The following is a 54,456-nucleotide window of genomic DNA, read 5'->3' on the forward strand; positions in this document are numbered from 1 at the left end:
GGCTTCGTTCATCCAACTCGCCGGTGTCTTCCGGGGTTTGACGCCCCGTCCGACGTTTCAAACTCTAGCCGATCCCCGCTCCGAAAAGCGAATCGACCGCAACCCAATTAAACGCGCACACCGAATAAGCACCGAGCCGCACCGCGACAACGCGAAACGACCGGCACGAACCGGAAGTGGTGTTTCAGAGGAGTGGCCGCCCCGGGACCGTCCGCGCAAATGCGTGTCCGGTGCTCCCTGCCGAGCGACTAGAGAACACTACCCCTCTCGGGCGCCTCAGGCAAACCGCTCCCGGGGACGGTCCGGGTGCAGAGCACACGGTCCGGCTTCACGTACTCGCCATTGGGATGGTCATTGCCGACGACCCACTGGCGGGCGGTGGCCTCGTCCCGGCCGCCGTCGCGGTGGCGGCGCAGCAGTCGCTCCTCGCGGACGGCGTCGTCGGTGTGGACGTACCAGAGCTCCCGCAGCAGCCGGCGGGCGTCCGGCCAGGGGGTGTCGGCGGAGGCGAGGTAGTTGCCCTCGGTGATGACCAGGCGGGTGCGCGGACGCACGATGTGACGGGCGGCGACCGGCTCGTCCAGGGTGCGGTCGAAGTCGGGGGCGTAAATGTCCTGGAACCGGTCGGCGGCGATGCGACGCAACAGGGCGAGGTAGCCGTGGGCGTCGAAGGTGGCCGGGGCGCCCTTGCGGTGGGTCAGGCCGAGGCGGTCCAGCTGGATGGCGGAGAGGTGGAAGCCGTCGAGCGGGACGTACGCGGCGGTGCCGGGGCCTTCTACGCGTTCGACCTCGGCGACCAGGTGGCGAGCCAGGGTGGACTTGCCGGCGCCGGGCGGGCCGGCAAGTCCGAGGATCGTGCGGGCGTTGCTGCCCGGGCCGCGGAGGAATCCGAGGGCAAGGGCGGTGAGGCGGTCCTCGTTCATGGCCGCACCCTACTCACCTGTCCGGGTCCGACGGACGGTCGAGGAGGGGACGGTCGAGAAGAGGGCGGCTCAGGACAGGGCCGGCAGATCCAGTGTGAGGGTGCCGGCGTCGGCGTCGAGCAGGGCGGGGACGCCGAGCGGGACGGTGAGGGTGGACGGGCAGTGGCCGAAGCCCAGTTCCCAGATCACCGGCACGCCGAGGCCGCCGAGGCGGTCGAGCATCACGTCCCGGACGCGTTCGGGGCGTCCGCAGCCCTCCCAGGAGCCGAGGGCTATGCCGGCCACGCCGTCGAGGGCACCGGAGCGGAGGAACTGGGTGAGCAGGCGGTCGAGCTGGTACGGGTGCTCGTTCACGTCTTCGAGGATCAGGATGCTGCCCGCGTAGGAGGGGCGGGCGGCGGACGTGCCGCGCTCGGCGGCGAGGACGTGGACGCATCCTCCGGCGATGACGCCGCGGGCGCGGCCGGGGACGAGCGCGGTGGCGGTGGGCGAGGTGAGGACGGTGGTGGAGGCCGGGTCGAAGAGGGTCCGGCGCAGGTGTTCGGCGGTGGGGCCGTCGTCCACGAAGGAGGCGGCGGCGGCCAACGGCCCGTACAGGGTGGCGAGGCCGAGGCGCTGGGCGAAGGCCTCGTGCAGGGAGCTGACGTCGCTGAAGCCGATGAAGGGCTTGGGTCGGGCCGCGCGCATCGCGGTCCAGTCGATCAGGTCGACGATGCGGTGGACGCCGTAGCCGCCGCGGGCGCAGATGACGGCATCCACGGTGGGGTCGAGCCAGGCGCCCTGGAGGTCGGCGGCGCGGTCGGCGTCCGTGCCGGCGAGATAGCCGAGGGCGGGGTGGGTGTCGAGGACGTGCGGGGCGACGGTGACGCGCAGGCCCCAGGAGCGCAGGATCTCGCAGCCGGCGGTGAGTCGCGCGGGGTCGATCGGGCCGCTGGGGGCGACGACGACGATGTGGTCGCCGGGGCGCAGGTGCGGCGGGCGGGTCAGTCCCTGGCCGGGCGTGGTCGAGTTCTGGTCCATGGACCTGGCCTTTCGGGGAAGGAGTGGGGCTGCGGGCGGCCTCGGGGTGTGGTCGAGGCCGCCCGGTGACGATATGCCCCCGCCTTGACCGGCCGATGTCCACCGGTCGACGGTCCGAGGACTCCGCAGGTCGGGGACTGCCCGGGTCGGGGACTCCTCGGGTCGGGTGGCCCCGGACCGGCTGGCTGATGGCTCTTCAGATCGCCCCCATCACCTCCCGGACCTCGGCGAGGGTGGCATCGGCGATGGCGTTGGCCCGCGCGGCGCCGTCGCGCAGGACCTGCCGCAGGTGGCCGCGGTCGGCGGCGAGTTCGGCGCGGCGGGCACGCAGCGGGCGGAAGTACTCGTTGACCGACTCGGTGACGGTGCGCTTGAGCGCGGCGCCGCCGCCGTCGCCGATCTCCTCGGCGATCGCCTCGGGGGCACGCTCCTGGCAGAGTGCGGCGAGCAGGACCAGGCCGGACACCTCGGGGCGGTTCGCCGGGTCGTAGCTGATGCGGCGTTCGGCGTCGGTCTTGGCGCCGCGGATGATCCGGGCGGTCTCGTCCTCGGTGGCGCCGAGGGAGACGGCGTTGCCGCGGCTCTTGCTCATCTTGCCGCCGTCGGTGCCGAGCAGCATCGGGGCGTCGGAGAGCAGCGCCCTGGGCTGGGGGAAGACGGCGCTGCCGTCGGCGTGCGGGTAGCGCTCGTTGAAGCGGCGGGCGATGGTGCGGGCGACTTCGAGGTGGGGCAGCTGGTCCTGGCCGACCGGGACGAGGTCGGCTTTGCAGAACAGGATGTCGGCGGCCTGGTGGACGGGGTAGGTGAACATCAGTCCGTTGACGGCTGCCTGGCTGGAGTGGGCGATCTCGTCCTTGACGGTGGGGTTGCGGCTCAGTTCGGCGACGCTGACCAGGCTGAGGAAGGGCAGCAGCAGCTGGTTGAGGGCGGGGACGGCGCTGTGCGCGAAGATCGTGGCGCGGTCGGGATCGAGGCCGGCCGCGAGGTAGTCGAGGACGAGGTTCTCGGTGTGCTCGGCGAGCCGGTCGGCGAGGTCGCGGTCGGTGATGACTTGGTAGTCGGCGACCAGCACGAACATCTCGACACCCCGGTCCTGGAGGCGGACGCGGTTCTGCAGGGTGCCGAAGTAGTGGCCGAGGTGGAGCGGGCCGGTGGGGCGGTCACCGGTGAGGACGCGGTGGGCGGCCGGGTCGGCGATCGGGCCCGAGGCGGTCAGGTCGGACATGGTGGCGGTGGCGGTGGTCATCGGGGTTCTCCCTCGGTACGGCGGTGGTGTCGGCCGTCCGGGGCGAGGGGCCCGTCCCGCGGGGGAAACGCAGCAGGGCCGTCCATCCCGGACGGCCCTGGTCAGGCGAATGAGGTGGCCGTCCTAGGACGGCCACCAGCACAAGCCCGTGAAGCGCTTCATGCGTTGAACGATAGCGGCACTTCCTCGGCGGCGCCGACCTTTGCCGGTATCAGCCCCCGACGGCACCGGCCTCTGCCGGCACGACGACTTTTGACTCCCCTGGCAAGCTCCTTCGACTGGAGGCCACGCGAGCACCGAGATAGGTTTGCCTCACCTAACTTTTACCGCCCTGTCCCGACCCGTGAAGGAGCGTCGCGTGGCCCCCGACTCCGACGGCCCGACTCTCGTCCCCCGCGCCCCCACCCGCCGCCACTTCCTCACCGCCGGGGTCACCGGCACCGCCGTACTCGGCCTCGGCGGGCTGCTCACCGCCTGCGGCAGCTCCGGCGGATCGGGCGGGACCGGCGGCAGGGGCGCGAGCTCGGGCGGCGGCGCGTCGCCGGACCAGAAGTCGGTCAAGCAGGGCGGCGACGACTACGCCACCGTGATCGAGAGGATGAAGGGCTTCGGCACCGACGCCGCCCCCGGCGTCTACCCGCGCACCGTCAAGCACGCGATGGGCGAGACCGTCATCCCCGCCAAGCCCACCCGGGTCGTGGTGCTGGACACCGGCGAGCTGGACAACGTCGTCTCGCTCGGCATCCAGCCGGTCGGTGTCGTCCACACCGACGCCTCCAAGTCCCTGCCGCCCTACCTCAAGGACAAGGCCGGTAACCCCGCCGCCGTCGGCACCATCAACAGCCTCAATCTGGAGGCGATCGCCGTGCTCAAGCCCGACCTGATCCTCGGCAGCCAGCTGCGCGCCCAGGACCAGTACGCGCAGCTGTCCAAGATCGCGCCGACCGTCTTCTCGCTGCGCCCCGGCTACCCCTGGAAGCAGAACTTCCTGCTCAACGCCAGCCCGTTCGGTCTGGAGGCCGATGCCGAGGCGCAGCTCGACGAGTACCGGGCGGCCGCCGCCGCGATCGGCGCCAAGCTCGGCGACAAGCGGCCCACCATCACGCCGCTGCGCTTCATGCCGGGCCGCACCAGGCTCTACGCCGAGCTGTCCTTCATCGGCACCATCCTGACCGACGTTTCGCTGCCGCAGCCGAAGATCGAGCAGGTCAAGGAACTCGCGGTGGAGGTCAGCCCGGAGCGGATCGACAAGGCCGACGCCGACTGGATCTTCTACGGCGTATACGGCAGCCCCGGCTCGACCAACCAGGACGTGGTGCTCGGCGGCGCGCTCTGGAAGACTCTCGGCGCGGTCAAGTCCGGTCAGGCCCGGCCGGTTTCGGACGAGACCTGGTTCCTCGGGCTCGGCGTCACGGCGGCCAACGCGGTACTCACCGACCTCAAGGGTTTCGTCGCGCCCGGCAGTTGAGCCGATACGCCCGGTAGGGGGCGGCGGTGATCTCTCGGTGGTCGCGCGCACACTCCCGGGAATGACGCTTGGAGCTGGTCCCGCGGTGCGGGAGGATCGTCAAGACCGTCCCCCGAAGGGCCCGCCGATGACCTCGCACCATCCCACCGCCACCGATCCCGCCCTGCCCGGCCCGCCCGCGGACAGCGCCGACTCCTCACCTCCGGTCGCCGTACCGACCGGCACGACTGCCTGGGCCGCTCCGGCCGCAACGTCCGTGCCGGACGCGCTTTCCACGCTGATCTGCTCGATCGCCACGGCGGCCGAGGGTGGCGCGGCCTCGGCCGGCGCGACCCGGCAGGGCTACGCCGCCCGCCACGACTCGGTGCCGCGGCCGCGCACCAACGAGGACACCGAGGCGTACCTCGCCGCGACCGCCGCCCCGGCCGCGGCGGAAGGCGATCCGACGACGGCGCGGCTGCGGGCCGCCTTCGCCGACCGGCTGCGGGCCGCGCGCGCCGAGGGGCGCTCGCTGACCGAGCTGGCGGCCGCCTGCCGACGGCCCGTCGAGGAGGTGCGAGCACTGCTCGGCGCGGAGGCCCGGGAGGACCCCACCGAGCAGGGCGACCCTGCGGGCGACACCGGGCCGGGGTTCGTACGGCTCCAGCAGCCGGCGACGCCCGCGGAGGCCAACCAGCCCGCGCCCGCCCCGCGTTCGGTCCGCGAGGAGGTGCGGAGCTTCGGCTCCCGCCGACCGTCGCCCTCACGCCGACTGCGCCGGATGCACCCGCAGGGCAACCGGACCGGGCAGGAGGCGGCCGCACGGGAGACGGCCGCGACCGACCCGGCGGGCGCCGAGCCGCGCGGTGCGGGGTGGGTAGGTGAACTGACCGGTACAACGGGGACGGTGGGCGATCACACGCCTCCGGCCGTTGCGGTGGGGAGCGCGTTCAGAGCCCCGTTCGGGGCTTCGTCCGGTGCTTCCTCCGACGCTTCGTTCGGGGCTTCGTCCGGAGCCCGGACCGGAACCGGGACGGGGGCCGGGGTGCCCCGGACCGAACCGCTGCTCGGCATCCTGATCGGCGGCAGCCCGGGCCAGCCCGACGCCGTCGGCCGCTCGGAGGAACGGACGCCGGTCCGGGCGGCGGCGGAGCCGATCCGGGTCGGACGCGGCACCAGCCTGGTCGTGCTGCCCTCCTGGCGTCCCGCCATCGCCGTCTCGGTGTCGACCGAGCAGCTGCTCGCCGAGACCGGGCTCACCGTCGAACAACTGGCCGACGCCCAGCTGACGGTGATGATGAACCCCTGGGCCTTGCACGACCGGGAGCTGGACCTGCACGGCTGGGAGCCCGGTCCTGCCGCCGGGCGGGGGCGGCGCGGCGGGCGCGGGTAGCGGCGCCCGCCAGCCTGGTCGGGCTACCGGGCGGCCGGGGCGTTCGGGATGTAGCCGAGGTCGACGGGTACCGGGGGGAGTCCGTCGACCGCCCAGCCCCCGCGGACCGTCTCCAGCAACTCCGGGAGCCGGGGCGGCCAGAGCGCGTCGGCGTTCTCGTCGGCGAGGTCGGCCGGGGTCCACCAGCGCCAGCCGAGGATCCGGTCCTCGGCGTGCACCGCGCTGACGTCGCCGGCCGGGCCGCGGTGCGGTCCGCTGGTGAGGTAGATGTGCTCGTGCTGGCGAACCGGGGTGCCGTGCCAGGTGAAGTCGTGCTCCCAGGTGCAGAGCAACGGGCCGGGTTCGAGGTCGGTCCAGCCGGTCTCCTCCCACAGCTCGCGCCGGGCACCGACCAACGGGCTCTCGCCCCGCTCCAGTCCACCACCCGGCATGGTCCAGTGGACGCCGACCTCGTCGTTGTCCGAACGGAGCAGGAACACCGAGCCGGTCTCGTCCAGCACCACCGTCCGGGCGGCCTGCCGGGGAACGCGTTTGCGGGGTCGCAGCAGATTTCGCATCGGGACACTCTGACAGCGCTCGACCAGGGCGTCGAGCGAATTCACCGGCGTGGCCAAGCACTTGAACCGCTGGACCGCGCCCTGCGCCGATCGGGCGTCGAGGCGCGCGTCGGGGCCGGCCCGCCGGCCGTACTCTGACCGCCATGTCCGTACCCGCGATCCTCTTCCCCGCCGATCCGCTCAACCCGCGCCGGCCCGACCCGCACTTCACCTGGGAGGCCAGGGTGCTGCGGGAGCTGGGCGGCGAGCACCACCTGGTCGACCACGACGCGCTGCTCGCCGGGCACGCCGAGGAGGCGGTCCGGCGGGTGCCCCACGACAGCGGCCCGCTCTGGTACCGGGGTTGGATGCTCCCCTCCGCCCGGTACGCCGAGTTCGCCACCGCACTCACCGCCCGCGGCGGCAACCCGCTGACCAGCGCGCCCGGTTACGCGGCGGCACACGAACTGCCCGGCTGGTACGGAGCGTTCGAGGGGGCGACCCCGCCCAGCGTCTGGATCCCGACCGCCGGGGCGGCGGCGCCCGGGCCGGCGGAACTGGCGGCGGCCGCGGCCCGGCTCGGCGGGAGCGGACCGGCGATCGTCAAGGACTATGTGAAGTCGCGCAAGCACGAATGGGACGAGGCCTGCTACGTGCCGGAGCTGGCCGACCTGGTAGCCGTCGGCCGGGTGGTCGGGCGGTTCGTCGAGCTGCAGGGCGAGTTCCTGACCGGCGGGGTGGTGCTGCGGCGGTACGAGGAGTTCGAGCGCGCGGGCGGCGGGGCGGGTCAGGCGGACGGCGGGTCGGACGGCGCGGACCGGCGGGCCGTGGAGGCCCGGGTGTGGTGGCTGGACGGCCGGCCGATCCTGGTCGGGCCGCACCCGGACGCCCCGCACCAGGAGGTCGAGCCCGACCTGACCGACGTTCCCGCGCTGGTGCGCAGACTCGGCTGCCGCTTCGTCACCACCGACCTCGCCAGCCGGGCCGACGGCTCCGGCTGGCGGGTGGTCGAGGTCGGGGACGGGCAGGTCAGCGACCTGCCGCGGGGGATCGACGCCTCGGGGCTGCTGGCCTCGCTGATCGCCGCCTGACGGCTTCGCCGTCGGACGACTTTCGGTTCGAACTGCTTTCGGTTCGAACCGCTTCGGGTCCGGGCGGCTTTCGGTCGAGGCTCGACGGCCTACCCGGCGGCGAGCGCCTCGGCCGCCGGGTGGCCGTCCGCGATGAACGCCTGCCAGAGCCGGGCGTACGCGCCTCCTCGGGCGAGCAGTTCGGTGTGGGTGCCGTCCTCGACCACCCTGCCGTGGTCCAGCACGACCACCCGGTCGGCGCGCTCGGCGGTGGTCAGGCGGTGCGCGATGACCAGGGTGGTGCGACCGCCGCTGAGCCGGTCGGCGGCCTGGTTGACCGCTGCCTCGGTGGCCAGGTCGAGCGCCGCGGTCGCCTCGTCCAGCAGCAGGATGTCCGGATCGACCAGTTCGGCCCGGGCCAGGGCGATCAGCTGGCGCTGGCCCGCCGAAAGGTTCCGCCCACGGCCTGCGACCTCGTGGTCGTAGCCGCCCGACAGCCGGACGATCATGTCGTGCGCGCCGACCGCCCGAGCCGCCGCCTCCACCTCGGCCGCCGAGGCGTCCGGCCGGCCGTACGCGATCGCCTCCCGGACCGTGCCCGCGAACAGGTACGCCTCCTGCGGCACCACGCCCAGACGATGGCGGTACTGCGCCAGGTCGTAGCGGGTGAGGTCGACACCGTCCACCCGGACGGTGCCGGCCGTCGCGTCGTAGAACCGGGCGACCAGCTTGACCAGCGTCGACTTGCCGGCGCCGGTCTCACCGACCAGCGCCACCGTCTGACCGGCGGGCACGTGCAGGTCCACGCCGCTCAGCACCTCCGGGGCACCGTCCGCGCCGCCGTTGTAGGCGAAACCGACGCCCTCGAAGGAGATCTCGCCGCGCAGCCCCTTGGGCACCGGGACCGGGTCGGCCGCCTCGGCGGTGGTGGTCGGGGTGCGCAGCAGCTCGCGGATCCGACCGAGGCCCACCGAGGCCTGCTGGTAGCCGTCGAACACCTGGGACAGCTGGTTGACCGGGGCGAAGAACAGGTCGATGTAGAGCAGGTACGCGACCAGCGCGCCGACCGTCAGCGTCCCGGCGTCGACCCGGGCGGCGCCGACGATCAGCACCAGGGCGGCGGCCACGCTGGAGAGGAACTGGACGAACGGGAAGTACAGCGAGATGTAGAACTGTGCGCGGACCCTGGCCTCGCGGTAGGCGATGCCTCGGGCCACGAAACGGTCGGTGTTGGTGTCCAGTCGGCGGAAGGCCTGGACGATCCGCATGCCGGCCACGTTCTCCTGCAGGTCGGCGTTGACCGTGCTGATCAGGTCGCGGGAGCGCTCGTACTGGTCCTTGGACTTCTTGCGGAACACCAGGGTGGCGATCACCAGCAGCGGCAGCACGGCGAAGACCACCAGGGCCAGGCCGGCGTCGATGATCAGCAGGGCGACGAAGATCCCGGCGAAGGTCAGCAGGCTGACCACGGCGGTGACCATGCCGGTCTGCAGGAAGGACGTCAGCGAGTCCAGGTCGGTGGTCATCCGGGTCATGATCCGGCCGGTCAGCTCGCGTTCGTAGTAGTCCAGGCCGAGCCGGTTGAGGTGGGCGAAGATCTTGAGCCGGAGGGTGTAGAGCACGCGCTCGCCGGTGCGGCCGCTGACCCGGTTCTCGGCGCTCTGCACCACCCAGTCCAGCAGGACCACGACCAGCGCGGTGATCGCGGCCACCGCGACGCCGGCCATCAGGCCCTTGCGGACGCCCTCGTCGATACCGTGCCGGATCAGCACCGGCAGCACCAGACCGGCGGCCGCGTCCAGGGCGACCAGCAGGAAGGCCAGGGCCAGCGGGGCGCGGAAGGGGCGCAGCAGGCGGCCGAGGGTGAAGTCGGGGTCGCCGGCCTCTGCCTCGGCGCGGGGGACGGCGGGGGTGTCGGCGGCCGGCGGGAGGGCGGCGACCTTGGCCATCAGGTCGGGGTCGGCGGTGCGGGCCGCCTTGGCCAGGGCGGGGGTGGCGGCGGTCACGGGAGCGGGGGGCTGCTCGACCGGGCCGCTCTGCCCGCCCTGCGCGTTCCGACCGTCCTGTTCAGCGTGGTCGGCCTGGTCGGGCTCGGGCTGGGGGGTGCGGCCGGCCTCGGGGTCGGTGATCAGGGCCCGGTACTGGGGACATCGGGCTTCGAGTTCCTCGTGGGTACCGATGTCCAGCAGCCGGCCGCGGTCCAGGACGGCGATCCGGTCGGCGAGCTGGAGGGTCGAGCGGCGGTGGGCGATCAGCAGGGTGGTGCGGCCGGCCATCACCGAGCGCAGCGCATCGTGGATCTCGGCCTCGACCTGCGGGTCCACCGCCGAGGTGGCGTCGTCCAGCAGCAGGATCCGGGGGTCGGTGAGGATCGCCCGGGCCAGGGCGATGCGCTGGCGCTGGCCGCCGGAGAGGGTCAGCCCCTGCTCGCCGACCTTGGTCTCGTAGCCGTCCGGCAGTGCGCGCACGAACTCGTCGGCCTGGGCGGCGCGGGCGGCGGCGACGATCTGCTCGTCGGTGGCGTCCGGGCGGCCGTACGCGATGTTGGTGCGGACCGACTCCGAGAAGAGGAAGCTCTCCTCGGGGACGATGCCGACCGCCGCGCGGACCGAGTCCAGGGTGAGGTCGCGCAGGTCGTGGCCGTAGAGGCGGACGGCGCCCGCGGCCGGGTCGTAGAAGCGGGGCACCAGCTGGGCCACCGTCGACTTGCCGGAGCCGGAGGCGCCGACCAGGGCGAGGGTCTCGCCGGGGGCCAGCTGCAGGCTGAGGCCGTGCAGTACGGGGGCGGGGTGCTCGGGGTCGTAGCGGAACTCGACCTGGTCGAACTCCAGGGCGACCTCGGAGGTGCGCGGGCCGACGGTGGTACCGGTCGGGTTCCCGGCCTCTCCGGTCCGCTCGGGGCTGGTGTCCGGGGTGCTGTCGCGGGTGAGGTCCAGGGTGAGGGCGTCCGGGCGTTCCTGGACCAACGGGCGCTCGTCGATCAGCTGCAGGACGCGCTCGACGCCCGCCCGGGCCTGCTGGCCGACCGTGATGACCATGGTCAGCATCCGCACCGGGCCGGTCATCTGCGCGACGTAGGTGGAGAAGGCGACGAAGGTTCCGAGCGTGACCTGTCCGTCGACGGCCAGCCAACCGCCGAAGGCCAGCACCGCGACCTGGGCGAGGGCCGGGATCGCCTGCATCGCCGGGTTGTAGCGCGCGTTGAGGCGAATCGACCGGAGCCGGGCGGCGAACAGGTTGTGGGAGGCCTGCTCCAGCTTGTCCCGCTCCTGCGCCTCCTGGCCGAAGCCCTTGACCACCCGGACGCCGCCTATCGCGCCGTCCACCACGCCCGCGACGGCGGCCGCCTCCTGCTGGGCGGCCCAGGTGGCGGGGAACAGGCGCTTGCGGCTGAGCACGCTGACCCACCACAGCGCGGGTGCCATGACCAGGGCGATCAGGGTGAGCGGCGCTGACAGCGAGAGCATCACGGCCAGCGACATGACGAACATCAGCAGGTAGCCGGTCATCATCGGCACCATCGAGAGCAGGCCGTTGATCAGCTGGAGGTCGGAGGTCGCGCGCCCGACCACCTGGCCGGTGTCCAGGCGGTCCTGGCGGTGGCCGTCGAGCCGACCGAGCGAGCGGAACAGGTCGCTGCGCATGTCGTGCTGGACATCGAGGGCGAGCTGACCGCCGTAGTAGCGACGGACCTGGGTGCAGCCGAAGACCACGACGGCGGCGAGCAGCAGCACCACCGCCCACGGGGTCAGCGAGCGGGTGTGGGCGACGATGACGTCATCGATGATCAGCTTGGTGACCAGCGGCACCAGCGCGGTGACGGCCATGCCGAGGAGCGAGGCGCCGAAGGCGAGCAGGAGGCTGCGCCGGGACCGCCAGCTGTAGCCGATCAGTCGGCGCAGCCAGCCGCTGGTCTCGGTGGGCGCGTCAGGGTGCGGCTCGGGCTGTTGCTCGACGAGCGTGTCCGTGGGCGGCTCGGGGGCCGCCGGGCCGCTCGGGGATTGCTCCACCGTGGATCCGTGAGTCTCGGGCATATTTAGGGATGCTAACCATTTCGTCGGGTGGCCGCCATGGCATTTCCGGCCGCGCGGGGCGATCGGGGCGGGCGCCGGGGCGGCCCGGATCGTCCGGTCCGGCGGACTGGGCAACAGCCTGCGGCCTGCGCTGATTCCCGACCGAACAGAGTTGCGGTCCGTGAGTCCGTCACCCCTCCAGGGTCGCCGACGGCCCGGCGGGCGCCCAGCGCCCCAGGGGTGGGCGGGCACCGCCCTTTGGACCTAGAGCCGGGAGCGGGCGGCGCGCTTCGACGCCCGAGCCCCGAAGGCCGGACCGCTCCGGCGCTGGAGCGGTCAGACGCCGGGGCGCTCGGACGCCTGACACTCGAACACCGGGCCCGCCCGGGTGTCAGGCCCGCCCGGACGCGTCGGCAGCCGCCGAGTCGGCGGCGGCCGCGAAGGCTCCGTGGGCGAGGGCGTGCAGCAGTGCGGCCATGCCGTCGCGCTGCAGGCCGGTGCGCTCACCCTGGGCCGGGTTCGGGCCGAGGCTGTGCGGGGTCGAGTTGATCAGGCCGAAGACCGCGTGCACGGCGGCCCGCGCCACCGGCTCGGCGTTGGGGTCGGCGAGCGGCGGGTAGGCCTGCCGGACCACGTCCACCCACAGCTCGACGTAGCCGCGCTGCAGCCGTCGAACGGTGCGACGGTCCTCCTCCTTGAGGTTCAGCAGCTCGCGGTCGTGCAGGGTGATCAGGTCGCGGTCGTTCAGGGCGAAGTCGACGTGGCCGCCGATCAGCGCGTCCAGCGCGGCAGACGGGCCGTCGCCGCCGCCCGCCCGACGCCGCCCCTCCTCCAGCAAGCGCTCGCTGATGCCGATCAGCAGATCGGCGAGCATCGCGTCCTTGCCGGCGAAGTGGCGGTAGAGCCCGGGACCGCTGATGCCGACGGCCTTGCCGATCTCGTCCACGCCCACGCCGAGGAAGCCGCGGGCGGCGAACAGTCGCGCGGCCTCCCGGCGGATCTGGTCGCGGCGTGGGAGCGCGGAGGTTGCGGGGACGTTCGGCATGCTGCCCATCGTAGACAGTCGGGTTATCGACCGTTAACCTGGGCACGTAAGTTAACGTTAATTAACGTGGGAACCACGGGCGCACCGGCATCCGGCCCGCCCACCTGCTGCCGAGGGCAAGGGAGCTCTTGGGAATGGTCATCTCAACCACCGGCGCCCCCTCCGGCGTCCGGCTCAGCGCGGCGAACGGCACGGCGGCGGCACCGGGTGCCGTACCGCCGGGAGCCGCCGCTCCGGCTCCCCGGCTCGGCACCTCCGTCGACCCGGGCTCCGCGGCCTACCGGGCCAACACCGAGGCGCACCAGGCACTGGTCGCCGAACTCCGCGCCAAGCTCGACGCGGCCGCCCTGGGCGGCGGCGCCAAGGCCCGCGCCCGGCACACGGCGCGCGGCAAGCTCCTCCCCCGCGACCGGGTGGACACCCTGCTCGACCCGGCCTCGCCCTTCCTGGAGCTGGCTCCGCTGGCCGCCGACGGGATGTACGACGGGGCCGCGCCCGCGGCCGGGGTGATCGCCGGCATCGGCCGGGTCGCCGGACGCGAGGTGGTGGTGGTCGCCAACGACGCCACCGTCAAGGGCGGCACCTACTACCCGATGACGGTGAAGAAGCACCTGCGCGCCCAGGAGGTCGCGCTGGAGAACCGGCTCCCCTGCGTCTACCTGGTGGACTCCGGCGGCGCCTTCCTTCCGATGCAGGACGAGGTCTTCCCGGACCGCGACCACTTCGGCCGGATCTTCTACAACCAGGCCCGGCTCTCCGCCGCGGGCATCCCGCAGATCGCCGCCGTGCTCGGCTCCTGCACCGCCGGCGGCGCGTACGTCCCGGCGATGAGCGACCAGGCCGTGATCGTCCGCAACCAGGGCACGATCTTCCTGGGCGGGCCGCCGCTGGTGAAGGCCGCCACCGGCGAGGTGGTCACCGCCGAGGAGCTGGGCGGCGGCGACCTCCACTCCCGCACCTCGGGCGTGACGGACCACCTGGCAGAGGACGACGCCCACGCGCTCTCCATCGTCCGCACCATCGTGTCCGGGCTCGGCCCGCGCTCGGCCAAGCCGTGGCCGCTCACTCCGGTCGAGCCGCCGGCCGTCGACCCGGCGGGCCTGTACGGGGCCGTCCCGGTCGACCCACGCACGCCCTACGACGTGCGCGAGGTGATCGCCCGACTGGTCGACGGCAGCCGCTTCGCCGAGTTCAAGGCCGAGTACGGCGCGACCCTGGTCACCGGCTTCGCCCGGATCCACGGCCACCCCGTCGGCATCGTCGCCAACAACGGCGTGCTGTTCTCCGAGTCGGCGCTCAAGGGCGCCCACTTCATCGAGTTGTGCGACCAGCGCGGCATTCCCCTCCTCTTCCTGCAGAACATCACCGGCTTCATGGTCGGCCGGCAGTACGAGGCGGGCGGCATCGCCAAGCACGGCGCCAAGATGGTCAACGCCGTCGCCTGCACCCGCGTCCCGAAGCTGACCGTGGTGATCGGCGGCTCGTACGGAGCCGGCAACTACTCGATGTGCGGCCGGGCCTACTCACCTCGCTTCCTGTGGATGTGGCCGGGCGCCAAGATCTCCGTGATGGGCGGCGAGCAGGCGGCCTCCGTCCTCGCCACCGTCCGCCGCGACCAGCTGGAGGCCCACGGCGAGGAGTGGCCGACCGAGGCGGAGGAGGAGTTCAAGCGCCCCGTCCGCGAGCAGTACGAGCGCCAGGGCAACGCCTACTACGCCACCGCCCGACTCTGGGACGACGGTGTGATCGACCCGATGGACACCCGCACCGCCGTCGGCCTCGCCCTCACCGCCTGCGCCAACGCCCCGCTGGCGCCGCCCGCGCCGTACGGCGTCTTCCGCATGTGACGCCTCGCGCGGCGCCCCTTCGTGGTGTGACCCTCGTGATGCACCTCCTGATGTGACCCCGCTCTTCCGGGTGTGACTCCCACGGCGCCGGCCCGCCCTCCGGGCCGGCGCCCCAACCGCCCACCGCCACCTCCTTCGTACGGCTCCCCTCGACCCGGAGGATCGCCTCCCATGTTCGACACAGTTCTGGTCGCCAACCGCGGCGAGATCGCCCTGCGGGTGATCCGCACCCTGCGGCGGCTCGGTGTCCGCTCGGTCGCCGTGTTCAGCGACGCGGACGCCGACGCCCCGCACGTCCGCGAGGCCGACGTCGCGGTCCGCCTCGGCCCGGTCGACCGCAGCGACAGCTCGGCCGCCGAGACCTACCTGCGGACCGACCAGATCCTCGCCGCCGCCCGCCGCACCGGCGCCCAGGCCGTCCACCCCGGCTACGGCTTCCTCGCCGAGAACCCCGGCTTCGCCCGCGCGTGCGCCGACGCGGGCCTCGTCTTCATCGGACCGCCTCCCGGTGCGGTCGAGCTGATGGGTGACAAGATCAACGCCAAGGAGGCCGTGCGGGCCGCCGGTGTCCCGGTGGTCCCCGGCAGCCAGGCCACCGCGCCGACCGACGATGAACTCGTCGCCGCCGCGGACGAGATCGGCTACCCCGTGCTGCTCAAGCCCTCCGCCGGCGGCGGCGGCAAGGGCATGCGCCTGGTGCGGGACCGCGCCGACCTGCCCACCGAGATCGCCGCTGCCCGCCGCGTCGCCCGCACCGCCTTCGGCGACGACACCCTGCTGTTGGAGCGCTGGATCGACCGGCCGCGCCACATCGAGGTGCAGGTGCTGGCCGACGCCCGCGGCACCACCGTCCACCTCGGCGAGCGCGAGTGCAGCCTGCAGCGCCGCCACCAGAAACTGATCGAAGAGGCTCCCTCCGTTCTCCTCAATGCCGAGACCCGCGCCGCGATGGGCGCCGCGGCCGTCCGCGCCGCAGAGTCCTGCGGCTACACCGGGGCCGGCACCGTGGAGTTCATCGTCCCCGGCATCGACCCTGACGCCCCCGCCTCCGAGGGGGTGCGGGACTTCTTCTTCATGGAGATGAACACCCGTCTCCAGGTGGAACACCCCGTCACCGAACTCGCCGTCGCCGTCGGCCCGGACTCAGCCCGACTCGACCTGGTCGAGTGGCAGCTGCGCGTAGCCGCCGGCGAACCGCTCACGTTCACCCAGTCCGACATCTCCTTCCTGGGCCACGCCATCGAGGCCCGGATCTGCGCCGAGGACCCGGAGCGCGACTTCCTGCCCACCGGCGGCCGCATCCTCACCCTGGACGAGCCCCGGGGCGAGGGCATCCGCGTCGACTCCGGGGTCACCCCCGGAACCGTCGTCACCAGCGCCTACGACCCCATGCTCGCCAAGGTCATCGCGTACGGGCCCGATCGCCCGACCGCACTGCGCAGGCTCCGCGCCGCGCTGGCCGACACCCGCATCCTGGGTGTCACCACCAACACCGGCTTCCTGCGCCGACTGCTCGCCCACCCCGACGTCGTCGCCGGCCGGCTGGACACCGGCCTGGTGGAACAGACGGCCCAGCAGCAGCCGGCCCTGCTAGCCGCGCCGTACTCCCCGTCGAGCGCGGTCCCGTCGAACGCGACCGCCGCGGCCGGGGCCACGAACGCCGCCCGCCCCGCGGACGGAACCGACACCCCGGCGACCGAACCGCCGTCACCGGCCCACCTCCTGTACTACGCGGCCGCGCTGGCACGGCACCTGGAACTCACCCCGGCCACCGACCCCGGCGGCTGGACCGACCCGTTCTCCCTTCCCTCCGGCTGGCGCCTGGGCGGCGCCCCCGCCTGGACCACCCACCGACTCCGCGCCCCCGGCCAGGACCCGGTGTCGGTGCGCATCCGTTCGATCACTGCGGGCAACGTAGCCGACGCCACTGACAATTCCTCCGGGCTCACCCGCGAGGTGGAGCTCCGGCTCGACGCCGGGCCGGTCCACCGCGCCCGCGCCACCCTGGCCGGCGACCGGCTGCACCTGACCGTCGACGGCCTGCAGACTGCCTTCGCGCTGGCCACCGACACCACCCCCGGCCTGGCGGCCGGACCGGTGACCTGGCTCGGCATCGAGGGCGACGCCTGGCCGCTGCACGCCTACGACCCGGCCGTCGAGAGCGCCGCCGGGGCCGGCGCGCACCACGGCGCCCTGACCGCCCCGATGCCCGGCACCGTCACCGTCGTGAAGACCACGGCGGGCGAGACCGTCCGCAAGGGCCAGCCCCTGCTCGTGCTGGAGGCCATGAAGATGGAACACGTGATCGCCGCCCCGCACGACGGCGTGGTGGCCGAGCTGCGGGCAGCCGCCGGCGCCACCGTCGCGATGGAGGACCTGCTGGTCGTGGTCACCCCGGCCGAGGAGGCCGCCGAGCCCGCGGAGGTGCGGTCGTGACCACCCAGGAGCCCGTCGCCCACGACCCCGACGCCCTCGATCTGGGCCTGCCCGACCCGGTCCGAGCCCCCGGCCTGCCCGAGGAGGTCCGGATCCACGAGGTCGGCCCGCGCGACGGCCTGCAGAACGAGAGCTCGCTGGTGCCCGTCGAGGTCAAGGCGGAGTTCATCGCCCGGCTCGCGGCCGCGGGGCTGCGGACCGTCGAGGCCACCAGCTTCGTTCACCCGAAATGGGTACCGCAGCTCGCCGACGCCGAGGAGCTGATGCCCCGGCTCGCCGACCTGCCGGAGCGTCACCCCGGCCTGCGGCTGCCGGTGCTGGTACCCAACGAGCGCGGCCTCGCCCGAGCGCTCGCCCACCACGCCACCGACATCGCGGTCTTCGCCAGCGCCACCGAGACCTTCGCCCGGCGCAACCTCAACCGCTCGGCGGACGAGGCCATGGCGATGTTCCGCCCGGTCGTGACCGGGGCCGCCGAGGCCGGGGTCGCGGTCCGCGGCTACCTCTCGATGTGCTTCGGCGACCCCTGGGAGGGGCCCGTCCCGGTCGAGCAGGTGGTCCGGTACGGCGTGCAGCTGCTGGAGATGGGCTGCGCGGAGCTGAGCCTCGGCGACACCATCGGCGTGGCCACCCCCGGCCAGGTCAGCGCCCTGCTGACCGGCTTCGCGAAGGCCGGCGTGACGACCGACCGGCTCGCGGTGCACTTCCACGACACCTACGGCCAGGCGCTCAGCAACACCCTGGCGGCGCTGCGCGAGGGCGTCACCACGGTGGACGCCTCGGCCGGCGGCCTGGGCGGCTGCCCGTACGCGAAGAGCGCCACCGGCAACCTGGCCACCGAGGACCTGGTGTGGATGCTGCACGGGCTCGGCATCCGGACCGGCGTCGACCTGCGCGCGCTGGTCGCGACCAGCGGCTGGATGGCCGAGCGCCTCGGCCGCCCGAGCCCGTCCCGTACCGTCCAGGCGCTGCTCGGCGCCGCCCGGGGCTGACCCCGCCCCGGCCCGATCGACGGGCGTCGGCCGACCGTTCGGCCCGGCCGGCGCCCCCACGCACCACGTTCGTCCCTCAACCACACCGTGCGACCGTCACACCATCAGACGGGCGGCGGTCATCCCGTTCACGCCCGCGGCCACCCCGGCCGGGCACCAGGAGGATCAGATGCTCGACCACCGGCTCAGCAGCGAGTACGAGGACCTGCGGCGCACCGTCGCCGAGTTCGCCCAGGACGTGGTGGCGCCGAAGATCGGCGAGTTCTACGAGCGGGAGGAGTTCCCCTACGAGATCGTCCGGGAGATGGGGCGGATGGGCCTGTTCGGCCTGCCCTTCCCGGAGGAGTACGGCGGCATGGGTGGCGACTACTTCGCGCTCGGCCTCGCGCTGGAGGAACTCGCCCGCGTCGACTCCTCGGTGGCGATCACCCTGGAGGCCGCCGTCTCGCTCGGCGCGATGCCGATCTACCGGTTCGGCACCGAGGAGCAGAAGCGCGAGTGGCTGCCCCGGCTGACCTCCGGCGAACTCCTCGGCGCCTTCGGCCTCACCGAGCCGGAGGGCGGGTCGGACGCCGGCGCCACCCGCACGACCGCGCGGTACGACGAGACCACCGACGAGTGGGTCATCAACGGGACCAAGTGCTTCATCACCAACTCCGGCACCGACATCACCGGACTGGTCACCGTCACCGCACTCACCGAACCGATCGCTCGTTCGAGTGAAGAGGGTGAATTCCGCTCGCCTGTGCGGGAGATCTCCTCCATCATCGTGCCCACCGGGACCCCGGGGTTCCAGGTCTCGAAGAAGTACTCGAAGGTCGGGTGGAACGCATCCGACACCCGCGAATTGTCCTTTACCGACTGCCGCGTCCCCGCGGCCAACCTGCTGGGCGAGCGTGGCCGAGGCTACGCCCAGTTCCTGCGGATCCTCGACGAGGGCCGCATCGCGATCGCGGCCCTGGCCACCGGCCTCTCCCAGGGGTGCGTGGACGAGTCCGTCAAGTACGCCGGCGAGCGCCGGGCCTTCGGCCGGCCGATCGGCGCCAACCAGGCCATCCAGTTCAAGCTTGCCGACATGGAGCTGCGCGCCCACACCTCCCGCCTGGCCTGGCGGGACGCCGCCTCCCGGCTGCTGCACGGCGAACCGTTCAAGAAGGAGGCCGCGATCGCGAAGCTGTACTCGTCCGAGGCCGCCGTCGACAACGCCCGCGAGGCGACCCAGATCCACGGCGGGTACGGCTTCATGAACGAATTCCCGGTCGCCCGCTTCTGGCGCGACTGCAAGATTCTCGAGATCGGGGAGGGCACGTCTGAGGTTCAGCGCATGCTCATCGCCCGGGAGCTCGGCGTCACGTCGTGACGATCACTTCCTGATGGTCACCTCCTGAGCCGAGTCCACCGGGCCAACGCGCCGCTCCGCCAATGGTGCTGAGGAGCGGCCGACGGTGGAGGAGGCGTCAGGGGGTATCAGGCAACGACCCGCAAGGGCGACCCGGGGAGAACGTCCGCGAGAGTCCGCGCGGGGGGCCGCAGGGGCTCCGCAGGACTCCTCGGGAAGTCCTCAAGGGATAACGATCACCGGGCGGTTGGCCCGCCGCGCCAGCCGTCCGGAGACCGAGCCGAAGAGCTTGCCGAGCAGACCGTGCGTCGTGCCGACGACGATCGCGTCGGCGGCGTACTCGCGGCCGACCTCCTCGATCTCGTGGCAGATGTCGCCGCCCCGCTCGATCAGGATCCACGGCACCCCGGTGAGGAAGTCCGCGCAGGCGAGCTCCAGGCCGAGGACTTCGGTCCGGTGGTCGGGGAGGTCGACGAACACGGGCGGCTCGCAGCCCGCCCAGACCGTGGCCGGCAGGCGGTTGGCCACATGCACGATCACCAGGCCGCACTGCGATCGGCGGGCCATGCCGACCGCGTAGGCGAGGGCCCGCTCGCTCGACAGCGAGCCGTCGAAACCGACCACGACACCGTGCTGGAACACCGGGTCCAGGGAGCGTCCGGGCGCTTCCTGCGCCGACGACTCGGTGTGCCCGCCGGTGCCGCCGGGAACCGTCTCCGGACGCTCGGCGCCCGGGCCGGAGCGGCCCGTCACCGGGGGCTCCGCAGGGCCGGGCGGGGGCTCGCCACGGCGCTGGCGGGGCCCTGGGCGGTCGCGCCGGGCGAGGCTGCCCCGGCGGGTGAGGCTGCGCAGAGCTCGCGCGAGGCCTCGGGGTTCACCCTGCTCAGGGCTCCCGGCTGCGGACCGGACCTCGTCGCCGGGCGCACCGGCCGGAATGCGGTCCGGGGCGTCCGGGGCGTCGCTCGGCGGGTGGCCAGCGGGCTCAGCGGGCTCGGCGTGCTCGGCATATGGGCCGACAGGCCCCTCGGCACGGCCGCCGACGCCGTCATCGCCATGGTCTTCGGCGCGCTCGGCCAGGCCCCCTTCGAGGCGCCCTTCGGCGTGCCCGTCCAAGCCTCCATCGGCGCGCTCGTCTCGGCGCCCGTCGGCCGGGTCGAGGTTCGTGCGGGCGCCGTCTCCCCCGGGCCGTGCGCCCGCACTGCGGGGCGCGTCGGGTTCGACCGGTCGGGAAGGCTCAGAAACAGCCATGGCTCACGGCTCTTCAAGGGAGAGGGGCCGACAGGAGAGGACAACGCTGCCCGGGCGGCAGGCCCGCCAACGGGATGACGTCGGTCTACGCCGAGCAGCACCGTATGTGACCTGTTCCTTTCAGAGTACGACGGGCATGGGGCCCAGCCCAGCGGCGAAGCCCTGGAACGATGTTGTTCCCGCGAAAGGGGGATGCGCACGCCGAAACAATGCGCCCTGCCCACAGGCGATCGCGCCCCTCCGGAAAGGAGGTTCCCTGGAGCTTGACTGAGTGGACCGGAAGGCGCAACAGGCCCGCCGGACACCGTGACCGGACTGTCATGGATTGGCGACGATCCGTTGCGGGATGTCGCGAACCGTTACGTCCCGGGAGCCCGAACCGGCCCCGTCGGCCCGTCCGGACGCCCTCCGTCCATCACGTGCCAGGCCCGTTTCGGCCACTTCGTACGGCTTCGCGACGCGGTCTGGCATTTGCCAGGTGCATAGGCGCAGGCGCTGGCACCATGCTCGACATGGCCCTGCTCCTGTTCGACCTCGACAACACGCTGCTACCCCGGGACGCCGCCTTCCGGGCCTGGGCGCAGGACTTCCTGTCCGAACACCACCTGCCGCCCGGCGACCTCGACTGGTTCGTCACCCTCGACGGCAGCGGCTACGTGCCGCGCAGCACCGTACTGTCCGCCGTCCGGCGCCGCTACGGCTTGGACGCCTCCGTCGAGTTCCTGCTCGCGCACTTCCGACGCGGCATCAACTCGCACATCCACTGTCCGCCCCGGCACATCGAGGCGCTGCGGGCGGCGCGGGCCGCGGGGTGGACGCTCGGGATCGTCTCCAACGGCGGCACCCGGCCGCAGTTGGAGAAGATCCGGCGGACCGGGCTGGGGCCGCTGGTCGACGGCTGGGTGATCTCGGAGGAGGCCGACTGCGTCAAGCCGGATCCACTGATCTTCGAGATAGCCGCCCAACGGTGCGGCGTCCGGCCGACCGGGGACTGGGCGGCGCACACCTGGATGGTCGGGGACCACGCGCCCGCGGACATCGCCGGCGCCGAACTGGCCGGGCTGCGCAGCGTCTGGTTGCACCACGACCGGCCGTGGGCGGAGAGCGGCTACCGGCCGACGCTGAAGGCGGCCGGTCTGCCGGAGGCCGTCGGCCTCGTGCTGGCGGCGCGCAACGCGCCCTCGGCCCGAGCGGACGCCCGGCTGAACGGCCGCTCGGAGGCTCGGTCGGGCGTCCAGGTCGGCGGGCCGGTGCGTCGGCAGGCCGTCGGGGCCGCTGCGCGGGGCCCGGCGCGCGCGACGGCGCTCCTCGGCGCGCGGTCCGGCGCACGCCCGACGGGGACCGCCCCGGAGGGCTCAAGTACGCCCGTTGCCGTGAACGCCGGGACGGTCGGCGCCTCGGGCTCCGGGGCAAGGTCCGGTGTCCGAAACCGATCAGGTGAGTTTGCCGCGATCGCCGACGGTCGCCCGGGCGCGGGAGTGCAGGCGGAGTCGAGGATCGGGGCGGGCGCAGGGCCGGGCGCCGGGGTGGAACCGGGTACGGAGGGCGGTCCGGCCGTTCCGATGGTGCGCCCAACGCCCCTTCGCACGGCGGTCGATGGCACTCGCGTAGCCGTCGATGGCGCCGCACCCGCCCAGACCGTCTTCGCCTCGGCGCCGGTCACGGCCAGGGCCGCGGCGGCCGCCCAGTAGCGCCGAGGCCGGGCGCCGGGCGCGCAAAGGGCCCCGCTCGAAACCGGACACCGCACCGCACCGCCGTGCCCCCGCGCCGAAGGCCCTGGTCAGCCGCCCAGCGAGGTACGGGTCCACCAGCAGGTCGGAGCCAGTTCGGTGAACCCGAGGGTGCGGTAGAGCGGTTCGCCGGCCGAGGTGGCGACCAGGGTGGCCGGACGGTCCGGGAGCGCGTGGGCCAGGGCGGTCCGCAGCACGGCGCGGGCCACCCCCTGGCCGCGCCGGTCAGGCAGGGTGGCGACCCAGTACACCCCGGTGGCCCGGCCGTCGTCGTAGCTGAGGCAGGCACCCGCCGGGGCTCCGTCGACCCGGCCCAGCCAGGCCCGACAGCCGGGTTGGCGCAGCAACTGCTCCGGGAGCGCTTCGTTGCGGGTCCAGGGCTGACGGGCGGGCAGCGGGAAGCCGTCCACGATGACCCGCTCGACCTGCGCGAAGGTGTCTCCGTCCAGCGCCTCATCCACCGTCAGGGAGCCGCCGCCGCACACCGGGGAGACGACAGGCAGCTCGGTCGGCACGCCCTCCACCGGGTCCGGCTCACGCGCCATCACCGGCATGATCGGCATCCGGGTGGCCCCGAAGCGGGACAGGTCGAGCCCGCCGTACGGGTCCTCCAGGGTGAAGCGGATGGTCTCCCACTCGTCCAGGAGCTCCGCCAACTCCTTTTCCACGACGCTGGGTTCGGCGTACGGACGGGTAACCACGAAACGTTGGGAGTCGTCCGGGGTGCGCGCACAGCGGACCGCCGTCAGCCCCGGTTGGACTCGGGACTGCCAGCCGTGCGCGCGGGCTTGGGCGAGCCAGAAGGCGGCTGCATTGTCGTTGGCCTGTTCGAGCCGGCTGATGGTGTTCACGGCAGGACCGTAGCCCGGCCGCCCCGGCCCCGGCTCGGCCGCCCCGGCACTGGCCGGATGAAGCCTGGGAGGCGCACAGCCCGCGCACGTGCGCCCTCATGTGCACCGCCGATTTTCGGTCAATTTTGCGCCGCTCCCTCCCCCTTGGACAAATCCGCAGCCCAGACCCGCCGGCCGGGTGCCCGGAAGCCGGACGCCCCAGGAACCGCCCCGCGACAACCAGCCACCGTTGCACCGGCCCTCTTCCCAGAAGGGTCGACGGGTGCCACGCTTCGTGATCGAATGCATCACGCCAAATTGCCATGTCGACATAGCGTCGGATGGTGAACTTGTCACAACGGCAATGGTCCACCCGATAGATTTCGATCTTGGCTAGCAGTGCCGCACCACCCACACCACACCACCGAGGGGGCTTGAGCGCCTTGAGCAGGGTGAGCAGGAGCGACGCGGGTCCTGACAGCGGCCAGGCGCCGACCGGCACCGCGGGTCGGCCCGCGAGAAGCACCGGCACCTCCGCGACCGCCGCCACCACCCGCACCTCCGGCGCCCCGAGCACCTCGGGCCCCGCCTCGCACACCCCCTATCCCCCGGTGCCGTCCTCCGCCACCGGCCCCGCCCCGGCCGAGCACGGCGGTCCGGCGTACGGCGGGCAAGCCCACGGCGGCCACGGCAGTCAGCCCCTCGGCGGACCGACCCCCTACGGGGTCCAGTCGCCCCAGGGCGGGAACCCGACCCTCGGCGGACAACCCGTCAGTCGAGGCGCCGTCAACCCGACCCAGTCCTACGGCAACCCTGCCCAGCCCTACGGCGGCCCCGCCCAGCCCTTCACCGGCGAGTACTCCGGCTACAACGGCCACCAGGCCTACCCCGCCAGCGGCTCGGCCCCGGGCGTGAACGGCGCCGGCGGCCCGCTCGGCGCCCTGGCCCTGGGCACCGCCCCCGGCCACGGCCCGCTGGGCCACGGCGGCGGACCGGGCGCCAACGGCTCCCCGGTGGGCCCGCTGACGGCCGGCGCCCCGCGCAAGCTGTCCGGCCGGCGCCGCCGGGAGACCGTCGCGGTCCTGATCTTCGGCGGCGCCCCGATCTTCGAGAGCTCCATCCCGCTCTCCGTCTTCGGCGTGGACCGCCAGGACGCCGGGGTCCCCCGCTACCGGCTGCTGGTCTGCGCCGGGGAGGAGGGCCCGCTGGCGACCACCGGCGGCCTGACCCTCTCCGCACCGTACGGCCTGGAGGCCCTCGCCCGGGCCGGCACGATCGTCGTACCGGCCTGGCGCTCGATCTCCCAGCCCCCGCCGGTCGAGGCGATCACCGCCCTACGCAAGGCCCACCACGAGGGCGCGCGGATCATCGGCCTGTGCACCGGCGCCTTCGTGCTCGCCGCCGCCGGCCTGCTGGACGGACGCCCGGCGACCACCCACTGGATGTACGCCCCGACGCTGGCCAAGCGCTACCCCCGGGTGCACGTCGACCCGCGCGAGCTCTTCGTGGACGACGGCGACGTGCTCACCTCGGCCGGCACCGCCGCCGGGATCGACCTGTGCCTGCACGTGGTGCGCAGCGACCACGGCGCCGAGGCGGCCAACGCGCTGGCCCGACGGCTGGTGGTGCCCAGCCGCCGCAGCGGCGGAGGACAGGCCCAGTACATCGATCAGTCTTTACCGGAGGAGATCGGCAACGACCCGCTGGCCGAGGTGGTCACCTGGGCGCTGGAGAACCTCAACCAGCAGTTCGACGTCGAGGTGCTGGCAGCCCGCGCGTACATGAGCCGCCGCACCTTCGACCGCCGTTTCCGCACGCTCACCGGCAGTGCGCCGCTGCAGTGGCTGATCACCCAACGGGTGCTCCAGGCCCAGCGGCTGCTGGAGACCTCGGAGCTGTCGGTGGACGACGTCGCGCGCCGGTGCGGGTTCCGTTCGCCGGTGGCGCTGCGCGGGCACTTCCGCCGTCAGCTCGGGGTCTCGCCGGCCGCGTACCGGACCAGCTACCGGGCCCGTCGGCCCGGGCAGCAGTCGCCCGCCCCGGTCGGGGCGCTCGGCGGCGACCTGCGGCTGCCCGGCGCACTGCCGCACCCGGCGGCCGCCGCGGCTGCCTCGGCGGGCGGGACGCTGTTCGGCGGGGCGGCGCACGGCGCGCAGCCGGCCCATCCGTTCCCGGCGGGGCCCGGGGCGCAGGTGCCGGTCGGCCAGGCGGGGGCGCACGGCCACACCGGTCCGTACGGTCCGGGGCAGGCCGGGACGCCGACCGCCCAGGGGTTCCACGCCCGCGCGGGCCAGCCGTACCCGCACCAGCAGGCCGCGCAGCAGCCGCACCCCGGGCAGCAGGGTGTGGCGCGCGGTCCGGTGCGGCCGCCGCTGGTGCCGCCGCAGGCCGGGCCGGGTGCGGGGCGTCCGTCGCGCACCGCCGAGCACGCGGCGGCCGAGGACGGCCACCCCCAGCCGGGGGCGCGCGGCCAGGGCCAGGGGCACCGGAGCGGGGTCGAGCGGCCCGGCGACGAGCCGGGTGCGGGCGGTCGTGCGCACGGTGCGCCGGGCGGCCGGGTGCCGACCACCGCCGCCGGGCAGCCGGCGGACGGGGCGGGCGAGCTCCGTGGCCGGCAGGCCCGGGCGCCACAGGTCCGCACCCAGGCGGGCCGGGCCGCGGCGGCGGACGGCGGACGGACGGCGCGCGAGGCCCGTCCCGGACGGGACGGGCACGCGGTCCGCACCGGCCGGGAGGGCGAGCACCCGGAGGGCCGCGGCCCGCACGGCGGGGCGGAGGACCACCAGGCCGAGGGCGTCGCTCCGGCGCCCCTCTCGGCTCCACCGGTGCCCGCGGCGCGTGATCGCGCCGTAGGGTGAGTTGTGTGAATGACCGTTTGGTATGGATCGACTGTGAAATGACCGGCCTCGACCTCGACCGGGACGCCCTGGTCGAGGTCGCGGTGTTGGTGACGGACTCCGAGCTGAACATCCTCGGCGAGGGCGTGGACGTCATCATCCGCCCGCCGGCGGAGGCGTTGGCGAACATGCCCGAGGTGGTGCGCGAGATGCACACCTCCTCCGGCCTGTTGGAGGAGCTGGAGCAGGGCGTGACCCTGGCCGAGGCCGAGGAGCTCGTCCTCGCGTACGTGCGCCAGCACGTGCCGGAGGCCGGGAGGACGCCGCTGTGCGGCAACTCGGTGGCCACCGACCGCGGCTTCCTGGCCCGGGACATGCCGGCCCTGGAGAAGCACCTGCACTACCGGATCGTGGACGTCTCCTCGATCAAGGAGCTGGCCCGCCGCTGGTACCCGAAGGCGTACTACAACAGCCCGCAGAAGGGCGGGAACCACCGGGCGCTCGCCGACATCCGCGAGAGCATCGACGAACTGCGGTACTACCGCGAGGCGGTGTTCGTGCCGCAGCCCGGTCCGGACGCCGAGACCGCGCGCGCCATCGCCGAGAAGTACCAGGCCCCGGCCGGCTGACCCGGCGAGCCCCCGGCGCGATCGGCGCGACCAGCGCGGCGGGGGTGCCCGGACGGCCCTTGGAGGGGCGGAGGGGGTGCCCGCGTCCGCCGGAACGAAACCCTGGCGCGAGCACCCTCTCGGATCCTGTAGAGTTCTTCCTGTCGGAACGGGAACGCGAGAGCGGGAACGGACCGGACAGATGGTGGGTGTAGCTCAGTTGGTAGAGCACCTGGTTGTGGTCCAGGTGGTCGCGGGTTCGAGTCCCGTCACTCACCCCAGAGCCCGAGGGGCCGATCTCTTCAAGAGGTCGGCCCCTCGGGCGTTTTCGCGCTGCCTCAGTTGTGCACGCCGGTCCGGCTTTTCCGGTCGGCTTTTCCGGTCGGCCCCTGCCGCGAGAAGCTACCGGCTAGTAACATAGTCGTCATGACCACTCCTTCGATCGGCCAGATGCTCGACGCCACCGTGCCGATGGCGCACACCCTGAAGCTCGAGTACCTGGAGACCACCCCGGAGCGCGCCGTGCTCCGGCTGCCCGACCAGCCCGCGTACCACAACCACGTCGGAGGCCCGCACGCCGGCGCGATGTTCACGCTCGCCGAGTCCGCCAGCGGCTGCATCGTGCTCGCCGCCTTCGGGGACCAGCTGTCCCGGGCCGTGCCGCTCGCCGTGAACGCCGAGATCGCGTACAAGAAGCTCGCCATGGGCGAGGTCACCGCCACCGCCGTGCTCGGCCGCCCGGCCGCCGAGGTCGTCGCCGAGTTGGATGCCGGCGGCCGCCCCGAGTTCCCGGTCACCGTCGAGATCACCCGCGCCGACGGCGCCGTCACCGGCGTGATGACGGTCACCTGGACCCTGCGTCCCAACTCCTGACCGCCGCGCGGTCGGTGGCCCCGGGCGGACCGCCCGGGGCCACGTGCGCGATGACTGTCCGTGACGGCGGGCGTGACCTCACCGCCCGTCCGCTCGTTCTCAACTCACGTGCGAGCCAATCACGCGACCAAGCCCCAGGAACCCGCCCCGCACGGCGTCGCCGGAGCACGGCGGGCGCTCGCCCGGTGGCTGCCCCACCCGCGCGCCGTCGCCGCCGGAGGGGCCCTGCTCGCACAGCTCTGGGGCGTCGGCGCACCCGGCACGTACGCGGCCTCCGCCGAACCGCTGCCCGGGCAGGCCCAGCCCGCCGTCCGCCGAGCCGTACACGTCGTCCCCGCGCTCGACGGACAGTCAGCCGCCCGCCCCCCGGAACCGGGGCAGCCGGCGGCCCCGGAGCCCGCCCACTCCCCCGGGTTCGTCGGGGAACTGACCGGCGACGCTCCGCTGTACGCGACCTCCAGCGGGGTCGGCGGCGTTCTCCAGGAGCGCATCCGGGCCGGCGGGCTCCCCCTGCCCGGGCAGCGCGCCACCGTCCCCGACGCCTTCGCGCTCGCCTCCGGACTGCTCGACGCCGCCCCCGCCCGGGCCCGCCCGACCGAGACCCGTGCCTCCCGCGAGGACGAGCCCGCCGAACCGCCCACCGCTCCCCAGCCGCGCACTCCCCGGCAGGCGACCCGGCCCCGGCCCGAGACGGCGGAGACACCCGCGGTGCGGGAGGCGACGGTCCGCGAGGGACGGAGCGCGGTGGAACCCGTCGGTGCGGCAGGCGTCGCGGCCCCCTCCGCGCCGCCCGCCGCACCGACGGACAGCGGGACGCCCGAGGCGCTCGCCCTCGCCGACACGGCGGCCGTGACGGCTGTGGCCGACAGCTCCGCGACGGCCACCGCGGTGCTCGCCCCCATCGCCGCCGGACTGCTGCTCACCGGCGCGGCCATGTGCAAGCACCGCGGACTGCCGCGCGGGCACTGAACGGATCAAGACGCGACCCACGACACGGTCCTAGGAGCAGCCCGAGACGCGACCCGGGACACAGCCCAAGGCACGGCCGAAGGCGCGGCCTAACCCCCGGAGGCCAGCTCCACTTCCATCAGCGGGAGTTCACGCCCCGGGATCGAGAGGGACGGTGTGCTGCCGATGCGGGTGGCGCCCATCGCCAGGTAGAACGGCTCGGCGTGCGGGTCGGAGTCGATGGTGAGGCGGCGCAGGCCGAGCGCCCGGGCAACGCCTCGGACGTGCCGGAACAGCGCCCGGCCGATGCCGCGGCCGATCCGGTCGGGCTCGACGAAGAGCATGGCCAACTCCCCGGACGGCGGGACGGCGACCAGTACCGCGAACCCCCGCACCCGGCCGCCATCCTCGGCCACCACCGTGAACGTCGACGCCCGCTCGATCACGGCGGCGTCCACGGTCAGCTCCTCCCGGCAGGCGGCCATGAACGCCTCGTCGTAGCCCCAGTACGCCTTGGCCCGCAGGGCGATGCCGGTGAGCAGCTCGGCCTCGTCCGGGCGGGCGGGTCGAATGGGCACGGCGCCTCCTCGGGTCGGCGGCAGGGCAACAGGGCGGTCGGGCGGCAGGGCCATTGTCCGGCGTGGCTCGGTCGTCCTCAAACGGATTTACCGCCCCGAGGCGGCCGCGGCGAGCGCGGCCGTCAGCGGAAGACGCCCGGCGGTGGGGCCGGGGACGGCGCGGCGGTGGCGTCGGTGGCGGGAACGGCCCCCGCGGTGAAGTCGCTGAGGGCGCGGCCGTGTTCGACGCGACCGTGGGAGGAGTCGGAGGCGACGCGGCGGGTGAGGTCGGGGACGGGCAGGGGGGTGTGGGCGGCGGCGAGGATGAGGTTGCCGAAGCGCTTGCCGCGCAGGACGGCGGGGTCGGCGACCAGGCAGAGTTCGGGGAAGACCGCGGCGAGGGTGGCGACCTGGGAGCGGGCGAAGGGCAGGGCGGCGCCGTCGGCGATGTTGGCGGTGTACCAGCCGCCGGGGGCGAGGGCGCGGGCGGCGAGCGTGGTGAACTCGACGGTGGTGCAGTGGGCCGGGGTGCGGGCGCCGGAGAAGACGTCGGTGATGACCAGGTCGACGCTGGCCTCGGGTGTGCGCTCCAGCACGCTGCGGGCGTCCGCGCCGCGCACCTTGATCTGCCAGCCGCGCTCCAACGGGAGCTCGGCGCGGACGAGTTCGGTGAGCTCGGTGTCGATCTCGACGACCTGCTGGCGGGAGCGCGGCCGGGTGGCTGCCACGTAGCGGGCCAGGGTGAGGGCGCCGCCGCCCAGGTGCAGGACGGTCAGCGGGCGGCCGGGCGGGGCGGCCAGGTCGATCAGGTGGCCGAGCCGGCGCTGGTACTCGAAGCCGAGGTGGGTCGGGTCGGCGAGGTCGACCAGGGACTGCGGGGCCCCGTCGATCAGCAGGGTCCAGGCGGCGGGGCGGTCGCGGTCGGGGCGCAGTTCGGCCAGGCCGGAGCCGACGGGACGGCTGAGCGGCCCCTGGACGTGGGTGCGCCCGCCCGGCCCGGTGGTGGCTTCCGGCTCCGGGTTGCGCGCGGCTCTGCTGCTTCGTCCCATGGCGGCCATTATCGCCGCCCGAGGGGGGACACCCACAGGTCAGGGGCGTGCCGTGGGGATCCGGCCGGAGGGCTTAGGGCCCGGCGGAATCCTCGCGGCACGCCCGCTAGAACGGGCCGAGGCCGCCCGCGGTGAGCGTGCAGGCGGCCTCGCAGAGGGCGGAGCGGAGCACCCAGGCATCGGTGGGGCGGGCGGCGCGACCGGGGCCGGAGGGCGGGATCACCCAGCGCGGGTCGGTGATGCCGGGCACCAGGGCACCGGCCGTACAGGAGCTGCCGGGCAGGTGCCAGGTCTCCCAGGTACCGGCCGGGACGAGGAAGGAGACGGTGCTGCCGTTGCGGCTCTGGAGGACGGCTCCGCAGGCGCGGCGCAGCCGCAGGATGTCGACGGCCTCCAGGCCGTGCCGCACGGCGACCGTCACGGTGTCGCAACCGGTGACCAGGGTGCCCTCCTCGGGGACGGCGGCGTCCCGGCGCAGGCCGCCGCAGGAGCCGCGGCCGCCGTCGACCGGGCCCCGGCCGGGGAAACGCTCGTCGTCGGGGTCGGGGAGCAGGGCGGGGGCGGCGCCGGCGAGCACACCCCCGACGACGGGTCGGTACTGCGGCAGTCCGGTGGCCATCATGGCCCTCCTGTACCTTGTCGGGTCGGAAGCGCAGTCGCCCGGGGGTGGGGCACCGGGGGCGGGGACGGGCCCGGGGGGCGGCCTGGGCTTCCACGTATCAGGACAACGCGGCGGTGGCACCCGAGGCCACGGGGCGCATTACAGCAAGGCATGGCATTTCATGGCGGATATCCCGCAAGAACGCCCGTTTTGAACCGTTTTGACAGCATATATCCCGCAAACCGACTGTGGACGGTCGGTGACTCCGAGTATTCTCGGCGCCATGGCAGCCACCCCACCGGCCGAGCCGAACCGACCGTCCCCCAACACCGCGATGCGCGCACTGCGCGGCGACCGCTCACCCGGCGAGTTCGCCATGGCCGTCCGCCGGGCCGCCCGCGAGATCGGCGAGCACGTGTCCTGCGACGCCCGCTACGTCGGACGGGTCGAGTCCGGTGAGATCCGCTGCCCCAACTACGCCTACGAGCGGGTCTTCCGGCACATGTGGCCGGACCGCACGCTCACCGACCTCGGCTTCGCCCCCCGCGCCGCCGTCCGCCGCCGCCCGGCGGGGAGCGGCGGGGCGACCGGGGCGCCCCCGCTCCACCCACCGTTCCCGCCCCTGCCCGCCCCGCGCTCACCACTCTCCACCCAACTCCCGTACGCTGCCTCGCCGTACGCGGATCCAGCCGCTCCGGACGGGCCCCCGTGGCCGAGGGCCGGCGCGGTGCCCAGGGGGCCCGATGGATCGCCCTATCTCGACGAGGAGAACGACGACGTGCGTCGCCGTACGTTCCTGGCCGGCGGCTCGACCGCGCTGGCCGCCGTGATCGGCATCGACCGGCCGGCCGCGGCCGGTCCCGCCGCCGGTGCCGGCTCCGGCCCGGCTGCCGGCCGAGGTGCCGTCCCCGGTGCGGAGTTCACCGCACCATCACTGCTCGGCCTGGACCTGGTGGTGCCCGGCCGCCCCGGGCCGGTACCGCCGCCGCGCAAGGTCGGCGCCGCCGAGGTGCTCGGCGTCGAACAGGCCGTCCGGGAGATCAGACTGGCCGACGACGCGCACGGTGCCGACGCCCTGTACGACCTCGCCGGACAGTCGCTGCGCACCGCCTACGTGCTGCTCAACGAGGGCGAGTACACGGCCGAGACGGAGCGCAGGCTCCAGGCCGGGGCGGGCGAACTCGCCATCTCCGTGGGTTGGTTGGCGCACGACTCGAACCGGCTCGCGGACGCCCGCTCGTTCTACGCCGAGGCGCTCGCCACCGCCCGGATGGCCGGGGACCCCGCCCTGGAGGCGCACGTCTTCTGCAACAGCGCCTTCCTCGCCCGGGACGCCGGACGCCCCCGCGAGGCACTGCGTGCCGCGCAGGCCGGGCAGTCCGCCGCCCGGCAGTTGGACTCCGACCGGCTGCTCGCCCTGCTGGTCATGCGCGAGGCCGGCGCCTGGGCCGTGCTGCGGGACCGCTCCTCCTGCGAACGCGCGATCAGCCGGGCGTACACGCTGTTCGACCGGGGGCCGTCCGAGGGCGACCCGGAGTGGATGTCCTTCTTCGGCGAGGCGGAGTTCGTCGGCCTGCAGTCGCAGTGCTGGTCCGCGCTCGGCGACTGGGACCGCGCCAGCGAGCAGGCCGCGCTGGCCATAGCTCTGCAGGAGCCGCACTTCGTCCGCAACCGGGTGCTGTACACCGCCGAGCTGGCCCACGACCGGCTCGGCCGGGGGGACTTGGCGGGGGCGGCGCACCACGGCTCGGCCGCCGTCGCGCTGTTCGGCGAGGTCCGCTCGGCCCGGATCCGCAGCATGCTGGCGGACACCGCCGGCCGGCTGCGCCGACACGTCTCGGTGCCCGAGGTCCGCCGCTTCCTGGCCGGGTACGACCAGGCCGCAGCGGCCTGAGCAGCCGCGGCCCGGCCGCCGACCGGAGGATCAGTGGCCGGAGTTCAGCCCCTCCAGGTGGGACAGGTCGTTCCACACCTCCACCGCCGGGGCACCGTACTCCCAGGACAGCACGCACAGCGCCGCCGTGCCGAGCTTGAACCTCTGGGCGAACTCGGGCGGCAGGCCCAGCCAGCGGGCGGTCAGGATGCGCAGCACGTGGCCGTGCGCGAACAGGATCACGTCCTGATCGGCGCAGTGCATGACGGTGGTGTCCGAATCCGGGACGCCGTGCTCCTCGTGGAGGCCGGCGAGGAAGGCGTCCACCCGGGCGGCCACCTCGGAGAGCTTCTCGCCGCCGGGCACCCCGTCGCGCCAGATCAGCCAGCCGGGGTGGTCGGTGGCCCGGATGTCCGCGCCGGTGCGGCCCTCGTACTGGCCGTAGTCCCACTCCATGAGCTCCGGGCGCTCCACCGCGCGGTCGCCGAAGCCGGCCAGTTCACAGGTCTCCTTGGCGCGGCCGAGCGGGCTGGTGTAGACGAGCGCGTCCGGCAGTCCGTTCCAGGGGGCCTTGGCGAGCCGGGCGCCGAGCGCCCGGGCCATCGCGCGGCCCTCCTCGGTCAGCGGGATGTCGGTGCGGCCGGTGTGTTGGCCGGTGGCCGACCACTCGGTCTCACCGTGGCGGACCAGCACGATTCGGGCGGGCATGGGGGGCTCCTCGCAGCGGGGCGGTCAACGGTCGGTCTCACCCTTGAGCACCGGGCTCCATGATCCCCCACCCGGACGGCGACCACGATCGCGGGCTGCGGTTCCCGCCGGTTCCGGCCGGAACAGGCCGGTCCGCGCCGCATTGTCGGACCCGGATGCGACACTGGGCCGCACCATGAACGTCTCGACGAACGTCCCGCTCAGCGGGCCCGCTGAGCCGCTCGCCCTGCGGCTCGCCGAGCTGCGCGGACCGGCCCCGCAGCGCAGTCTGAACGCCCGCGCCCTCGCCGCGCTCGCCGCCAATCCGGGTTGTCACCGCCGCGCCGTGCTGGACGCGGCCGGGGTGGACAAGTCCGCGCTGGCCGCCCGGCTCGGCCGCCCCGCCCCCTTCGGCCAGTCCCCGTTCGCGATCGCCCGCGGCGTGATCTTCGAGTCCCGGCTGAAGGCGGACGACTACTCCGCGCTGCTGGAGCCGCTGCGCGCCCACCTCGGCGTCCCGGCCGACGACCGCGCCCCGCTGCTGGTGCCCGACCTGCTGCACCGCTCCGGCCCGGCCGTCCGCGCCGACCGGACGGCCGAGGCGCTGGCCCTGGCCGCCGCCGAGCCGGAGGCCTGGACACTGCTGGACCACCCGATGCTGCGCCTGGAGGTGGCGGGCAGCACCGCCTACCTGGAGCCGGACGCGCTGGTGGTGCACGGCGGGCGGTGCACCGTGGTCGAGATCAAGTCCTTCCCGGTGCTGGACGGCAGTGCGGACCCGGCCAAGGTCGGCGCCGCCGCCCGCCAGGCCGCCGTGTACGTGCTGGCGCTCCAGCGGACCGCCGCCGCAGCCGCCGGGCAGGCGCCGACCGACGACCCGTACACCGAGCAGCGACTGCCGGGCAGCCCCCGCACCAGCGTGCTGTTGGTCTGCCCGAAGGACTTCGGCAACCGGCCGACCGCGGTCGCCGTCGACGTCCGCCGCGAGCTGGCCGTCACCCGCCGCCAGCTGAGCCGGATGACCGGCATCGACCGACTGCTGGACACTCTGCCGCCGGGCACCGACTTCGACCTGGCCGCCGACCGGGACGGCGCCCCGTCCCGCACCTCCGAGCAACTGACCGCCGCAGTCGAGTCGGTGCCCGCCGCGTACAGCCCGGACTGCCTCTCCTCCTGCGAACTCGGCTTCCACTGCCGCGCCCAGGCCCGCTGCGGCGACCGGGTCGAGCAGCTCGGCCGGGGCGTGCGCGGCGAGTTGGGCAGCATCCGTACGGTCACCGAGGCACTGGCCGCCGCCTCCGGCCCGAACGGCGGCGGCACGGACGACGGCGACGACACCGCGGACGACGCGGCCGAGCGCCTCGCCTACGCGGCCGCCCTGCGCGCGGAAGCGCTGGGTGTGGGCGCATGAGCGGGCGGAGCGAGCTCATCGTCAAGAGGCGCGCGTGGGCGAATGCCCCTGCCGAGCGGAGCGAGGCGGGAGCATGAGCGAGCGCAGCGAGCGAATCGATCAAAGGCGCGCGTGGGCGAATGCCCCTGCCGCGCGGAGCGAGGCGGGAGCATGAGCGAGCGCAGCGAGCGAATCGATCAAAGGCGCGCGTGGGCGAATGCCCCTGCCGAGCGGAGCGAGGCGGGAGCATGAGCCTGTTGACCACCCTCGCCCGGCTGGAGGCCGTCCGCAGCGGGCGGGCCGAGCCGCTGGCCACCGTCCGGCACCGGCACCTGTCCGAGCGCCCGATGGTGCTGATCCCGCTGACCGCCGCCGGTGAGGCCGGCGCGCCGCTGGCCGTGATGCTGGGCACCGACCGGGACGCGCCCCGGCTGCACCTGGTGCCGCAGCCGCTCAACCGCACCCTGCGCTTCGACTTCCTGGCCGAGCTGGCCGCCGACCTGCTGCCGTACCTGGAGTCCTTCGCCGACGACGTCGAGCAGATCGAGGGCTCCGAGAAGGACCCGGAGACCGGCGAGAAGACCCAGGTGTTCCGCGAGCTGTGCTCCGACGCGCCGCAGCTGATCGTGCCCAACGGCGCGGGCGTGCACCACCTCGCCCTGATCGGCCGCTCCACCCGGTTCCGCCGCACCGTCGAGGACGCCGAGCCCGGCCCCTACCCGGCGCCGCTGCGGGTGCCGCTGCTCGGCCGCTGGCTGACCCATCTCACCGACCGCGCCCAGGTGCCCGGCTCCAGCCTGCTGCTGCCGATGACCGGCCTGCTCGCCCGGCACTGGGCCACCGGACAGAGCCACCTGGAGGACCAGCACCTGGCCGCCCGGCTGGCCTGGCACGACCCACCGCCGGGCCTGACCGGCGCGCGGGCGGCCGAGCTGGCCGAGAGCGGCCGGGACGAGCACGGCCAGCTGCTGCACCCGCCGGCCGGTCCGGCCACCGACCCGCGCTTCGACGAGTTCGTGCTCGCCCCGGCGATCGCCCACTACGACACGGCCGCCACTGCCCTACGACACAGCGCCGAGCAGCGGGACGAGGCCGCCGCGGAGCCCGCCCGGGCGGCCGTCCGCTCGGCGGTCGACCAGCTGACGAAGGTGCTGACCGCCGTCCTGCTGCCCACCTGGCGGGACGTCTGGCGGGGCCTGGACCTGCTGCGCGCCCTGCCGCCGGCCGGCCACCTGGAGGAGCGCTGGACCGGCGACCGCTGGTCCTACACCGGCCACCGGGACCGCCTCGCGGCCGGCGAGCCCCCGCAGCCCCGGCAGGACGACGCCGTCACCGCCGCCCGCAAGCTCGCCCAGCGCGAGCGCGAGCAGGCCCGCCTCGACGTCCAGGAGGCGCTGGACGACCCGCTGGCGATGGCCGAACACCGGCTGTCCGGCGAGGCGTTCAGCGGGGTGGTGACCGAGGTGGTGCCGGACTGGGACACCACCGGCCGCTCCCCCAAGCCCCGCCCGCTGCTCACCCTGCGCACCGCCGACCGCCCGCACGCGGACCTCGGCCGGGAGGTGCACCGGGTGCACGGCCCGTCGGCGCAGAAGGCCGAGATCGTCGCGGTCGAGCCCACCGAGGGCACCATCACCCTGCGGGTGCTGTCCGGCATGGGCCGCAAGAAGGAACCGGAGCCGGGCAGCCTGCCCGAGCCCGGCGAGCCGGTCACCTTCACCCTGTTCGAGTTGACCGTCCGCCAGTCCGCGCCGCTGCCCGAGCCGGACGACACCCCGTGGACCCACGGCGGCCCGCCCGGCGCCGCGCCCGTAGCCGCCCCGTCCGCCTCCGAGGAGTGGGAGTGATGGCCGAACCGGCCCCCGAGTCGACCCCCGGACCCGAGTCGAGCCCCGGACCCGAGTCGAGCCCCGAGCAGTCCCCGGGCGCGGCCGCCGACGCAGCCGTGGCCCGCATCCTGACGGCCACCGTCCGCCCGTCGGTCGGCGCCCCGCGCGGTGTGGTGGTGGACTCCCCGCCCGGCGCCGGGAAGTCCACCCTGGTGGTGCGGGCCGCCCGGGAGCTGGTGGCGGCCGGCGAGCGGTTGATGATCGTCGCCCAGACCAACGGGCAGGTGGACGACCTGGTCGGCCGACTGGCCGAGAAGGCACCGGAGTTGACGATCGGCCGGTTGCACGCGGCGGACTCCAGGCCCGGCCCGGAGGTGCTCAAGCACGCCAACGTCACGCCCTCCGACAAGGTCGCCGACCTGGTCGAGCAGGACGTGGTGATCTCCACGTCCGCCAAGTGGCAGTGGGTCCGGGCCGAGGCGCCGTGGCGGCACGCGATCGTCGACGAGGCGTACCAGATGCGCTCGGACGCCCTGCTCGCAGTGGCCCGGCTGTTCGAGCGGGCGCTGTTCGTCGGCGATCCGGGCCAGCTGGACCCGTTCACCGTGGTCGGCACCGAGCAGTGGGCGGGCCTGTCCTACGACCCGTCCAGCAGCGCCGTGGTCACCATGCTGGCGCACAACCCGCAGATCGAGCCGCACCGGCTGCCGGTCTCCTGGCGGCTGCCCGCCAGCGCGGCGCCGCTGATCTCGCGGGCGCTCTACCCGTACACGCCGTTCCGCTCCGGCACCGGCCCGGACGACCGCCGGCTGACCGCCGCGGTCCGCCCCGACGGCTCGGCGCTGGACGCCGTGATCGACCGGGCGGCCGAGCACGGCTGGGCACTGCTGGAACTGCCCGCCCGGCACACCGTACGGACCGACCCGCAGGCGGTGGCGGCCGTGGCGGCCACCGTCCGGCGGCTGCTGGAGCGCGGACTGACCGCCCACTCCGAGCAGGGCGAGGCCCCGCTCTCCGCGGACCGGATCGCCGTCGGCACCGCCCACCGGGACCAGGCGGCGGCGGTCCGGGCGGCCCTGACCAAGGCGGGCGTGCCGGTGGACGGCGCGGCCGGTCCGGCCGTCACCGTGGACACCGCCAACCGGCTCCAGGGCCGGGAGTACGACGTCACGGTGGTGCTGCACCCGCTCTCCGGACGCCCGGACGCGACCGCCTTCCACCTGGAGACCGGTCGGCTCTGTGTGCTCGCCTCCCGGCACCGGCACGCCTGCATCGTGGTGGCCCGGGCCGGGATCGCCGAGCTGTTGGACGAACACCCGTCCACCGAGCCGGTCCAGTTGGGCGTCCCGGTGGCCTTCCCGGACGGCTGGGAGGCCAACCACCAGGTCCTCCAGCACCTAAGCGGCCACCGGGTCCACCTGCGCTAGCTCGTCAGTCCTCGGTCTCGCACACCGCGAAGGCCACGACCGAGCCGCGCTCCGCCTGGGCGCTCCAGCCGGTCGCGTCGGCGGTCGGCCCGTTGGCGCGCACCGGGCCGTCCGCATCGGGCTGGAGCCGGTAGCCGCCGCCGGTCAGGTGGGTGCCGGTCGGGCAGGTCGCGGTCGAGACGCCGCCGGGGGCGCTGGGCGGACCGGTGACCACTTTCGCCGTCTCGGCGGCGAAGGCGGGCGCCACCGGGGCCACCGGTAGGGCCGGGGCGAGGACGGCGGCGGCGAACAGGACGGAGGCGGACAGGGCCTTCGGTACGCGCATGGGGTACTCCCGATTCAGTGGGCGACTCCTATGCCGGGAACAACCGGTTCGCACGCGATCCGGATACGCGGCGGATGCGCGGCGCCCGAGGCGCGCCCCCGGCGCGCGCCGGGGAATAGCGCCCGCACGCGCACCGTTCCGTTACCGGCCGCCGCCGCGAGACAATGGACGACGGCCACAACCGGGCGGTGCGGCCCGCAGCAGACCGCCCGCCCCCCTCTCACCGAGACCCCGGAGGTGTCCGTCCATGCCCGACTCCCCCGCCGAGGCGCCCGAGCCCACCCGGCGCAAGCGCCCCGCGCAGCTGCTGTTCGAGCCGCAGTCCGCCGAGCCGGAGCCGGAACGTTTCTTCGACCTGGAGTCCATCGACGACCCAGCGGAGCTGCTGCGCCGCTCCACCGAACTGGCCCTGGCCTTCCGGGCTGCTGCCGAGCGGGCCACCGACTTCCAGGCGGTCGCCGCCGCACAGCTGGCCGACCCGCGCCGGTTCGACGCGCTGCCGAACACCGAGATCGCCGAGCGGGCGGACTGGACCCCCGACTACGCCGACAAGATGATCGAGTACGGCCGCGATCTGCTCCAGCCGCGGCGCCACGAGGACTGACCGGCTGGCCCCTGGCATATGCCAGAAGCGGAAGGGTACGCGGCGCCCCGCGACCCTGTCCGGCAAACGGCGCTTTCCGCCACACCGGGGCCGCGCACGGCACAGGCTGCTGGGCGTGGACATCTGGACGCATCAGTCGGTGGAGTACGTCACCGTGGCCGGAGAGGCCTGGCTCGCCTCCGCCAGCGAGTACCCGCGCAGCATGCGCGCCCTCTGGGAGTCCCGTCCGTGGGCGCCCTCGGTGCTGCCCTGCGGACGGGCCTTCGACGTGATCAGCATGCCGTCGCTGTTCGGCCGCCGGGTGCTGGACGAGCTTCGGGCCTCCGGCCCGGGCTGCGGACCGGTAGCGAGCTACCGCGGGCGCATCCTGCTGTTCGTCCAGCCCGGCGCGGCGCCCCGGCTGCGCCGGCTGTTGGCCTGGGAGGAGTGGGCCCGGGACGTGCCACCGCTGCTGTGCCACGGCAGGGGCGACGCGGTGACCGTGCCGCCGCTCCAGCGGATGGTGCACGGCCCGGAGTCCCCCGGCCGGGGCTCCGGCCGCTGGGTCGTCGCCCCGGAGGAGCGGGAGCCCTGGCTGCCCGGCGCCTCGGTGGTGCTCTGGGCCTGCGTACGGGCGGCGCGCGAGCCCGCCGCGCCCGCCCCGGCGGAGCCCGCCGTCGTGACCGGAGGGTGAACGGAGGACGACCGGTATTCGATTTTGGCTCGGACGCCGGCCGCTGCTAGAGTCTTCTCTGTCAGCAGGCGCCGCTAGCTCAGTTGGTTAGAGCAGCTGACTCTTAATCAGCGGGTCCGGGGTTCGAGTCCCTGGCGGCGCACAGACAGCCGGAAGGCCCCTTGCGAAAGCAAGGGGCCTTCCGGCGTTTCCCGTCGCAAGACGTTCCCGGTGAGTCCGGCGAGTCCGGGGCGAGAGCCGACGAGCCGGGCCGCCCGCCGGAGCGGACGGCCCGGCCGGGGCTCAGCGGCCGCGCAGGGCGCGGTAGCGGGCGACCAGCGCCGCGGTGGAGCTGTCCAGCTGCTCGCCGCCCTCGCCGGTGAGCAGCACCGGCTCGATCCGCTTGGCGAGCACCTTGCCCAGCTCGACGCCCCACTGGTCGAAGGAGTCGATGTTCCAGATCGCGCCCTGGACGAACACCTTGTGCTCGTACAGCGCGACCAGCTGGCCGAGCACGGACGGGGTCAGCTCGCCGGCCAGGATGGTGGTGGTCGGGTGGTTGCCCCGGAAGGTCTTGTGCGGGACCAGCTCGGCCGGCACGCCCTCGGCGGCGACCTCCTCAGGGGTCTTGCCGAAGGCCAGCGCCTGGGTCTGGGCGAAGAAGTTGGCCAGCAGCAGGTCGTGCTGGGCGACCAGGCCCGGCAGCAGGTCGGCGACCGGCCGGGCGAAGCCGATGAAGTCGGCCGGGATCACCTTGGTGCCCTGGTGGAGCAGCTGGTAGTAGGCGTGCTGGCCGTTGGTGCCGGGGGTGCCCCAGACCACCGGGCCGGTCTGCCAGTTGACCGGGGTGCCGTCGCGGGTCACCGACTTGCCGTTGGACTCCATGTCCAGCTGCTGCAGGTAGGCGGTGAACTTGGACAGGTAGTGCGAGTACGGCAGCACAGCGTGCGCCTGGGCGTCGAAGAACGCGCCGTACCAGACCCCGAGCAGGCCGAGCAGCAGCGGGACGTTCTGCTCCGCCGGGGCGGTGCGGAAGTGCTCGTCGACCAGGTGGAAGCCGTCCAGCATCTCGCGGAAGGCGTCCGGGCCGATGGCGATCATCAGCGAGAGGCCGATCGCCGAGTCGTAGGAGTAGCGGCCGCCGACCCAGTCCCAGAACTCGAACATGTTGGCGGTGTCGATGCCGAAGTCCTGCACGCCCTGGGCGTTGGTGGACAGCGCCACGAAGTGCTTGGCCACCGCCTCGGTGCCGGCGCCCAGGCCGGTGAGCAGCCAGCCGCGGGCGGAGATCGCGTTGGTGATGGTCTCGATGGTGGTGAAGGTCTTCGAGGCCACGATGAACAGCGTCTCGGCCGGGTCGAGGTCGCGGACCGCCTCGTGCAGGTCGGCGCCGTCCACGTTGGAGACGAAGCGGACGTCCAGATCGCGCTTGGCGTACGAGCGGAGCACCTCGTAGGCCATCGCGGGGCCGAGGTCGGAGCCGCCGATGCCGATGTTGACGACGGTGCGGATCGGCTTGCCGGTGTGGCCCTTCCACTCTCCGCTGCGGACCCGGTCGGCGAAGGCGGCCATCTTGTCCAGGACGGCGTGCACGCCGGGGACGACGTTGACGCCGTCGACCTCGACGACGGCGTCCCGCGGGGCGCGCAGCGCGGTGTGCAGGACGGCGCGCTGCTCGGTGTTGTTGATCTTCTCGCCGCGGAACATGGCGTCCCGCAGCTCGGCGACGCCGGTGGCGGCGGCGAGCTCGCGCAGCAGCTCCAGCGTCTCGTCGGTGACCAGCTGCTTGGCGTAGTCCACGTGCAGGTCGCCGACCTGCAGGGTGTAGCGGCTGCCGCGCTCCGGGTCGGCGGCGAACAGCTCGCGCAGGTGGGTCTCACCGAGCTCGTCCCGGTGCTTGGCCAGGGCGGCCCACTGCGGGGTGCGGTCGAGCGGGGTGCGGGCGTCGGCGCGGGTCTCCGACATCGGTGGGTCCTCGATTCATCTGGGTGCAGAAACCGGCAGGGCCAGGCGTGAGGGTTCTTCGCGAGGTCGTGCGGGTACTGGTGGTACGCCGACTCCGTTGACGGCCTGCCCGGGCTCAGCCTATGCAACCCCGGGGGCGGTCGCGCACATTCCGCCCGGCGCGCGCGGACTGCCCGTCACTTCCGTTCCGTCCTCAGGTCCAGTCCGCGCAGCACCTGGTCGACCAGCTCCGGGTCGGCGCCGAGTTCGCTGCGGGCGACGAGCATCTCGCGCCGGGAGGCGGCGATCATCTCCTGTTCCACGTCCCTGGCGGCCCGCCACTGGGCGAGGCGCAGCTTGGCCTCGGCGGCGTCCTCCTCGGCGTACTTCTCCGGGCAGAGCCGGGCCAGCCGGTCGTGCTGACGGTCCCGCAGCCGGTCGGCGACCTCGGCGGGCAGCCTGTCCTGCTCCTCCAGTTCGCCGAGCCGGCTGAGCCCGGCCTTGGCGGCCCGCCACCAGAGCTGACGCACGGCCTGTTCGTGCTTGTCCTGGTCGATGTCCAGCTCCAGCCGCTTGGCCAGCCAGGGCAGGCTCAGGCCCTGGACCAGCAGGGTGAACAGCACCACGCTGAAGGCGATGAAGACCAGTCGGCCGCGCTCGGGGAAGTCCGCGCCGGAGTGCAAGGTGAGCGGGATGGCGAGGGCCAGGGCGACGGTGGCCACGCCGCGCATGCCGGACCACCAGAGGATCACGCTCTCCTTCCAGCTGAACGGGGTGTCCTCGTCGTCGCCGCGGCGCAGCTTCCGGGACACCCAGCCGGCCGGCAGCAGCCAGAGCAACCGGACCACCACGACCACCGCGATGACCACGGCGGCGTCGCCGATGAAGCCGGTCCAGCCCTTGCCGGCCTCCTTGAGCACGGTGGCCAGCTCCAGGCCGATCAGGCCGAAGGCGACGCCGGTGATCAGGATCTCCACGACCTCCCAGAAGGCGTTGCCGACCAGCCGGTAGGAGACGGCGTCGGCGTCGGCGGCCCGTTCGGCGAGGTAGAGCGCGCAGACCACGACGGCGAGCACGCCTGAGCCGTGGATCTCCTCGGCGAGGGCGTAGGCGGCGAAGGGCACCAGCAGGTTGAGCGCGACCTGCTGGGTCGGGTCGTCCAGGCGTTCGGCGAGCTTGGCGTTCATCCAACCGAGGGCGACGCCGACGACCACGGCGAGCACGGCGGACAGGACGAAGCGCAGCACCGCGTTGCCGACCGAGAAGTCGCCGCTGACCATGGCCTCGATGGCCAGCGAGTAGATGACGATCGCGGTGACGTCGTTGAACAGGCCCTCGCTCTCCAGGATCGCCACCAGGCGCCGGGGCAGGCCGACGCTGCCGGCCACCGCGACGGCGGCGACCGGGTCGGGCGGGGAGACCAGCGCACCGACCGCGATGGCGGCGGCCAGCGGCAACGCGGGCAGCAGCCAGTGCACCGTGCCGGCGACCGCGATCGTGGTGACCACGACGAGGGCGACGGCCAGCAGCAGGATCGAGCGGATGTTGGCCTTGAAGTAGCGGACCGAGGAGCGCCGGGCGACGGCGAAGATCAGCGGCGGCAGGACCAGCGGGAGGATCAGCTCGGGTTCGAGCGAGACGTCCGGGATCTGCGGGACGAGCGCCATCGCGATGCCGAGCAGGGTCATCAGGACCGGTTGCGGCACCCCTGTCTTGCGGGCGAGCGGCATGGTCACCACGGAGGCGAGCAGCACCAGGAAGAACAGGGGCAGCTGGCCCACGGGCGGTTCCTCTCGACGGCGGACGGCTGAGCGCCGCCCAGGATAAATCTGACAATGCGCCCATACGTGGAGACGCGCCGAACGGTGGCTTGACCTCAAGCGGACTTCACGTCCGAGGATCGGGGACGTTCGAACAGCGAGCTGGCGGGAGGAGTGTCCCCATGAAGGCGGTCACCGTGGTGCGGTCCGGCGGTCCCGAGGTCCTGCGGGTCACCCGGGTGCCCGACCCGGAGCCCGGACCGGGCGAGGTCCGGGTGCGGGTCTACGCCGCCGGGGTGCAGCCGGTGGACCTCGCGATCCGGGAGGGGTTCCGGCCGCCGGGGCTGGCGGTCGAGCCGCCGTTCACGCTCGGCAACGAGTTCGCCGGAGTGGTGGACCGGCTGGGCCCGGGCACCGAGGGCTGGCGGGTCGGCGACGAGGTGCTGGGCTTCCGGGTGCTGGACTGCCAGGCCGAGCTGGTCACGGTGGACGCCGCCCAGCTGGTGGCCAAGCCCGCCGCGATGCCCTGGGAGCAGGCCGGCTCGCTCTCCGCCTCCGGCCAGACCGCGCACATGGCGCTCGCCCAGCTCGGGGTCGGCCCCGGCGACACCCTGCTGGTGCACGGCGCCTCCGGCGGGGTCGGCACCGTCGCCGTCCAGCTCGCCCGGGCCTGGGGCGCCACCGCCATCGGCACCGCGAGCGAGCGCAACCACGAGTACCTGCGCGAGCTGGGCGCGATCCCGGTCGCGTACGGCGAGGGGCTGGCCGAGCGGGTCCGGGCGGCGGCGCCCCAGGGGGTGACCGCGGCCTTCGACGCGGCCGGGCGGGGCGCCCTGGCGGCTTCGGTCGAGCTGGTCGCCGACAAGGACCGGATCGGCACCGTGGTCGACTACCCGGGGGCCGAGCGGCTGGGTGTGCGGGGGCTGCGGGCGCCGCGGACGGCCGAGCGGCTGGCCGAGCTGGTGCGGCTGTGGGAGGCGGGCGGTCTGCGGCTGGAGGTCGCCGAGGCGCTGCCGCTGGAGAAGGCCGCGGAGGCCCACCGCCTGGTCGCCACCGGGCACGTCCGCGGCAAGGTGGTGCTGACCGCCTGAGCGGGCGGGGCCGTCCGGGCCGATTGTGTGTTTCGGCCGCTGACCAGGTAATGTTCTCCACGTCAGCAAGCGCCGCTAGCTCAGTTGGTTAGAGCAGCTGACTCTTAATCAGCGGGTCCGGGGTTCGAGTCCCTGGCGGCGCACAGACAGCCGGAAGGCCCTTCGCGAGAGCGAAGGGCCTTCCGGCGTTTGCGGTTACTCGCCCGTTCTCCTCCAGGGCGCTCCTGGCCCGGCGCCGACGGTCGTCGCTCCGACGCTCGTACCTCGCTTGTCACTCCTCCCTTTCGGCACCGGCGCGCCCCTTCGGCTCGGGGCGGTCGGCTCGGGGCGGTCGGTGCGGTGGCAGGAAAGGTGGGAAGCAGGTCATTGCTGCCGCCGCGGCCCGCTGACAGGCTGGTCGCATGAGAGCACGCAGCGTGGTCGTCGTCCTCTACGAGGGCGTGCAGAGCCTGGACGTGACCGGCCCCGTGGAGGTGTTCGCGGGAGCGGGCGCGGCCGCCGGGCAGCCGGGCGCGTACCGGGTGACCACGGCCTCCCCCGGCGGCGCCCCGGTGCGCGGCTGCAGCGGGCTGCGGCTGCTGCCGGACGCGGACCTGGCCGAGGTCGGGCCGGTGCACACCCTCGTGGTTCCGGGCGGGGTGGGCCCGGAGGGGCCGGACGGCGCGCTGGTGGCGCGGATCCGGGAGCTGGCCGGTCAGGCCGAGCGGGTGGTGTCGGTGTGCACCGGCGCCTTCCTGCTCGCCGAGGCCGGACTGCTGGCCGGCCGCCGGGCGACCACGCACTGGGCGTACTGCGAGGCACTGGCCCGGCGGTTCCCGGACGTCGAGGTGGACCCGAACCCGATCCACGTCCGGGACGGGCACATCGCAACCTCGGCCGGGGTCACCGCCGGGATCGACCTGGCACTGGCCCTGGTCGAGGAGGACCTCGGCCGGGACGCCGCGCTGCTGATCGCCCGTCACCTGGTGGTCTTCCTGCGCCGGCCGGGCAACCAGGCCCAGTTCAGCACCCAGCTGGCCGCCCAGGTGGCGGCCCGGCAGCCGCTGCGCGAGGTGCAGCGGTGGATCGTCGAACACCCGGAGGCCGACCTCTCGGTCGAGGCGCTGGCCGGACGTTCGGCGCTGTCGCCACGGCACTTCGCCCGGGCCTTCGCCGCCGAGGTGGGGGTGACCCCGGGCCGGTACGTGGAGGGCGTCCGGCTGGAGGCCGCCCGGCGGCGGCTGGAGGACACCGACGACGGCATCGAGGAGATCGCCCGCTCCTGCGGCTACGGCACCCCGGAGGCGATGCGGCGCGCCTTCGTCCGGACCCTGGCCGCCCCGCCCACGGAATACCGACGCCGCTTCCGACCCGGTCCCGCTGGAGGACACTGATGCGCATCGCCTTCCTGCTCTACGACGACTTCACCGCCCTGGACGCCGTCGGCCCGTACGAGGTGCTGTCCCGCATCCCCGGCGCCGAGGTGGTGTTCACCGCCGCCCGGCCCGGCCCGGTCCGCACCGACATGAGGAGCCTGGCGCTCACCGCGGACGCCGCCCTGGACGAGGTGGACTCCGCCGACGTCCTGCTGGTGCCCGGCGGGCCCGGAACGGAGGCCCAGCTGACCGACCCGGCCGTGGTGGAGTGGGTCCGCGCGATCGACGCCACCACCACCTGGACCACCTCGGTCTGCTCCGGCTCACTGCTGCTGGGCGCCGCCGGACTGCTCCAGGGCCGCCGGGCCACCTCGCACTGGGTCTGCCTGGACCAGCTGCCGCGGTTCGGGGCCGAGCCGACCGGGACCGACCGGATCGTGGTCGACGGCAAGTACGCCACCGCGGCCGGGGTCTCGGCCGGGATCGACCTCGCGCTCACGCTGACCGGAAGGATCGCCGGGGACCGGACCGCGGAGGCGATCCAACTGCTCATCGAGTACGACCCGCAGCCCCCGTACTCGGCGGGCCACATCTCGACCGCCCCGGCCGGGCTGGCCGACGAGTTGCGGGCGAACCGGCTGCTGCTGCGCTAGCCGCCGCGTCGCGGTGTCGATGCCCCCGCGCGATTCGGGACGCCCCCGGCGGGACCGCCCCGGTTGCCGGGGGTGACACCCCGCCGAAGGATGGAGGGGTGACCCCGCCCGGCTACCTCCGCCACCCCCACCTGTACGGCGACCTGCTCACCTTCATCGCCGAGGACGACGTCTGGATCGCCCCGCTGGACGCCGACGGCGGCGGAACGGGACGGGCCTGGCGGGTCGGCTGCGACCGCACCCGGGTCAGCAACCCCCGCTTCTCCCCCGACGGCACCACCCTCGCCTGGACCAGCTGGCTCAGCCTGACCCCCGAGGTGTGGACCGCCCCGGTCGAGGGCGGCGAGACCCGGCGGCTCAGCTTCTGGGGCAGCCACGACACCCGGGTGCGCGGCTGGCTGCCGGACGGCGAGGTGCTGGCCGTCACCTCCTTCCACGAGCCCTTCGGCCACTACACCTGGGCGCACGCCCTCCCGCCGGACGGCTCCCCCGGCCACCGGATGCCCTGGGGGCCGGTCCGCGACGCCCAGACGGACCGCCGCCGGACCGTGCTGCTCACCGGCTCCGCCCCGCACGAACCCGCCTCCTGGAAGCGCTACCGGGGCGGCGCCACCGGCCGGCTCTGGGTGGACGGCGAGCTGATCCTGCCCGGGCACACCGGCCACCTCGCCTCCCCGATGCCGGTCGGCGAGCCCCCCGGCGACCGGATCGCCTTCCTCTCCGACCACGAGGGCATCGGCAACGTCTACTCCTGCCGCCCCGACGGCAGCGACCTGCGCCGGCACACCGACCACGCCTCCTACTACGCCCGCGAGGCCGCCACCGACGGCACCCGGATCGTCTACCAGCACGCCGGCGACCTCTGGCTGCTCGACAGCCTGGAGGCCCCCGCCCCGCGCCGGCTGCACGTCCCGCTCGGCGGCGCCCGGGCCGGCCGCCGCCCGTACCAGGTCAACGCCGCCTCCCAGGTCAAGGACCTCGCCTGCGACCAGACCGGGCGGGCCGGGGTGATCACCGTGCGCGGCAGCCAGTACTGGCTCACCCACAAGGACGGCCCGGCCCGCGCGCTCGCCGACACCCCGGGGGTGCGGACCCGGCTGCCGGTGGTGCTCGGGCACACCGGCGAGGCGGCCTGGATCACCGACGCGCAGGACGCCGACGCGATCGAGGTGATGCCGCTGCCCGGGCACGAGCAGACCGAAAAGCACCGCCATCGCGTGCTCGCCGCCGGGAAGCTCGGCCGGGTCCTGGAACTCACCGCCTCCCCCGACGGCACCCACCTCGCCGCCGCCGCCTCGGACGGGCGGCTGCTGCTGGTCTCGGCCGCCGACGGCGAAGTGCGCGAGCTGGCCGCCTCCGACTACGGGCCGGTCTCCAGCGCCCGGTTCTCCCCCGACTCGCACTGGATCGCCTGGTCCCAGCCGGTGGCCGGGCGCTCGCTGCGCCGCATCCGGCTGACCCGCGCCGACGCGCCCGCGCCGATCGTCGAGGTCACCGACGGGCGGTTCGAGGACGAGTATCCGGTGTTCACCCGGGACGGCCGCTACCTGGCCTTCCTCTCCTGGCGCGGCTTCGACCCCGTCCACGACGTGCACACCGGCGACCTCTCCTTCCCGGTCGGCTGCCGCCCGTACCTCGTCCCGCTCACCGCCGACACGCCCTCCCCGTTCGCCGCGCCCGCCGAGGACGGCGCCCCGCGCGGCAACGGCGGCGGCGACGGCACCGTCCGGGTCGACCCGCAGGGCATCGGCGAGCGGCTGCTGCAGTTCCCGGTGATCGCCTCCAAGTACTCGGCCACCGACGCGGTGCGCGGCGGCCTGGTCTGGCTGCGCTGGCCGATCTCCGGCACCCTCGGGCAGACCTTCATGAGCCCGGAGGACACCTCCGGACGCCCCTCGCTGGAGTACTTCGACCTGGCCCGGGGCACCCGCACCACCCTGGTCGACAAGCTCGACGGCTACGCCGTCTCCGGCGACGGCGGCTCGATCGCGGTCTACTCGGCCGGGGCCCTGCGGATCGTCCCGGTCGGCGCCCCCTCCGCCGGCATGCCGGTGGACCTGCGCCGGATCACCCACACCGTGCACCCCGCCGCCGAGTGGCGCCAGGCGTACCACGAGGCCGCCCGGATCGTCCGCGACCAGTTCTGGGACGACCGGATGTCCGGCCTGGACTGGCCGGCCCTGGTCGCCCAGTACGAGCCGCTGCTCGACCGGATCGCCGGGCCGGACGACTTCGCCGACCTGCTGCGTGAGCTCCTCGGTGAACTCGGCACCTCGCACGCCTACGTCACCCCGTCCCGGCGCGGCGAGGGCCCCTCGCTCGCCCAGCAGCCGCTCGGCCTGCTCGGCGCCACCATGCACCGCGACCCCGACGGCCGCTGGCTGTTCGCCCGGGTGCTGCCCGGCGAGACCTCCGACCCCCGCGCCCGCGCCCCGCTCGCCGCCCAGGGCGTCAGGGACGGCGACGAGCTGCTGGAGATCGGCGGGCGGCGGGTGGACCCGCTCCGCGGCCCGCTCCCGATGCTGGCCGGCACCGGCGGCACCACCGTGGAGATCGGCCTGCGCAGCGGCCCGGACGCCCCGGTGCGGCGGATCACCGTCACCCCGCTGACCGACGAGCGGCCCATCCGCTACCAGGACTGGGTCGTCAAACGCCGCTCCCTGGTACGGGAGTTCAGCGACGGGCGGTGCGGCTACCTGCACATCCCGGACCTCGGCGGCTCCGGCTGGGCGCAGTTCAACCGGGACCTGCGCCGCGAGCTGGACAAGCCCGCGCTCGTTCTGGACGTGCGCGGCAACGCCGGCGGCAACGTCTCCGAACTCGTCCTGGAGAAGCTCACCCGGCGGGTCCTCGCCTGGGACTTCACCCGCGACCGGCAGCCGGTGCGCTGGCCCCGCAACGCCCCGCGCGGCCCGGTGGTGGCGCTCGCCGACGAGGCCACCAGCTCGGACGGGGACGTGATCATCGCGGCCATCGAGCTGCTCGGGCTCGGGCCGGTGGTCGGCACCCGCACCTGGGGCGGGGTGGTCGGGATGACCGGGCGGCACACCCTGGGCGACGGCACCCAGATCTCGGTGCCGAAGAACGCCTCCTGGTTCACCGGCGGGCTCGGCTGGTCGGTGGAGAACCACGGCGTCGAACCGGACGTGCACGCGCTGCGGGCGCCCCAGGACTGGGCCCGGGGACGGCACCCGGAGCTGCGCACCGCCGTCCGGCTGGCGCTGGAGCTACTGGAGGACGCGCCCGCCGCCACTCCCCCGCCGGCCGAGACCCCCCGGCCGGACCTGCGGCGCCCGCCGCTGCCGCCGCGGACCGGGTGACGCTCGGCGTCACCCGGGGCTCATCCCCAGGGGTCGCCCTCCGCGGTCATGTCCTCGGCGGCACGCCGGTCGGCCTCCTCCTGGGCCCGCTTCTCCGCGACCTCGCGGGTGCGCTCGATGTCGTCGCTGAACGCGTCGGCGGCCTCGTCGTGGGCGAGGGCCGCGCGCTGGGCGGCCTCCTGGCCGGTGTCCTCATGGTGGGGCGGCCGGTGGAGCAACCTGTCCAAGATGCCCATGACTCCTCCTCCTACGGACGGAATGACGGAATTCCGGGCTGCCACCACTCTCACACCGGGGGCTCACGGATGCACGTTGAGCCTTTGGTCCCGGTGGAACGCGCCCAAGGGCCGTAGCCCGGGGCGTGCCGCAGGCGGAGGGTGGCGGTGTGAGGAACTCGACCGAGGAACTGCACAACGGACCGCGCCGACGGATCGGTCCGCTGGCCGCGCTGGACGGGCGGCTGCCCGGCACCCACGACCTGCTGCTGATGCAGTGCCCCAGCTCGCTGCGCCCGCTGGCGGGCGGCGAGCTGCCGCAGTGGGCGCGGGCGGTGTTGCGGGCGCACCCGTGGGTGACGGTCGGCCGGGCGCCCTCGGTGGTCGGCGCCCCGATGGACGTGCCGCATCCGCAGCGCTGCACCCGGGACCCGGAGGCGGCGCCCGAGCACTGGATCCCGGTGACCGCGCGCGGCCCGCGCCCCGGGCAGCGGCTGGACGCGCTCGCCCCCTGGGCGGCGGTGGCCCGGACGCTGCGGCCCGAGCGGCTGGCCGAACGGCGGGCGCGGCTGGATCCGGGGAGGGTCGCCGAGATCCCGGCGCTGGCCCTGCTGCCGGAGGTCGGCCGGCTGGTGGCGGACCACCGCCTCGCCTGGGGCCCGATCGGCGCGGTCGGCTACGAACTGGGCACCGGAGTCCCGGTGGCCGGGCCGCTCAGCCCGCTGCGGCTGGTGCTGCGCGCCCCGCATCCGGTGAGTCGGCGCGACGCGCTGCAGCTGCGGCGGGCGCTGAGCAAGCTGCCGGTGCCGGTGCAGGCCGAGCTGGAGACCCGCTACGGCGCGGTGCAGCTGGCCGAGTACGCGGCGGGGGTGCACACCTTCACGTTGCTCACGCCCTACGGGCCCCGCGAGGTCCACGACCCGTGGTTCCCCCGGGGCCTGTACCTGTGAGCGGCTAAGCCCTGCTGACGTGCGCCAGGACCTGCTGGAGATACTCCGCCCGGTCGATCAGCAAGGCGATGCTGACGAGAACCCTGTCATCGTCGAGCGGGAGGAATACGGAGCCGGCGACGGGCAGTGCTGTCACCCGGAGCTGGAAACCGCCCAGCCGGATGCCGGTGGTCCGCTCGTACTCGCGCAACACGTCCCGCACACGGGGTGTGGCCCCGGTGGGCTTGCTGGCGTGCGCGACCTCGCGCTTACGCGCGGCACTCCACTGGTGAAGGACGGTGAAGTTCTCTTCGACGACACGGCCGAGCGGGCCGTCCGGCAGCGCCGGGAGGCCCGTTTCCTCCCGCCGAGCGGGGGAGGTGACGCGGTTCCACCAGTGCTGCCAGAGCTGGTCGATTCCGCTGCTGGCCCGCACCGCCGGGTCGACGGTCAGGGCCTGGGGCGGGTGGACCGCCGCCAGGCCCAGCGGATCGGTGATGCCGAGCGCGTCACGGACCACCAGCGCGAAGGCCGCGTCGTGCGAGTAGTCCAAGGTCACGGACCACGGCGCGCCCGACATCGTCACCATCCGGTCATTCTCCCGTCAGAAGATCCACTCGGTGTCGCTGGGGCCGCCGCTGGCGCAGATCTCCCCGTCCCACAGCAGCGCGTCGCTGGACGGAACGACACCGGCGGTCTCCCAGGTCGCTCCACCACTCCTCACGTCCCACTCACCGTGCCAGGAGGTGTCCACTCCCAGGCCGCCACCCCACGAGTAGGAGTCCGAGCCCCAGTTGTCGGACCTGTTGACCTGCCAGTGGTACGCGACGGCACCCATGTTGAGGTCGAAGCCGGTCTCGATCTCCGAGACGTAGCCGCCTACGGCATGGACCCACAGGTAGGAGTCGCCGCAGTTCCCCTCGACCACGTTATTGGGGCTGAACGTCGCCTTGTACGGGCTGCCGTCCGGGTTGGTGGCCGAAACGGTCGGTACCACGTGCTGGCTGCCGTCCGAACCGGTCACCACCTTGAAGCCGTGCGACTCCGCGACCTTCCGGTCAACTCCGCGGACCGTCATCTTGACGACCTTCGCGCCGGCGGGTGGCACGTGCTTCGACGCCTGCGCCGTGGACGTGACCGGGCCGCCCGACGGAGCCGCCTGAGCAGCACCGGCGCAAGCCGCCGCGAGCGCGCATGCCGCCACGCCCACGGTCATCGCTCGACGGAAGTGTGAAAGCCTCACAGTTCTCCCCCTTCGACTGCCGCAACTCCCCCCCCAGGCCCCCTGCCTGAGTCGCGTGGCAGACAGTTGGACGCTAATCCCGGAAGCTTCGAGGGACGCCGCCGGTTCAACCAATTGGCCCGTTCGCACCGTGGCACGGCTGGTTCGCCCTACCCCTTATTTCGCAAAGGGTCGCATTCCCACCGTGTCCGGCCCGGGGGGCTGTGCTGGCCCCCGTCCGTCCCGCGAGGGAGATCAGTTGGGCCGGTTGGGCGGCCGGGACACCGGAGGCCGACGGCGGGGCGCGGGGATGGGTTCTCGCACCAGGGCGTACAGCGCCGCCGCCCGGTGGAGCCTGTCCGTCGCCTCGGACAACTCGGCGTGCAGTGCGTCCCGGGTGGCCTCGCGGCACATCTCGCGGATGTGCCGCTCCTCGGCGAGCATCCGTGCCGCTGCGGCGAGCGCTCGGCGCCGCTTGGGACTGAGCCACAGGACCGGCGGCGTGAACTGGAGGTAGGCGCCCCAGATCCACGACCAGGTGATCCGAGGCTCACGGATCAGGCCGAGGAGGGTACGGCCGAGGGAGGCGATCGGCATCACGGTTGGCCCGTCTTCCGGTACCGGCGTCTGCGGCCGAGGACGGCCAGGGGCTCCTCGAAGGGCTGGTTCGCCAGGTAGGCCGGCGACCAGGCGACGCCCCACCGGCCGCAGTTCGGGCAGTTCCACGTCCGTCCAGTCTCGTTGGCGTCACCGAGCAGATCGACAGGTGTGACGCAGCCCAGTTCGGGACAGATCGGAGGGGGTCCGATCATCGGTGGCGGTCCCGCCTCAGCCGCCGCCGGGTGGCCCGCCGGATGAGCGGTCCGGCCGCGACGACGCCGAGCATGAGAACGGCGGCGAACGTCACCAGACACACCAGCACCGTGGCCACCCTCGGCGGACCGGGCAGGGCCCAGGTGGCGACGGCCGCCGCGCCGCCGCTCAGCGCGCCGATGATGCCGACCGCGATCAACACTTCGGCACCGACGGCGGGTTGGCGGTTCACGCGACACCCTCGCTGTCGACGCCGAGCCGGCCACGGGACTTGGCGGGGACGAGGTGAACGACCACCGTCGGCTCGCCCGGGAGCGGCTGAATGCGGGCGGGGTCGACGGTCCGCTCCAGCCCGCCGCCCACCGGCCGCACGTAGGCGAGCCCGCCTCGGGTGTCCATGTAGACGACGTTCTGGTCGGTCGTCACATCCTTGACCAGCTCGCCGACCTGCGGGCGATAGGGCGGCGCGGCGGGGGACTTCTTGCGCGTCACGGCGGCGACTCCATTCCGTAGTGAAACGACTACCCAGGGCCGCCAACTGTGGTCTATAGTCGGCGATGCCTTCAACGTTTCATCCGAGAAGGAAGAAGCACTAACGATCGTGAACCGCAAGGAACTTGATCCGGAGTCCTCGCCCGCCGCCAAGTTCGGCGCCCAAGTTCGCGAGCTACGAGAGGCGCGCGGCTGGACGCAGGAGCACCTGGCGGAACTCACCGGGTATTCAGCCGTACACGTGTCCGCCGTCGAAACTGGTCGCAAACCTCCAACTGAGCGATTCTCCCGGAGACTCGATGTGGCCTTCGAGACTCCGGAGCAGTTCGAACGGGAGTGGCGCAACGCGGGGCGGCCCGTTCTGATCGGGGGATTCGCCGAGTACCTGCGCAGCGAGGCCGATGCGGTGACGTTGCGGCTGTTCGAGATCAACATCGTGCCGAGCCTCCTCCAGACCCCGGCTTACGCAAGGGCCTACCAGGAAGCCCGAGTTCGCCGGGGATGGGCGACCCAGCACCAGGCCGAGGAACGGCTGACGATGCTGCTGCACCGACAGCAGCGTCTCCACCAGCACCCGGTACCCCGCGTCCACGCGGTCATAGATGAGGGATGCCTGCGTCGACCGATCGGGGGCCACGACGTCATGGTGGAGCAGCTCCTGCGCCTAGAAGAACTGGCAGCCCAGCCCCAGTTCGTCATCCAGATCAGCCCATTCTCCCTCGGAGAGGACCGGCCGTTCGGGCATCCAATTACCTTGCTGGCCATGCCGAACAGGGCCATCGTGGGATACACCGAGTCGCAGCGGCGGGGCATCCTCGAACGCGATCCGGACGCCCTGGCCGAGTGGGCCGGTGAGTACGATCAACTGCAAGTCGAGGCGTTGTCCCGGGCAGCGAGTCGAGAGTTCATCCGCCATGTTCGGAAGGGTTTTGAGAATGGATGACCTGACACGCGTCGCATGGCGCAAGAGCACCTATAGCGTCCAGGAAGGGCAGTGCGTGGAGGTAGCTGACGGGCTCCCCGGCCAGATGCCGGTGCGGGACAGCAAGGACCCCGCCGGCCCGACCCTTACCTTCCCGGCCGAGGCCTGGCAGTCCTTCGTCTCCGCCATCCGAGCCGGCGAGTTCGGCACGGTCTGACGCACCCCGCAAGCCGCCCGAGCCCCCGCTCCTCCCGTCGGGGAGGCGGTCTCGAGGGGGGGGGGGGGGGGAGGGAGGGGGAGGGGGGAAAAAAAAGCCAAGGGGGGGGGGGAGACAGGCACTGGGGGTGGGGGAGGTAGCGGACGAC

General features: G+C 73.9%; 45 protein-coding genes, 3 tRNA genes and 2 pseudogenes. 29 read left to right on the plus strand and 21 right to left on the minus strand.

Annotated features, from left to right (window positions below):
- Positions 1–248 precede the first annotated feature (248 nt).
- The 3 genes from ACFQ87_RS23325 to trpS all read right to left on the minus strand — a co-directional run bounded on the left by ACFQ87_RS23325 (position 249) and on the right by trpS (position 3,189).
- Entirely contained in the window at positions 249–923 is a 675-nt protein-coding gene (locus ACFQ87_RS23325) for a nucleoside/nucleotide kinase family protein (protein WP_380612724.1), read from the minus strand.
- Positions 924–992: 69 nt separating this feature from the next.
- Positions 993–1,943 (minus strand): LD-carboxypeptidase, encoded by a 951-nt coding sequence (locus ACFQ87_RS23330; protein ID WP_380612725.1) that lies wholly within the window; start codon positions 1,941–1,943, stop codon positions 993–995.
- Positions 1,944–2,139: 196 nt separating this feature from the next.
- Positions 2,140–3,189 carry a tryptophan--tRNA ligase gene (trpS, locus tag ACFQ87_RS23335; RefSeq protein ID WP_380612726.1) on the minus strand — a complete coding sequence of 350 codons (1,050 nt, stop codon included), beginning with the start codon at positions 3,187–3,189 and terminating at the stop codon, positions 2,140–2,142.
- Positions 3,190–3,652: 463 nt separating this feature from the next.
- Between trpS and ACFQ87_RS23340 the strand changes: the two genes are divergently transcribed.
- Positions 3,653–4,657 (plus strand): ABC transporter substrate-binding protein, encoded by a 1,005-nt coding sequence (locus tag ACFQ87_RS23340; RefSeq protein ID WP_380612799.1) that lies wholly within the window; start codon positions 3,653–3,655, stop codon positions 4,655–4,657.
- Positions 4,658–4,784: 127 nt separating this feature from the next.
- Entirely contained in the window at positions 4,785–6,029 is a 1,245-nt protein-coding gene (locus ACFQ87_RS23345) for a hypothetical protein (protein WP_380612727.1), read from the plus strand.
- A 23-nt stretch (positions 6,030–6,052) separates the two neighbouring features.
- On the opposite strand, the gene ACFQ87_RS23350 is transcribed toward ACFQ87_RS23345, so the two are convergent.
- The gene (locus ACFQ87_RS23350; RefSeq protein WP_380612728.1) at positions 6,053–6,586 is read right to left on the minus strand and encodes an NUDIX hydrolase; all 534 of its coding nucleotides are present in this window, start codon (positions 6,584–6,586) and stop codon (positions 6,053–6,055) included.
- Between the two features lie 143 nt (positions 6,587–6,729).
- Between ACFQ87_RS23350 and ACFQ87_RS23355 the strand changes: the two genes are divergently transcribed.
- Positions 6,730–7,656, plus strand: a complete 927-nt coding sequence (locus ACFQ87_RS23355; RefSeq protein ID WP_380612729.1) for an ATP-grasp domain-containing protein — start codon at positions 6,730–6,732, stop codon at positions 7,654–7,656.
- 89 nt (positions 7,657–7,745) lie between these two features.
- Here the strand turns inward: ACFQ87_RS23355 and ACFQ87_RS23360 are convergent, their stop codons facing one another.
- Entirely contained in the window at positions 7,746–11,669 is a 3,924-nt protein-coding gene (locus ACFQ87_RS23360; protein WP_380612730.1) for an ABC transporter ATP-binding protein, read from the minus strand.
- Positions 11,670–12,039: 370 nt separating this feature from the next.
- Complete coding sequence (locus ACFQ87_RS23365) at positions 12,040–12,693, minus strand: TetR/AcrR family transcriptional regulator (RefSeq protein WP_380612731.1); 654 nt, start codon at positions 12,691–12,693, stop codon at positions 12,040–12,042.
- 134 nt (positions 12,694–12,827) lie between these two features.
- Here ACFQ87_RS23365 and ACFQ87_RS23370 point away from each other — a divergent pair, with 134 nt between their 5' ends.
- From ACFQ87_RS23370 to ACFQ87_RS23385, 4 genes are all read left to right on the plus strand, one after another.
- Positions 12,828–14,540: a carboxyl transferase domain-containing protein gene (locus ACFQ87_RS23370; RefSeq protein WP_380612732.1), complete on the plus strand. Its 1,713-nt coding sequence runs from the start codon at positions 12,828–12,830 to the stop codon at positions 14,538–14,540.
- 171 nt (positions 14,541–14,711) lie between these two features.
- Positions 14,712–16,976 (plus strand): biotin carboxylase N-terminal domain-containing protein, encoded by a 2,265-nt coding sequence (locus tag ACFQ87_RS23375; RefSeq protein ID WP_380612733.1) that lies wholly within the window; start codon positions 14,712–14,714, stop codon positions 16,974–16,976.
- Positions 16,973–17,968 (plus strand): hydroxymethylglutaryl-CoA lyase, encoded by a 996-nt coding sequence (locus tag ACFQ87_RS23380; RefSeq protein ID WP_380612734.1) that lies wholly within the window; start codon positions 16,973–16,975, stop codon positions 17,966–17,968. Before ACFQ87_RS23375 ends, ACFQ87_RS23380 begins: the two co-directional genes overlap by 4 nt.
- A 169-nt stretch (positions 17,969–18,137) precedes the next feature.
- Positions 18,138–19,328, plus strand: a complete 1,191-nt coding sequence (locus tag ACFQ87_RS23385) for an acyl-CoA dehydrogenase family protein (protein WP_380612735.1) — start codon at positions 18,138–18,140, stop codon at positions 19,326–19,328.
- Positions 19,329–19,529: 201 nt separating this feature from the next.
- On the opposite strand, the pseudogene ACFQ87_RS23390 reads toward ACFQ87_RS23385, so the two are convergent.
- Positions 19,530–19,976, minus strand: a pseudogene (locus ACFQ87_RS23390) (universal stress protein); the annotation flags it as partial.
- Between the two features lie 300 nt (positions 19,977–20,276).
- Here ACFQ87_RS23390 and ACFQ87_RS23395 point away from each other — a divergent pair.
- The gene (locus tag ACFQ87_RS23395; RefSeq protein ID WP_380612736.1) at positions 20,277–20,633 is read left to right on the plus strand and encodes a hypothetical protein; all 357 of its coding nucleotides are present in this window, start codon (positions 20,277–20,279) and stop codon (positions 20,631–20,633) included.
- A 434-nt stretch (positions 20,634–21,067) separates the two neighbouring features.
- The gene (locus ACFQ87_RS23400; RefSeq protein ID WP_380612737.1) at positions 21,068–22,246 is read left to right on the plus strand and encodes an HAD family hydrolase; all 1,179 of its coding nucleotides are present in this window, start codon (positions 21,068–21,070) and stop codon (positions 22,244–22,246) included.
- Positions 22,247–22,335: 89 nt separating this feature from the next.
- Here ACFQ87_RS23400 and ACFQ87_RS23405 read toward each other — a convergent pair whose 3' ends face one another.
- Positions 22,336–23,136: a GNAT family N-acetyltransferase gene (locus tag ACFQ87_RS23405; RefSeq protein ID WP_380612738.1), complete on the minus strand. Its 801-nt coding sequence runs from the start codon at positions 23,134–23,136 to the stop codon at positions 22,336–22,338.
- Between the two features lie 992 nt (positions 23,137–24,128).
- On the opposite strand from ACFQ87_RS23405, the pseudogene ACFQ87_RS23410 reads away from it, so the two are divergent.
- From ACFQ87_RS23410 to ACFQ87_RS23430, 5 genes and pseudogenes are all read left to right on the plus strand, one after another.
- Positions 24,129–25,140 (plus strand): annotated as a pseudogene (locus ACFQ87_RS23410) (helix-turn-helix domain-containing protein); the annotation flags it as partial.
- 838 nt (positions 25,141–25,978) lie between these two features.
- Complete coding sequence (gene orn, locus ACFQ87_RS23415; protein WP_380612739.1) at positions 25,979–26,581, plus strand: oligoribonuclease; 603 nt, start codon at positions 25,979–25,981, stop codon at positions 26,579–26,581.
- Positions 26,582–26,765: 184 nt separating this feature from the next.
- Positions 26,766–26,841, plus strand: a tRNA-His gene (locus ACFQ87_RS23420).
- A gap of 145 nt (positions 26,842–26,986) precedes the next feature.
- Positions 26,987–27,433, plus strand: coding sequence for a DUF4442 domain-containing protein (locus ACFQ87_RS23425; RefSeq protein WP_270146831.1), 447 nt, complete (start codon positions 26,987–26,989; stop codon positions 27,431–27,433).
- A gap of 108 nt (positions 27,434–27,541) precedes the next feature.
- A complete protein-coding gene (locus ACFQ87_RS23430; protein WP_380612740.1) occupies positions 27,542–28,402 on the plus strand; it encodes a hypothetical protein in 861 nt (286 codons plus the stop codon).
- A gap of 89 nt (positions 28,403–28,491) precedes the next feature.
- Here the strand turns inward: ACFQ87_RS23430 and ACFQ87_RS23435 are convergent, their stop codons facing one another.
- The 3 genes from ACFQ87_RS23435 to ACFQ87_RS23445 all read right to left on the minus strand — a co-directional run bounded on the left by ACFQ87_RS23435 (position 28,492) and on the right by ACFQ87_RS23445 (position 30,609).
- On the minus strand, positions 28,492–28,959 hold the full coding sequence (locus ACFQ87_RS23435) for a GNAT family N-acetyltransferase (protein WP_380612741.1): 468 nt from the start codon (positions 28,957–28,959) through the stop codon (positions 28,492–28,494).
- A 122-nt stretch (positions 28,960–29,081) separates the two neighbouring features.
- Entirely contained in the window at positions 29,082–29,987 is a 906-nt protein-coding gene (locus ACFQ87_RS23440) for a spermidine synthase (protein ID WP_380612742.1), read from the minus strand.
- 106 nt (positions 29,988–30,093) lie between these two features.
- Complete coding sequence (locus tag ACFQ87_RS23445) at positions 30,094–30,609, minus strand: hypothetical protein (protein ID WP_380612743.1); 516 nt, start codon at positions 30,607–30,609, stop codon at positions 30,094–30,096.
- A 262-nt stretch (positions 30,610–30,871) separates the two neighbouring features.
- Between ACFQ87_RS23445 and ACFQ87_RS23450 the strand changes: the two genes are divergently transcribed.
- Positions 30,872–32,482: a tetratricopeptide repeat protein gene (locus tag ACFQ87_RS23450; RefSeq protein ID WP_380612744.1), complete on the plus strand. Its 1,611-nt coding sequence runs from the start codon at positions 30,872–30,874 to the stop codon at positions 32,480–32,482.
- A gap of 30 nt (positions 32,483–32,512) precedes the next feature.
- Here the strand turns inward: ACFQ87_RS23450 and ACFQ87_RS23455 are convergent, their stop codons facing one another.
- A complete protein-coding gene (locus ACFQ87_RS23455) occupies positions 32,513–33,169 on the minus strand; it encodes a histidine phosphatase family protein (RefSeq protein ID WP_380612745.1) in 657 nt (218 codons plus the stop codon).
- 175 nt (positions 33,170–33,344) lie between these two features.
- Between ACFQ87_RS23455 and ACFQ87_RS23460 the strand changes: the two genes are divergently transcribed.
- From ACFQ87_RS23460 to ACFQ87_RS23470, 3 genes are all read left to right on the plus strand, one after another.
- The gene (locus ACFQ87_RS23460; RefSeq protein ID WP_380612746.1) at positions 33,345–34,559 is read left to right on the plus strand and encodes a hypothetical protein; all 1,215 of its coding nucleotides are present in this window, start codon (positions 33,345–33,347) and stop codon (positions 34,557–34,559) included.
- A 227-nt stretch (positions 34,560–34,786) separates the two neighbouring features.
- On the plus strand, positions 34,787–36,385 hold the full coding sequence (locus tag ACFQ87_RS23465; RefSeq protein ID WP_380612747.1) for a hypothetical protein: 1,599 nt from the start codon (positions 34,787–34,789) through the stop codon (positions 36,383–36,385).
- A complete protein-coding gene (locus tag ACFQ87_RS23470; RefSeq protein WP_380612748.1) occupies positions 36,385–37,794 on the plus strand; it encodes an AAA family ATPase in 1,410 nt (469 codons plus the stop codon). Before ACFQ87_RS23465 ends, ACFQ87_RS23470 begins: the two co-directional genes overlap by 1 nt.
- Positions 37,795–37,798: 4 nt before the next feature.
- Here ACFQ87_RS23470 and ACFQ87_RS23475 read toward each other — a convergent pair whose 3' ends face one another.
- Positions 37,799–38,119 carry a hypothetical protein gene (locus ACFQ87_RS23475; RefSeq protein ID WP_380612749.1) on the minus strand — a complete coding sequence of 107 codons (321 nt, stop codon included), beginning with the start codon at positions 38,117–38,119 and terminating at the stop codon, positions 37,799–37,801.
- 247 nt (positions 38,120–38,366) lie between these two features.
- Between ACFQ87_RS23475 and ACFQ87_RS23480 the strand changes: the two genes are divergently transcribed.
- The 3 genes from ACFQ87_RS23480 to ACFQ87_RS23490 all read left to right on the plus strand — a co-directional run bounded on the left by ACFQ87_RS23480 (position 38,367) and on the right by ACFQ87_RS23490 (position 39,538).
- Complete coding sequence (locus tag ACFQ87_RS23480; protein WP_380612750.1) at positions 38,367–38,723, plus strand: hypothetical protein; 357 nt, start codon at positions 38,367–38,369, stop codon at positions 38,721–38,723.
- Positions 38,724–38,838: 115 nt separating this feature from the next.
- Positions 38,839–39,396 (plus strand): bifunctional DNA primase/polymerase, encoded by a 558-nt coding sequence (locus tag ACFQ87_RS23485; RefSeq protein WP_380612751.1) that lies wholly within the window; start codon positions 38,839–38,841, stop codon positions 39,394–39,396.
- 68 nt (positions 39,397–39,464) lie between these two features.
- Positions 39,465–39,538 (plus strand) — tRNA-Lys (locus ACFQ87_RS23490).
- A 140-nt stretch (positions 39,539–39,678) separates the two neighbouring features.
- Here ACFQ87_RS23490 and pgi read toward each other — a convergent pair.
- Together pgi and ACFQ87_RS23500 are read right to left on the minus strand one after the other, a co-directional pair.
- Positions 39,679–41,340, minus strand: coding sequence for a glucose-6-phosphate isomerase (gene pgi, locus ACFQ87_RS23495; RefSeq protein ID WP_380612752.1), 1,662 nt, complete (start codon positions 41,338–41,340; stop codon positions 39,679–39,681).
- A gap of 176 nt (positions 41,341–41,516) precedes the next feature.
- Positions 41,517–43,100 (minus strand): Na+/H+ antiporter, encoded by a 1,584-nt coding sequence (locus ACFQ87_RS23500; protein WP_380612753.1) that lies wholly within the window; start codon positions 43,098–43,100, stop codon positions 41,517–41,519.
- A gap of 161 nt (positions 43,101–43,261) precedes the next feature.
- Between ACFQ87_RS23500 and ACFQ87_RS23505 the strand changes: the two genes are divergently transcribed.
- From ACFQ87_RS23505 to ACFQ87_RS23525, 5 genes are all read left to right on the plus strand, one after another.
- Positions 43,262–44,170, plus strand: coding sequence for an NADP-dependent oxidoreductase (locus tag ACFQ87_RS23505; RefSeq protein WP_380612754.1), 909 nt, complete (start codon positions 43,262–43,264; stop codon positions 44,168–44,170).
- 69 nt (positions 44,171–44,239) lie between these two features.
- Positions 44,240–44,313 (plus strand) — tRNA-Lys (locus ACFQ87_RS23510).
- A 258-nt stretch (positions 44,314–44,571) separates the two neighbouring features.
- Positions 44,572–45,543, plus strand: a complete 972-nt coding sequence (locus ACFQ87_RS23515) for a GlxA family transcriptional regulator (protein WP_380612755.1) — start codon at positions 44,572–44,574, stop codon at positions 45,541–45,543.
- Positions 45,543–46,178, plus strand: a complete 636-nt coding sequence (locus tag ACFQ87_RS23520; protein WP_380612756.1) for a DJ-1/PfpI family protein — start codon at positions 45,543–45,545, stop codon at positions 46,176–46,178. Before ACFQ87_RS23515 ends, ACFQ87_RS23520 begins: the two co-directional genes overlap by 1 nt.
- 98 nt (positions 46,179–46,276) lie before the next feature.
- Positions 46,277–49,498: a S41 family peptidase gene (locus ACFQ87_RS23525; RefSeq protein ID WP_380612757.1), complete on the plus strand. Its 3,222-nt coding sequence runs from the start codon at positions 46,277–46,279 to the stop codon at positions 49,496–49,498.
- Positions 49,499–49,518: 20 nt separating this feature from the next.
- Here the strand turns inward: ACFQ87_RS23525 and ACFQ87_RS23530 are convergent, their stop codons facing one another.
- Entirely contained in the window at positions 49,519–49,734 is a 216-nt protein-coding gene (locus tag ACFQ87_RS23530) for a hypothetical protein (RefSeq protein ID WP_380612758.1), read from the minus strand.
- 149 nt (positions 49,735–49,883) lie between these two features.
- Between ACFQ87_RS23530 and ACFQ87_RS23535 the strand changes: the two genes are divergently transcribed.
- The gene (locus ACFQ87_RS23535) at positions 49,884–50,663 is read left to right on the plus strand and encodes a phosphoribosyl-dephospho-CoA transferase MdcG domain-containing protein (protein WP_380612759.1); all 780 of its coding nucleotides are present in this window, start codon (positions 49,884–49,886) and stop codon (positions 50,661–50,663) included.
- Positions 50,664–50,667: 4 nt separating this feature from the next.
- Here the strand turns inward: ACFQ87_RS23535 and ACFQ87_RS23540 are convergent, their stop codons facing one another.
- The 5 genes from ACFQ87_RS23540 to ACFQ87_RS23560 form a co-directional block, all read right to left on the minus strand.
- Positions 50,668–51,231, minus strand: coding sequence for a hypothetical protein (locus tag ACFQ87_RS23540; protein ID WP_380612760.1), 564 nt, complete (start codon positions 51,229–51,231; stop codon positions 50,668–50,670).
- 15 nt (positions 51,232–51,246) lie between these two features.
- The gene (locus ACFQ87_RS23545) at positions 51,247–51,720 is read right to left on the minus strand and encodes a hypothetical protein (RefSeq protein ID WP_380612761.1); all 474 of its coding nucleotides are present in this window, start codon (positions 51,718–51,720) and stop codon (positions 51,247–51,249) included.
- A gap of 399 nt (positions 51,721–52,119) precedes the next feature.
- On the minus strand, positions 52,120–52,461 hold the full coding sequence (locus ACFQ87_RS23550; RefSeq protein WP_380612762.1) for a hypothetical protein: 342 nt from the start codon (positions 52,459–52,461) through the stop codon (positions 52,120–52,122).
- Between the two features lie 211 nt (positions 52,462–52,672).
- Positions 52,673–52,909, minus strand: a complete 237-nt coding sequence (locus ACFQ87_RS23555) for a hypothetical protein (RefSeq protein ID WP_380612763.1) — start codon at positions 52,907–52,909, stop codon at positions 52,673–52,675.
- On the minus strand, positions 52,906–53,169 hold the full coding sequence (locus ACFQ87_RS23560) for a hypothetical protein (protein WP_380612764.1): 264 nt from the start codon (positions 53,167–53,169) through the stop codon (positions 52,906–52,908). Before ACFQ87_RS23560 ends, ACFQ87_RS23555 begins: the two co-directional genes overlap by 4 nt.
- 109 nt (positions 53,170–53,278) lie before the next feature.
- Between ACFQ87_RS23560 and ACFQ87_RS23565 the strand changes: the two genes are divergently transcribed.
- Both ACFQ87_RS23565 and ACFQ87_RS23570 read left to right on the plus strand, forming a co-directional pair.
- A complete protein-coding gene (locus tag ACFQ87_RS23565) occupies positions 53,279–54,112 on the plus strand; it encodes a Scr1 family TA system antitoxin-like transcriptional regulator (RefSeq protein WP_380612765.1) in 834 nt (277 codons plus the stop codon).
- Positions 54,105–54,308 (plus strand): DUF397 domain-containing protein, encoded by a 204-nt coding sequence (locus tag ACFQ87_RS23570; RefSeq protein ID WP_380612766.1) that lies wholly within the window; start codon positions 54,105–54,107, stop codon positions 54,306–54,308. Before ACFQ87_RS23565 ends, ACFQ87_RS23570 begins: the two co-directional genes overlap by 8 nt.
- Positions 54,309–54,456 lie beyond the last annotated feature (148 nt).

This window comes from Kitasatospora sp. NPDC056531 (assembly GCF_042794375.1).
Taxonomy (GTDB): Bacteria; Actinomycetota; Actinomycetes; order Streptomycetales; family Streptomycetaceae; genus Kitasatospora.

Coding starts and splice junctions, on each gene's coding strand:
- ACFQ87_RS23460 (WP_380612746.1), top strand. CDS start 33,345: ATGAACGTCTCGACGAACGTCCCGCTCAGCGGGCCCGCTGAGCCGCTC.
- ACFQ87_RS23425 (WP_270146831.1), top strand. CDS start 26,987: ATGACCACTCCTTCGATCGGCCAGATGCTCGACGCCACCGTGCCGATG.
- ACFQ87_RS23325 (WP_380612724.1), bottom strand. CDS start 923: ATGAACGAGGACCGCCTCACCGCCCTTGCCCTCGGATTCCTCCGCGGC.
- ACFQ87_RS23375 (WP_380612733.1), top strand. CDS start 14,712: ATGTTCGACACAGTTCTGGTCGCCAACCGCGGCGAGATCGCCCTGCGG.
- ACFQ87_RS23540 (WP_380612760.1), bottom strand. CDS start 51,231: ATGGTGACGATGTCGGGCGCGCCGTGGTCCGTGACCTTGGACTACTCG.
- ACFQ87_RS23350 (WP_380612728.1), bottom strand. CDS start 6,586: ATGCGAAATCTGCTGCGACCCCGCAAACGCGTTCCCCGGCAGGCCGCC.
- ACFQ87_RS23450 (WP_380612744.1), top strand. CDS start 30,872: ATGGCAGCCACCCCACCGGCCGAGCCGAACCGACCGTCCCCCAACACC.
- ACFQ87_RS23520 (WP_380612756.1), top strand. CDS start 45,543: ATGCGCATCGCCTTCCTGCTCTACGACGACTTCACCGCCCTGGACGCC.
- ACFQ87_RS23480 (WP_380612750.1), top strand. CDS start 38,367: ATGCCCGACTCCCCCGCCGAGGCGCCCGAGCCCACCCGGCGCAAGCGC.
- trpS (WP_380612726.1), bottom strand. CDS start 3,189: ATGACCACCGCCACCGCCACCATGTCCGACCTGACCGCCTCGGGCCCG.
- ACFQ87_RS23345 (WP_380612727.1), top strand. CDS start 4,785: ATGACCTCGCACCATCCCACCGCCACCGATCCCGCCCTGCCCGGCCCG.
- pgi (WP_380612752.1), bottom strand. CDS start 41,340: ATGTCGGAGACCCGCGCCGACGCCCGCACCCCGCTCGACCGCACCCCG.
- ACFQ87_RS23550 (WP_380612762.1), bottom strand. CDS start 52,461: ATGCCGATCGCCTCCCTCGGCCGTACCCTCCTCGGCCTGATCCGTGAG.
- ACFQ87_RS23455 (WP_380612745.1), bottom strand. CDS start 33,169: ATGCCCGCCCGAATCGTGCTGGTCCGCCACGGTGAGACCGAGTGGTCG.
- ACFQ87_RS23445 (WP_380612743.1), bottom strand. CDS start 30,609: ATGATGGCCACCGGACTGCCGCAGTACCGACCCGTCGTCGGGGGTGTG.
- ACFQ87_RS23440 (WP_380612742.1), bottom strand. CDS start 29,987: ATGGGACGAAGCAGCAGAGCCGCGCGCAACCCGGAGCCGGAAGCCACC.
- ACFQ87_RS23475 (WP_380612749.1), bottom strand. CDS start 38,119: ATGCGCGTACCGAAGGCCCTGTCCGCCTCCGTCCTGTTCGCCGCCGCC.
- ACFQ87_RS23530 (WP_380612758.1), bottom strand. CDS start 49,734: ATGGGCATCTTGGACAGGTTGCTCCACCGGCCGCCCCACCATGAGGAC.
- ACFQ87_RS23370 (WP_380612732.1), top strand. CDS start 12,828: ATGGTCATCTCAACCACCGGCGCCCCCTCCGGCGTCCGGCTCAGCGCG.
- ACFQ87_RS23570 (WP_380612766.1), top strand. CDS start 54,105: ATGGATGACCTGACACGCGTCGCATGGCGCAAGAGCACCTATAGCGTC.
- ACFQ87_RS23360 (WP_380612730.1), bottom strand. CDS start 11,669: ATGCCCGAGACTCACGGATCCACGGTGGAGCAATCCCCGAGCGGCCCG.
- ACFQ87_RS23355 (WP_380612729.1), top strand. CDS start 6,730: ATGTCCGTACCCGCGATCCTCTTCCCCGCCGATCCGCTCAACCCGCGC.
- ACFQ87_RS23330 (WP_380612725.1), bottom strand. CDS start 1,943: ATGGACCAGAACTCGACCACGCCCGGCCAGGGACTGACCCGCCCGCCG.
- ACFQ87_RS23505 (WP_380612754.1), top strand. CDS start 43,262: ATGAAGGCGGTCACCGTGGTGCGGTCCGGCGGTCCCGAGGTCCTGCGG.
- ACFQ87_RS23515 (WP_380612755.1), top strand. CDS start 44,572: ATGAGAGCACGCAGCGTGGTCGTCGTCCTCTACGAGGGCGTGCAGAGC.
- ACFQ87_RS23385 (WP_380612735.1), top strand. CDS start 18,138: ATGCTCGACCACCGGCTCAGCAGCGAGTACGAGGACCTGCGGCGCACC.
- ACFQ87_RS23400 (WP_380612737.1), top strand. CDS start 21,068: ATGGCCCTGCTCCTGTTCGACCTCGACAACACGCTGCTACCCCGGGAC.
- ACFQ87_RS23465 (WP_380612747.1), top strand. CDS start 34,787: ATGAGCCTGTTGACCACCCTCGCCCGGCTGGAGGCCGTCCGCAGCGGG.
- ACFQ87_RS23545 (WP_380612761.1), bottom strand. CDS start 51,720: ATGACGGTCCGCGGAGTTGACCGGAAGGTCGCGGAGTCGCACGGCTTC.
- ACFQ87_RS23470 (WP_380612748.1), top strand. CDS start 36,385: ATGGCCGAACCGGCCCCCGAGTCGACCCCCGGACCCGAGTCGAGCCCC.
- ACFQ87_RS23365 (WP_380612731.1), bottom strand. CDS start 12,693: ATGCCGAACGTCCCCGCAACCTCCGCGCTCCCACGCCGCGACCAGATC.